The sequence below is a fragment of the Curtobacterium sp. MCPF17_046 genome, from assembly GCF_003224295.1.
Classification (GTDB): Bacteria; Actinomycetota; Actinomycetes; order Actinomycetales; family Microbacteriaceae; genus Curtobacterium.
The window spans coordinates 1-57,236 of the sequence record NZ_QKLB01000014.1 but is presented as its reverse complement, the minus strand read 5'-3'; the positions used below and the strand labels follow the sequence as shown (position 1 = coordinate 57,236).

General features: G+C 71.6%; 53 protein-coding genes and 1 other RNA gene (1 of these 54 running past the window's edge). 40 read left to right on the top strand and 14 right to left on the bottom strand.

Annotation, left to right across the window (positions count from 1 at the left end):
• Positions 1-156, top strand: partial view of a chromosome segregation SMC family protein gene (locus DEJ32_RS12455; RefSeq protein ID WP_110901497.1) — the end only. The gene continues 3,603 nt to the left of window position 1, outside the view; 156 of the gene's 3,759 nt are visible here — the last part of the coding sequence; its start codon lies off the left edge, out of view; the stop codon is at positions 154-156.
• A 115-nt stretch (positions 157-271) separates the two neighbouring features.
• On the opposite strand, the gene DEJ32_RS12450 is transcribed toward DEJ32_RS12455, so the two are convergent.
• Entirely contained in the window at positions 272-1,300 is a 1,029-nt protein-coding gene (locus DEJ32_RS12450; RefSeq protein WP_110826136.1) for a TerC family protein, read from the bottom strand.
• Between the two features lie 228 nt (positions 1,301-1,528).
• On the opposite strand from DEJ32_RS12450, the gene ftsY reads away from it, so the two are divergent.
• The 3 genes from ftsY to DEJ32_RS16300 are packed head-to-tail and all read left to right on the top strand — an operon-like array spanning position 1,529 to position 3,942.
• A complete protein-coding gene (ftsY, locus tag DEJ32_RS12445) occupies positions 1,529-2,398 on the top strand; it encodes a signal recognition particle-docking protein FtsY (RefSeq protein WP_110826137.1) in 870 nt (289 codons plus the stop codon).
• Entirely contained in the window at positions 2,395-3,753 is a 1,359-nt protein-coding gene (locus tag DEJ32_RS12440) for a hypothetical protein (RefSeq protein ID WP_110826138.1), read from the top strand. Before ftsY ends, DEJ32_RS12440 begins: the two co-directional genes overlap by 4 nt.
• A 21-nt stretch (positions 3,754-3,774) precedes the next feature.
• Entirely contained in the window at positions 3,775-3,942 is a 168-nt protein-coding gene (locus tag DEJ32_RS16300; RefSeq protein WP_181419521.1) for a hypothetical protein, read from the top strand.
• Between the two features lie 147 nt (positions 3,943-4,089).
• Here DEJ32_RS16300 and lipA read toward each other — a convergent pair whose 3' ends face one another.
• Together lipA and lipB are read right to left on the bottom strand one after the other, a co-directional pair.
• The gene (lipA, locus tag DEJ32_RS12435; RefSeq protein WP_110901496.1) at positions 4,090-5,073 is read right to left on the bottom strand and encodes a lipoyl synthase; all 984 of its coding nucleotides are present in this window, start codon (positions 5,071-5,073) and stop codon (positions 4,090-4,092) included.
• Complete coding sequence (gene lipB / locus DEJ32_RS12430; RefSeq protein WP_110901495.1) at positions 5,070-5,798, bottom strand: lipoyl(octanoyl) transferase LipB; 729 nt, start codon at positions 5,796-5,798, stop codon at positions 5,070-5,072. Before lipB ends, lipA begins: the two co-directional genes overlap by 4 nt.
• A 222-nt stretch (positions 5,799-6,020) precedes the next feature.
• Between lipB and DEJ32_RS12425 the strand changes: the two genes are divergently transcribed.
• From DEJ32_RS12425 to ffh, 3 genes are all read left to right on the top strand, one after another.
• The gene (locus DEJ32_RS12425) at positions 6,021-6,392 is read left to right on the top strand and encodes a PadR family transcriptional regulator (RefSeq protein WP_110901494.1); all 372 of its coding nucleotides are present in this window, start codon (positions 6,021-6,023) and stop codon (positions 6,390-6,392) included.
• Positions 6,389-7,369 carry a hypothetical protein gene (locus DEJ32_RS12420; protein ID WP_146234153.1) on the top strand — a complete coding sequence of 327 codons (981 nt, stop codon included), beginning with the start codon at positions 6,389-6,391 and terminating at the stop codon, positions 7,367-7,369. The genes DEJ32_RS12425 and DEJ32_RS12420 overlap by 4 nt, the downstream gene beginning before the upstream one ends.
• A 71-nt stretch (positions 7,370-7,440) precedes the next feature.
• Positions 7,441-8,988, top strand: a complete 1,548-nt coding sequence (ffh, locus tag DEJ32_RS12415; RefSeq protein WP_110901492.1) for a signal recognition particle protein — start codon at positions 7,441-7,443, stop codon at positions 8,986-8,988.
• A gap of 91 nt (positions 8,989-9,079) precedes the next feature.
• On the opposite strand, the gene DEJ32_RS12410 is transcribed toward ffh, so the two are convergent.
• The gene (locus DEJ32_RS12410; RefSeq protein ID WP_110901491.1) at positions 9,080-10,210 is read right to left on the bottom strand and encodes a glutamate--cysteine ligase; all 1,131 of its coding nucleotides are present in this window, start codon (positions 10,208-10,210) and stop codon (positions 9,080-9,082) included.
• Between the two features lie 93 nt (positions 10,211-10,303).
• Here DEJ32_RS12410 and DEJ32_RS12400 point away from each other — a divergent pair, with 93 nt between their 5' ends.
• The 5 genes from DEJ32_RS12400 to trmD all read left to right on the top strand — a co-directional run bounded on the left by DEJ32_RS12400 (position 10,304) and on the right by trmD (position 14,733).
• Positions 10,304-12,598, top strand: a complete 2,295-nt coding sequence (locus DEJ32_RS12400) for an FAD-dependent oxidoreductase (protein WP_258369048.1) — start codon at positions 10,304-10,306, stop codon at positions 12,596-12,598.
• Between the two features lie 197 nt (positions 12,599-12,795).
• Positions 12,796-13,206 (top strand): 30S ribosomal protein S16, encoded by a 411-nt coding sequence (gene rpsP / locus DEJ32_RS12395; RefSeq protein ID WP_110826142.1) that lies wholly within the window; start codon positions 12,796-12,798, stop codon positions 13,204-13,206.
• A 3-nt stretch (positions 13,207-13,209) separates the two neighbouring features.
• Positions 13,210-13,446: an RNA-binding protein gene (locus tag DEJ32_RS12390; RefSeq protein WP_110901490.1), complete on the top strand. Its 237-nt coding sequence runs from the start codon at positions 13,210-13,212 to the stop codon at positions 13,444-13,446.
• 19 nt (positions 13,447-13,465) lie between these two features.
• Complete coding sequence (rimM, locus tag DEJ32_RS12385; protein WP_181420434.1) at positions 13,466-14,044, top strand: ribosome maturation factor RimM; 579 nt, start codon at positions 13,466-13,468, stop codon at positions 14,042-14,044.
• Between the two features lie 2 nt (positions 14,045-14,046).
• Positions 14,047-14,733, top strand: coding sequence for a tRNA (guanosine(37)-N1)-methyltransferase TrmD (trmD, locus tag DEJ32_RS12380; RefSeq protein WP_110826145.1), 687 nt, complete (start codon positions 14,047-14,049; stop codon positions 14,731-14,733).
• A gap of 84 nt (positions 14,734-14,817) precedes the next feature.
• Here trmD and map read toward each other — a convergent pair whose 3' ends face one another.
• Entirely contained in the window at positions 14,818-15,600 is a 783-nt protein-coding gene (map, locus tag DEJ32_RS12375; protein WP_110826146.1) for a type I methionyl aminopeptidase, read from the bottom strand.
• 166 nt (positions 15,601-15,766) lie between these two features.
• Here map and rplS point away from each other — a divergent pair, with 166 nt between their 5' ends.
• From rplS to DEJ32_RS12330, 9 genes are all read left to right on the top strand, one after another.
• A complete protein-coding gene (gene rplS / locus DEJ32_RS12370; RefSeq protein WP_110826147.1) occupies positions 15,767-16,120 on the top strand; it encodes a 50S ribosomal protein L19 in 354 nt (117 codons plus the stop codon).
• Positions 16,121-16,276: 156 nt separating this feature from the next.
• Positions 16,277-17,026 (top strand): signal peptidase I, encoded by a 750-nt coding sequence (gene lepB, locus DEJ32_RS12365; RefSeq protein WP_110890930.1) that lies wholly within the window; start codon positions 16,277-16,279, stop codon positions 17,024-17,026.
• Positions 17,023-17,721, top strand: coding sequence for a ribonuclease HII (locus DEJ32_RS12360; RefSeq protein ID WP_110901489.1), 699 nt, complete (start codon positions 17,023-17,025; stop codon positions 17,719-17,721). Before lepB ends, DEJ32_RS12360 begins: the two co-directional genes overlap by 4 nt.
• Positions 17,722-17,728: 7 nt before the next feature.
• Positions 17,729-18,052 (top strand): DUF2469 family protein, encoded by a 324-nt coding sequence (locus DEJ32_RS12355; protein ID WP_110826150.1) that lies wholly within the window; start codon positions 17,729-17,731, stop codon positions 18,050-18,052.
• Between the two features lie 79 nt (positions 18,053-18,131).
• The gene (locus DEJ32_RS12350) at positions 18,132-18,482 is read left to right on the top strand and encodes an Lsr2 family protein (protein ID WP_110826151.1); all 351 of its coding nucleotides are present in this window, start codon (positions 18,132-18,134) and stop codon (positions 18,480-18,482) included.
• A 187-nt stretch (positions 18,483-18,669) separates the two neighbouring features.
• The gene (locus DEJ32_RS12345) at positions 18,670-19,056 is read left to right on the top strand and encodes a YraN family protein (RefSeq protein ID WP_110890928.1); all 387 of its coding nucleotides are present in this window, start codon (positions 18,670-18,672) and stop codon (positions 19,054-19,056) included.
• Positions 19,053-20,576 carry a YifB family Mg chelatase-like AAA ATPase gene (locus tag DEJ32_RS12340; RefSeq protein WP_110901488.1) on the top strand — a complete coding sequence of 508 codons (1,524 nt, stop codon included), beginning with the start codon at positions 19,053-19,055 and terminating at the stop codon, positions 20,574-20,576. Before DEJ32_RS12345 ends, DEJ32_RS12340 begins: the two co-directional genes overlap by 4 nt.
• On the top strand, positions 20,573-21,853 hold the full coding sequence (dprA, locus tag DEJ32_RS12335) for a DNA-processing protein DprA (RefSeq protein WP_110901487.1): 1,281 nt from the start codon (positions 20,573-20,575) through the stop codon (positions 21,851-21,853). The genes DEJ32_RS12340 and dprA overlap by 4 nt, the downstream gene beginning before the upstream one ends.
• A gap of 165 nt (positions 21,854-22,018) precedes the next feature.
• Positions 22,019-22,996 carry a tyrosine recombinase XerC gene (locus DEJ32_RS12330; RefSeq protein WP_110901486.1) on the top strand — a complete coding sequence of 326 codons (978 nt, stop codon included), beginning with the start codon at positions 22,019-22,021 and terminating at the stop codon, positions 22,994-22,996.
• Here the strand turns inward: DEJ32_RS12330 and DEJ32_RS12325 are convergent.
• Positions 22,933-23,784: a murein hydrolase activator EnvC gene (locus tag DEJ32_RS12325; RefSeq protein ID WP_258369047.1), complete on the bottom strand. Its 852-nt coding sequence runs from the start codon at positions 23,782-23,784 to the stop codon at positions 22,933-22,935. The two genes, DEJ32_RS12330 and DEJ32_RS12325, sit on opposite strands and share 64 nt — an antisense overlap.
• A 479-nt stretch (positions 23,785-24,263) precedes the next feature.
• On the opposite strand from DEJ32_RS12325, the gene DEJ32_RS12320 reads away from it, so the two are divergent.
• The 10 genes from DEJ32_RS12320 (at position 24,264) to DEJ32_RS12275 (ending at position 33,064) form a co-directional block, all read left to right on the top strand.
• Complete coding sequence (locus DEJ32_RS12320; protein WP_258368400.1) at positions 24,264-25,706, top strand: sugar porter family MFS transporter; 1,443 nt, start codon at positions 24,264-24,266, stop codon at positions 25,704-25,706.
• Between the two features lie 285 nt (positions 25,707-25,991).
• Positions 25,992-26,918: a 30S ribosomal protein S2 gene (rpsB, locus tag DEJ32_RS12315; RefSeq protein WP_110825190.1), complete on the top strand. Its 927-nt coding sequence runs from the start codon at positions 25,992-25,994 to the stop codon at positions 26,916-26,918.
• Positions 26,919-27,008: 90 nt separating this feature from the next.
• On the top strand, positions 27,009-27,836 hold the full coding sequence (gene tsf, locus DEJ32_RS12310) for a translation elongation factor Ts (protein ID WP_110825189.1): 828 nt from the start codon (positions 27,009-27,011) through the stop codon (positions 27,834-27,836).
• Between the two features lie 106 nt (positions 27,837-27,942).
• Entirely contained in the window at positions 27,943-28,662 is a 720-nt protein-coding gene (pyrH, locus tag DEJ32_RS12305) for a UMP kinase (protein WP_110825188.1), read from the top strand.
• A 54-nt stretch (positions 28,663-28,716) separates the two neighbouring features.
• Entirely contained in the window at positions 28,717-29,271 is a 555-nt protein-coding gene (gene frr, locus DEJ32_RS12300) for a ribosome recycling factor (RefSeq protein ID WP_110825187.1), read from the top strand.
• A gap of 50 nt (positions 29,272-29,321) precedes the next feature.
• Positions 29,322-30,263, top strand: a complete 942-nt coding sequence (locus DEJ32_RS12295; RefSeq protein WP_110825186.1) for a phosphatidate cytidylyltransferase — start codon at positions 29,322-29,324, stop codon at positions 30,261-30,263.
• A gap of 81 nt (positions 30,264-30,344) precedes the next feature.
• Positions 30,345-30,893, top strand: a complete 549-nt coding sequence (locus DEJ32_RS12290) for a DivIVA domain-containing protein (protein WP_110825185.1) — start codon at positions 30,345-30,347, stop codon at positions 30,891-30,893.
• Positions 30,894-30,986: 93 nt separating this feature from the next.
• A complete protein-coding gene (locus DEJ32_RS12285) occupies positions 30,987-31,970 on the top strand; it encodes a transglycosylase SLT domain-containing protein (protein WP_110901484.1) in 984 nt (327 codons plus the stop codon).
• 12 nt (positions 31,971-31,982) lie between these two features.
• On the top strand, positions 31,983-32,288 hold the full coding sequence (locus DEJ32_RS16535) for a hypothetical protein (protein WP_181419523.1): 306 nt from the start codon (positions 31,983-31,985) through the stop codon (positions 32,286-32,288).
• Entirely contained in the window at positions 32,285-33,064 is a 780-nt protein-coding gene (locus DEJ32_RS12275) for an alpha/beta hydrolase (protein WP_110901483.1), read from the top strand. The genes DEJ32_RS16535 and DEJ32_RS12275 overlap by 4 nt, the downstream gene beginning before the upstream one ends.
• A gap of 30 nt (positions 33,065-33,094) precedes the next feature.
• Here DEJ32_RS12275 and DEJ32_RS12270 read toward each other — a convergent pair whose 3' ends face one another.
• Entirely contained in the window at positions 33,095-34,960 is a 1,866-nt protein-coding gene (locus tag DEJ32_RS12270) for a hypothetical protein (protein WP_181420668.1), read from the bottom strand.
• A gap of 186 nt (positions 34,961-35,146) precedes the next feature.
• Here DEJ32_RS12270 and DEJ32_RS12265 point away from each other — a divergent pair, with 186 nt between their 5' ends.
• Both DEJ32_RS12265 and DEJ32_RS12260 read left to right on the top strand, forming a co-directional pair.
• Positions 35,147-36,889, top strand: a complete 1,743-nt coding sequence (locus DEJ32_RS12265; RefSeq protein ID WP_110825182.1) for a hypothetical protein — start codon at positions 35,147-35,149, stop codon at positions 36,887-36,889.
• Positions 36,886-37,881: a tetratricopeptide repeat protein gene (locus DEJ32_RS12260; RefSeq protein ID WP_110901482.1), complete on the top strand. Its 996-nt coding sequence runs from the start codon at positions 36,886-36,888 to the stop codon at positions 37,879-37,881. The genes DEJ32_RS12265 and DEJ32_RS12260 overlap by 4 nt, the downstream gene beginning before the upstream one ends.
• A gap of 86 nt (positions 37,882-37,967) precedes the next feature.
• Here DEJ32_RS12260 and glgB read toward each other — a convergent pair whose 3' ends face one another.
• The 3 genes from glgB to DEJ32_RS12245 all read right to left on the bottom strand — a co-directional run bounded on the left by glgB (position 37,968) and on the right by DEJ32_RS12245 (position 44,623).
• The gene (gene glgB, locus DEJ32_RS12255) at positions 37,968-40,469 is read right to left on the bottom strand and encodes a 1,4-alpha-glucan branching protein GlgB (RefSeq protein ID WP_258367550.1); all 2,502 of its coding nucleotides are present in this window, start codon (positions 40,467-40,469) and stop codon (positions 37,968-37,970) included.
• Positions 40,466-42,466 (bottom strand): alpha-1,4-glucan--maltose-1-phosphate maltosyltransferase, encoded by a 2,001-nt coding sequence (locus DEJ32_RS12250; RefSeq protein ID WP_110890922.1) that lies wholly within the window; start codon positions 42,464-42,466, stop codon positions 40,466-40,468. Before DEJ32_RS12250 ends, glgB begins: the two co-directional genes overlap by 4 nt.
• An 84-nt stretch (positions 42,467-42,550) precedes the next feature.
• The gene (locus DEJ32_RS12245; protein ID WP_258368401.1) at positions 42,551-44,623 is read right to left on the bottom strand and encodes a glycogen-debranching protein; all 2,073 of its coding nucleotides are present in this window, start codon (positions 44,621-44,623) and stop codon (positions 42,551-42,553) included.
• A 37-nt stretch (positions 44,624-44,660) separates the two neighbouring features.
• On the opposite strand from DEJ32_RS12245, the gene DEJ32_RS12240 reads away from it, so the two are divergent.
• From DEJ32_RS12240 to DEJ32_RS12210, 7 genes are all read left to right on the top strand, one after another.
• Positions 44,661-45,824 carry a cysteine desulfurase family protein gene (locus tag DEJ32_RS12240; RefSeq protein ID WP_110901481.1) on the top strand — a complete coding sequence of 388 codons (1,164 nt, stop codon included), beginning with the start codon at positions 44,661-44,663 and terminating at the stop codon, positions 45,822-45,824.
• An 80-nt stretch (positions 45,825-45,904) separates the two neighbouring features.
• Positions 45,905-47,014, top strand: coding sequence for a peptide chain release factor 2 (prfB, locus tag DEJ32_RS12235; RefSeq protein ID WP_110825178.1), 1,110 nt, complete (start codon positions 45,905-45,907; stop codon positions 47,012-47,014).
• A 76-nt stretch (positions 47,015-47,090) separates the two neighbouring features.
• Complete coding sequence (gene ftsE / locus DEJ32_RS12230) at positions 47,091-47,846, top strand: cell division ATP-binding protein FtsE (RefSeq protein WP_110825177.1); 756 nt, start codon at positions 47,091-47,093, stop codon at positions 47,844-47,846.
• Entirely contained in the window at positions 47,843-48,757 is a 915-nt protein-coding gene (ftsX, locus tag DEJ32_RS12225) for a permease-like cell division protein FtsX (RefSeq protein WP_110825176.1), read from the top strand. The genes ftsE and ftsX overlap by 4 nt, the downstream gene beginning before the upstream one ends.
• Positions 48,758-48,878: 121 nt before the next feature.
• On the top strand, positions 48,879-49,355 hold the full coding sequence (gene smpB / locus DEJ32_RS12220) for an SsrA-binding protein SmpB (RefSeq protein ID WP_110825237.1): 477 nt from the start codon (positions 48,879-48,881) through the stop codon (positions 49,353-49,355).
• 125 nt (positions 49,356-49,480) lie between these two features.
• Positions 49,481-49,856: a transfer-messenger RNA gene (ssrA, locus tag DEJ32_RS12215) on the top strand.
• 197 nt (positions 49,857-50,053) lie between these two features.
• Entirely contained in the window at positions 50,054-50,839 is a 786-nt protein-coding gene (locus DEJ32_RS12210; protein WP_146234152.1) for a hypothetical protein, read from the top strand.
• A 15-nt stretch (positions 50,840-50,854) separates the two neighbouring features.
• On the opposite strand, the gene DEJ32_RS12205 is transcribed toward DEJ32_RS12210, so the two are convergent.
• The 4 genes from DEJ32_RS12205 to DEJ32_RS12190 form a co-directional block, all read right to left on the bottom strand.
• Positions 50,855-52,159, bottom strand: coding sequence for an LLM class flavin-dependent oxidoreductase (locus tag DEJ32_RS12205; protein ID WP_110901479.1), 1,305 nt, complete (start codon positions 52,157-52,159; stop codon positions 50,855-50,857).
• Complete coding sequence (locus DEJ32_RS12200; RefSeq protein WP_110901478.1) at positions 52,159-53,538, bottom strand: O-acetylhomoserine aminocarboxypropyltransferase/cysteine synthase family protein; 1,380 nt, start codon at positions 53,536-53,538, stop codon at positions 52,159-52,161. The genes DEJ32_RS12205 and DEJ32_RS12200 overlap by 1 nt, the downstream gene beginning before the upstream one ends.
• Before the next feature lie 139 nt (positions 53,539-53,677).
• Entirely contained in the window at positions 53,678-54,397 is a 720-nt protein-coding gene (locus DEJ32_RS12195; RefSeq protein ID WP_110901477.1) for a M50 family metallopeptidase, read from the bottom strand.
• Positions 54,398-54,445: 48 nt separating this feature from the next.
• Positions 54,446-57,187: a LuxR family transcriptional regulator gene (locus tag DEJ32_RS12190; RefSeq protein ID WP_110901476.1), complete on the bottom strand. Its 2,742-nt coding sequence runs from the start codon at positions 57,185-57,187 to the stop codon at positions 54,446-54,448.
• Positions 57,188-57,236: the final 49 nt, after the last annotated feature.

The window sequence follows — 57,236 nt, the reverse complement described above, 5'->3', positions numbered from 1 at the left end:
CTGCAGGAGTCGTCGCAGCTCATCGTCATCACGCACCAGAAGCGGACCATGGAGATCGCCGACGCGCTGTACGGGGTCTCGATGCGGCAGGACGGCGTGTCCGCCGTCGTCGGACAGCGGGTGCAGAAGCCCGAGCCCGCCGCAGCGGTCGCGTAGCCGACGCGGTCGGAGACGGACGGGAGGCTCCCCACCGGCCCGTTCCGGACCGACGCGCCAGCGGCGGGTCGGCCGTGACCGGTGGGGAGCCTCCTGTCAGGCGTGCAGGTGGCGACTACTTCGCGTCGGCCTCGACGGCGTCCGCCGGCTCGCCGGTCGGGGTGAGGCCGCGCTGCTGGCGCTTCTTCGACACGACGAGGCTCGCGACCGTCGCGACGGTGATCGTCAGGAGGATGAAGCCCAGCGAGAACCAGATCGGGATCTCGGGCGCCCACTCGACGTGCTGACCGCCGTTGATGAACGGCACCTCGTTGACGTGCAGGGCGTGGAAGACGAGCTTCACGCCGATGAAGGCGAGGATGACGGCCAGGCCCTGACCGAGGTAGATGAGCCGCTCGAGCAGGCCGGCGATGAGGAAGTAGAGCTGGCGGAGACCGAGGAGCGAGAACGCGTTCGCGGTGAACACGATGAACGCGTCCTGCGTCAGCCCGAAGATCGCGGGGATCGAGTCGAGCGCGAAGAGCACGTCCGTCAGGCCGATCGAGACCATGACGAGCAGCATCGGGGTGAAGAGGCGCTTGCCGTCGACCTTGGTGGTGAGGCGGTCACCGTCGTAGTGCTCGGAGGTCGGGATCACGCGGCGGAGCAGACGGATGAGCTTCGAGTCGCCCTCCTCGGCACCGTGTTCGTCGCCGCCCTTGGCCTGCGACCACGCGAGCCAGAACAGGAGGAGACCGAACAGGTAGAAGACCCACGAGAAGTTCTCGATGATCGTGACGCCGAGGGCGATGAAGACACCGCGCGCCACGAGGGCGATCGCGACACCGACGAGCAGGACCTTCTGCTGGAACTCCTTCGGCACCGCGAAGGTCGTCATGATGATGAGGAAGACGAAGAGGTTGTCGACCGACAACGCCTTCTCGGTCAACCAGCCGGCGAAGTACTCACCGCCGGCCTGTCCGCCGCCGAACACCCACACGCCGACACCGAACAGGATCGCGAGCGCGATGTAGACGATGGACCAGAAGGCCGATTCGCGGATGTGCGGCACGTGCGGCGTGCGCACGTGCGAGAAGAAGTCGAACACGAGCAGGCCGAGGATGCCTGCGATCGTGAAGAGCCACACGTACAGGGGGACGTCCATGGAGAGCCTCCAGGTCAGGGGCGTGCCACACAGAGAAAGTGGGTACGCCGGAGCCTGAAGGTCTCTTCCGCCGCGGTCCCGTCCGGTGATCCGGTGGGGCCGCGACCGACGCCCCGGGTCCGGGTCGTTCCGGGCCGTACTGACGGGGTCGCCGAGAGGGAATACTCCCCTTCGCGACTCCGACCCTACCGAAGGCCGGCACCGAGTGGGCACCCGTAAGCTGGGAACATGGCGAGTAGTTGGTCCCTGTCCTCCCGGCTCCGTGGTCTGTTCCAGCGGAAGACCATCGACGAGACGACGTGGGAGGACCTGGAGACGGCGCTGATCGGCGCGGACTTCGGCCCCGACATCTCCGAGGAGATCATCGAGGACCTCCGTGCGCGCGTCGCCCGGTACGACACGACGGACCCCGCCGACCTCAACCGCATGCTGCGCGAGGTGCTCGAGGAGCGGCTGTCGAAGCTCGACACGACGCTCAAGCTGAGCAACCGTCCCGCCGTGGTCCTCGTCGTCGGCGTCAACGGCGTCGGCAAGACCACCACCATCGGGAAGTTCGCGAAGTTCCTCCGCACCTACGACCGCACGGTCCTGGTCGGCGCCGCCGACACGTTCCGCGCCGCGGCCGTCGAGCAGGTCGCGACGTGGGCGCAGCGTGCCGGCGTCGACGTCGTCCGCCCCGCACAGCCCGGGCAGGACCCGGCGTCGGTGGCGTACCAGACTGTCGAGCGTGCGATCCGCGAGGGCACGGAGATCGTCGTCATCGACACCGCCGGCCGGCTGCACACGAAGGCCGGGCTGATGGACGAGCTCGGCAAGATCAAGCGCGTCGTCGAGAAGCAGACCGAGATCGCCGAGGTCCTGCTCGTGCTCGACGCGACGACCGGGCAGAACGGGCTCGCGCAGGCGCAGGCCTTCATCGAGGGCGCCGGGGTCACGGGACTCGTCATCACGAAGCTCGACGGGTCGGCCAAGGCCGGGTTCGTGCTCAGCGTGCAGGAGAAGACGGGCATCCCGATCAAGCTCATCGGCCAGGGCGAGGGCATCAACGACCTGACCGGCTTCACGCCGCACGTCTTCGTGCAGAACCTGGTCGGGTGAGTCCCGTCCTCCGCCGGCTGACCGACCGCGCTCCCGGCGGCGTCTCCGTCCTCGAGCTCGTGGTGATGTGCTGCGTCGCCGTCGCGCTCACGTTCGGGAGCCTGTTCCACAAGCTGCAGTGCGCGGCGGACGGGTTGGACCTGGCGTACGTGACGGGGCACGCGTGCCTCGGCGACACCCTCAGCCTGTGGGGGATCCGCGACCTCGGGTCGCACGTGTTCCCCTACGTCGGGGAGCTCACCGACCGCGGTCTGCCGCCCGGCACCCTCGAGTACCCGACGCTGACCGGCCTCTGGGCCTGGCTGTCGGCACTGCCCGTCGACTCGCTGCGCGGGTTCCTCGTCGTCACGGCGATCACCTTCGTGCCCGTGGTGGTCCTGGTCACCGTGTTCCTGGCCCGCGTCGCCGGGCGCCGCGCCTGGGTCTTCGCCGCGACTCCGCCGCTGTTCCTCTACGCGCTCTACAACTGGGACCTGCTCACCGTGCTCTGCACCGCTGCCGGCCTGTTCGCCGCGGTGCGGTGGCCGGCCGGACGCGCACCCGTCTGGCGAGCGGTCGTCGTCGGGGCGCTGTTCGGCCTCGGCGGGGCCTTCAAGCTCTACCCGCTCGCGTTCGTCGCACCGTTCGTCCTCGCCTTCCTGGTCGACGCCGGTGTGGCGTGGCCTGACCGGTTCCGCCGCGCGGCCGCTGCCGTGGCGGGTGCCGTCGGCGTGGTGCTCGCGGCCAACCTGCCGTTCGTGGTCGTCAACGCCACGTCGTGGTTCTCCGTCATCCGGTTCCAGGGCACCCGGGCCATCGACCCGAGCACGATGTCGGTCTGGTACTGGGGCCTGCAGCCGTGGTCGGCGAACCCCGACCCGGGCGTGCAGCACAAGCTGAACCTGCTCTCCACCGGAGCGACCGCGGTCGCCGTGCTGGCCGTCCTGGTCGTCGGGCTCCTCATCGGGCTCCGCCGCGGTCGGATGCCGTGGATCGAGACGAGTGCGGCCCTGCTCTGCGCCTACCTGGTCGCGAACAAGGTCGATTCGCTGCAGTACGTCCTGTGGCTCACCCCGTTCTTCGCGGTCGTGCGCATCCGCCTGTGGTGGGTCGTCGCGTACATGACGGCGAACCTGCTGCTCTTCGTCGGCTGGTTCCACAGCTTCGCGCTGAAGGCGGTCGGCATGACGGCGCGGAGCTGGGCGGACGAGGCGCAGTCGATCGGCATCTGGGGACAGATCATCCTGCTGCCGATCCTGGCGGTCGTCTTCCTCCGCAGTCGTGCCGTGGACAGTGACGTCGCTCAGGGTGTGGACGTCGACGTCGACCGGCGCGCGCAGCAGCCTGCTGACGTGTACCGTCCGGCTGGTACCTGACCGACCGGAAGAGGACATCTCATGCCCGCACTGCTCATCATCGCGATCATCGTCGGCGTCGTCCTGCTGATCACCGGCATCGTCAGCGCCGCGCTCAAGGCCCTGCTCTTCATCGGGCTGGTGCTCATCGTGCTCGCCGTCGTGGGGTGGATCCTCCGGCGCGTGCGCGGAGGCGGCTCGCGCGTCTGACGTCGCGACACCACGGCCACTGGCGCGTCCCGTTCGGCGGGGACGCGCCAGTCGTCGTTCCGGTCGCGCTGTCGAGGTGACGAACGGCCCGGACCGGTGGGAGGCCTCCCGGCCGGCCGCTGCCGTTGGTGCCCGCCGGTCCGGGAGTCAGACCGACTGTCGACCTGCCGGCGCCTCGAGCAGGTGCGCCAGGTGCGCCGGCACCGTCCCACCGCGAGCGACCGTCGCCCGGGCCCAGAGGCGTCCGGCCCGGTAGGACGACCGCACGAGCGGTCCGGCGAGGACACCGGCGAACCCCATGCCCTCGGCCAGCTCGCGGAGCTCGACGAACTCCTCCGGTCGCACCCACCGAGCGACGGGCAGGTGCCGCGGCGAGGGGCGGAGGTACTGCGTCAGCGTGATGATGTCCGTCCCCGCGTCGCGGAGCTGCTGCAGGGCGTCCTCGACCTCGTGCCGTTCCTCGCCCATGCCGAGGATGAGGTTCGACTTCGTCACGAGACCGGCGTCCCGCCCCTGTGTGATGACGTCGAGGGAGCGGTCGTAGCGGAACGCCGGGCGGATGCGCTTGAAGATGCGCGGGACGGTCTCGACGTTGTGGGCGAAGACCTCGGGCCGGGCGTCGAACACCGCACCGAGCTGGTCCGGTCGGCCGGAGAAGTCCGGCACGAGGATCTCGACGCCGGTGCCGGGGGAGTGCTCGTGGACAGCGCGGATCGTCTCGGCGTAGAGCCATGAGCCGCCGTCGTCGAGGTCGTCCCGCGCGACGCCGGTGACCGTCGCGTACCGCAGCTGCATGGCAGCGACCGAGTCCGCGACGCGCCGCGGCTCGTCCCGGTCCAGGGGCTCCGGCCTGCCGGTGTCGATCTGGCAGAAGTCACAGCGGCGGGTGCACTGCGAGCCGCCGATGAGGAACGTGGCCTCGCGGTCCTCCCAGCACTCGAACACGTTCGGGCAGCCGGCCTCCTGGCAGACCGTGTGGAGGCGCTGGTCACGCACCAGGTCGGTGAGCTCCCGGTACGCCGGGCCCTGCGTGGCGCGGGTCTTGATCCATGCGGGCTTCGCCTCGATGGGGGTCTCGGCGTTGCGTGCCTCGACGCGGAGCATCCGCCGGCCTTCCGGGGCGAGGGTCATGCTGCGGTCTCCTGTCGATCGGCGGCGGCCGGGAGGCCCGACCCGCTTCCGGCGTGCACGGTCGTCTCGTCCCACGGCCGGCTCGGGGCGCCTCCGCGTACCGCGGCCACGGCATCGAGGACGCCGGCGGTCACCACCTCGACGACGTCGTCCACGGAGACCGGTCGTCCGGCGGCGAGGCTCAACGTCGTCACGCCGGCGTCGGCGATGCCGCACGGCACGATCGCCTCGAAGGCCGTCAACGGGTTCGAGCAGTTGAGCGCGATGCCGTGGCTCGAGACCCCCTGGGACACGTGCAGTCCGACCGCACCGACCTTCGCCGCCGTCGGCCCGGTCCCGACCCAGGCTCCGCTCCGCCCCGGCACCCGCTCGGCGGGAACGCCGACGGCCGCCGCCGCGTCGATGAGCACCTGCTCGAGCGACCGGACCCACGCGACGACGTCGAGCGGCTCGCCGAGCCGGACGATCGGGTACGCGACCAGCTGTCCCGGGCCGTGCCAGGTGATCCGGCCACCGCGGTCGACCTCGACGACCGGAGAGCCGTCCGTCGGCAGGTCAGCGGGCTGGGTCCGTCGCCCGGCGGTGTAGACGGACGGGTGCTCGCAGAGGACCAGGACCCCCGGGGAACGCCCGGCGACGACGTCGGTGTGCAGCGACCGCTGCAGCGCGAGCCCCTCGGTGTAGGGCAGGAGTCCCGGCCGACGGACCACCTCGAGGTCGGTCATGGGCCGAGGGTACCGAGTAGTTGGACTCCGTACAAGAACCCGGTTGCGGACGAAGCGGACCGGCACTGGCGCTCCGCTGCGGTCTCACGACCAGCGGCGCACCGCCGCTCAGGAGGAGTCCTCGGCGATCTGGCGAGCCTCCGTCGACCGCGCTTCGCTGCCTGAACAGGATCGCGGCTCCTGCGCCTTGTCATACTCTGATGAGAAGAGTATCCTTGCTACATGAGCACGCCGGAGATGCGCGAACCGACCCTGCTCGTGCTGACCTCCCTCGCCGGAGGGCGCAAGCACGGGTACGGGCTCATCGGCGACGCCGCCGAGTTGTCCGAGGGGCGGGTGCGACTCAAGGTCGGCACGCTCTACGCCGTGCTCGACCGGCTCCTCGACCAGGGCCTGGTCGCCGAGGCGGGCGAAGAGGTCGTCGACGGACGACTCCGTCGCTACTTCGAACTCACCGACACCGGCGCCGACGTACTCGACGCCGAGGTCCGCCGCATCGAGGCCAACGCCGCCGCTGCACGCGCGCGGCTCACCGCGTGGCGGCCGGCTCCGGCCACACGCAGCATCCACATCCGACTGGGGGGAGTGTCGTGACGAACACGAGGCTGGGACAGGGCGCGAGCCTGGAACGCGAATACGGACGGGTGCTCGGGTGGTACCCGTCCCGGTGGCGGCGGACGCACGGGTCGGCGATGCTCGGCACCCTGCTCGACGTCGCCGAGGGGGAGGGCCGCGACCGACCGGCGCACGGAGAACTCGCGGACCTGCGGTGGCAGGGCCTCCGCGAACGCGTCAACGCCGTCGTGCCGGCCGACGTCCGGGCGCTCGCCGCGTCGATCGGCACCGGCTCCGCGGCCGGCTTCGCCCTGGTCTACCTGCTCGCGGTGTCCTGGGTGCCGTGGGGGCCACCGGCGGGGACGGCCTGGCCTGAGCTGCCGTGGTTCGGCCCGTTCCGCAACCCCGGGGTGCTCTTCGCGGTCCCGGTGCTGATGGGAGCGCTCGCCGCCCTCGTCCGGCAGCGGATCCTCGCTCACGTGTCCGCGGTGATCGCCGTGCTCGGCGTCGTCGTCGCACGGATCACCGTGCAAGCGACCGAGAACTGGAACGGACCGGGGACGACCACGCTCGTGACGGTGGCGGCGCTCGTCGTGGTCGCGAACGTCGGCGATCCACGGGACCGTCGAGCGCTCGGCGTCGCGTTCGCGGTCGTCACCGTCGGGCTGGCGCTCTTCGCCGGCCTGCAGCTGCCGACCGGTCACCCGTTCGAGTCGACGCTCTTCACGGACGGCGCGTGGTGGGGCGCCGCGGTGACGCCGGCGCTCCTCGGCGGCACCGGGGTCCTGGTCCTCGTGACGGTGGTCGGACTGGTCCGTCGTCGCCGGACGGACATCGCGGCAGCGCTCGCCGTGGCCTGGATGCCGTGGGCGCTCGCAGGGACCATCACGCTCCGGTACTTCGCCTCCGAGGACGTCGCCTCGCTCCTCATGGCGGTCGGGTCGACCGCGATGGCGCTCGTCGCCCTGGTGGTCGCCCGCCGGGTCCCCGAGCGGTTCCGACGCGAGCGGGCGTGAACGGCGCCGGCGGTGCGGGCCCGCGCAGCGCCTCCCGGGCCGACGACCGCGGACGGTAGGATGGTCGGATCATGGCGCAATTCGGTTCACTCTCCGATCGGCTCACCGAGACCTTCCGCAACCTGCGGAGCAAGGGACGGCTGACCCCGTCCGACGTGGACGGCACCGTCCGCGAGATCCGGCGGGCCTTGCTCGACGCGGACGTCGCGCTCGAGGTGGTGAAGTCGTTCACCGCCGCCGTGCGTGAACGTGCGCTCTCGGACGAGGTCAACAAGGCCCTCAACCCGGCGCAGCAGGTCGTCCAGATCGTCAACGAAGAACTCGTGGGCATCCTCGGCGGGCAGCAGCGCCGCCTCGAGTTCGCCAAGCGACCCCCGACGGTCATCATGCTCGCGGGTCTGCAGGGCGCCGGCAAGACGACCCTCGCGGGCAAGCTCGGCAAGTGGCTCAAGAAGGACGGCCACACCCCGATGCTCGTCGCGGCGGACCTCCAGCGTCCGAACGCCGTGCAGCAGCTGCAGGTCGTCGGTGAGCAGGCCGGCGTGCACGTCTTCGCCCCGGAGCCCGGCAACGGCGTCGGCGACCCGGTCAAGGTCGCCAAGAACGCGATCAAGGCCGCCGTCGACCAGCAGTACGACACCGTCATCGTCGACACCGCCGGTCGACTCGGTGTCGACGCCGAGCTCATGAAGCAGGCGGCGAACATCCGCAAGGCGGTCGACCCGGACGAGGTCCTGTTCGTCATCGACGCGATGATCGGTCAGGACGCGGTGAACACCGCCCGTGCCTTCCAGGAGGGCGTCGACTTCACCGGCGTCGTGCTGTCGAAGCTCGACGGCGATGCCCGCGGTGGTGCGGCGCTGTCGGTCGCGTCGGTCACGGGCCGGCCGATCATGTTCGCCTCGACGGGTGAGGGGCTCGACGACTTCGAGCCGTTCCACCCGGACCGCATGGCGAGCCGCATCCTCGACCTCGGCGACATCCTGTCCCTCATCGAGCAGGCGCAGGGCGCGTTCGACGAGGAAGAGGCGCGCAAGGTCGCGGACAAGATCGCGTCCGACAACTTCACGCTGAACGACTTCCTGCAGCAGATGCAGCAGCTGCGCAAGGCCGGCTCGATCAAGGGCATGCTCGGCATGCTCCCGGGTGCGAAGGGCATGCGCGAGGCGCTCGACAACTTCGACGAGCGGGAGATCATCCGCACCGAGGCGATCATCCAGTCGATGACGCCGCAGGAACGCGAACTGCCGAAGCTCCTGAACGGTTCCCGTCGTCTCCGCATCGCGCGCGGTGCCGGCTCGACCGTGACCGAGGTGAACGCCCTCGTCAACCGGTTCGAGCAGGCCGCGAAGATGATGAAGACCGTGGCGCGCGGCGGTGTGCCGCAGATGCCGGGCATGGGACCGATCCCGGGCATGCACGGCGGCAAGAAGCAGCAGCCGCAGACCAAGAAGAAGAAGGTCGGCAACCCGGCCAAGCGCGCGGCGCTCGCCGCGGGCACCCCGGCCACCCCGCAGCAGGCACCGTCCGGCGCCGGGCTCGGGCTCGGCATGGGCAAGGGCGGCAAGACACCCAGCGAGGAGGAGCTCGCCTCGCTCCAGAAGTTCCTCGGTCGCTGACCACGACCAGGGGTCGCGCACGCGACCACCATCACGACGGGAGGCCCGTCACCGGCTGGTGACGGGCCTCCCGTCGTGCGTCCGGCGGGTGTCAGAGCGAGTCGCGCAGCTCCGCGACGAGGTGCCGGACCACGGCGCGCAGGTCCCCGCTGTTCTCCTGCGCCACCGCGAGTTGCCGCTGGTATGACGCGCCGCGCTCGATCATCGTGTCGAGGTGGTGCAGCTCCTGCTGGCAACCGAGCCGCTCGGCGACCGGGTCGAGCCGGGTGACGAGGTCGTGCACCTCGTCGGTCACGAGCCGTTCGTCGCCGGCGACGTTCGTGATGATCTCGGCATCCATGCCGTACCGGGCAGCGCGCCACTTGTTCTCGCGGACGAACCAGGGCTGCATCGCCTGGAGGGTCTCGCCGGCGTCGAGCCGGTCGGAGCTCTCGGTCACCAGGCACTGCACGAGGGCGGTGACGGCGCCGACCTCGTCGAGCGTGGAGATCCCGTCGGACACGCGGTTCTCCAGCGTGCCCCAGCCCGGCGACGGTCGGATGTCCCAGCGCAGGTCCTTCACGCCGTCGATCACGCCGGTGTGCACGAGGTCCCCGACGACCTCCTCGAAGTTCGCCCATGCCCCGAGCTGCGGCGGGAGTCCGCCGGTCGGGAGCTGCTGGAACATCAGGGCCCGGTTCGACGCGTAGCCGGTGTCGGTGCCACCCCAGAACGGACTCGACGCGGTGAACGCCTGCAGGTGCGGGACGAAGCCGAGCATCGCGTTCATGATCGGGACGGCCTTGTCCCGGTCGTCGATGCCGACGTGCACGTGGACGCCCCAGATGAGCATCTGCCGTCCCCACCAGCGGGTCCGGTCGATGAGTTCCGCGTAGTGCTCGCTGTCCGGGGTGATCTCCTGCTGGTCCCACTGGGCGAACGGGTGTGTGCCGGAACACATCACGTCGGCGTCGAGGGGAGTCGCGGCGTCGATGACCTCGCCGATGATGCCGGAGAGTTCCCGCGTCGCCCCGCCGACCGAACGGTGGACGCCGGTGACGACCTCGACCGTGTTCGTCAGGAGCTCCTCCGTCACCCGGTCCGCATCGCCCAGGCGCTCCCGCACGGCGGCGAGCACAGCCGGTGCCCGGGGAGCGAGGTCACCCGTCGCGCGGTCGACGAGGGGCAGCTCCCACTCGACGCCGATCGTCGACGGGGCTGATTCGGTGAACCGGATGTCCATGGGGCCATCCTGCCCGTCCACCTGACGGATCGGCGGGGAGCGCGGCGTGTCCGCCCTGACGAGCACCCGCACGGGTCGCCTAGTCTTCCTTGCGTGACCGCTGTCGTTCCGCCCGCCGCCACCGTGCCCGTCACCACCGTGCCCGCCGCCACCGTGCCCGTCACCACCGTGCCCGCCGCCACCGTGCCCGTCACCACCGTGCCCGCCGCCACCGTGCCCGTCACCACCGTGCCCGCCGCCACCGTGCCCGTCACCACCGTGCCCGCCGCCACCGTGCCCGTCACCACCGTGCCCGCCGCCACCGTGCCCGCCGACCTCCGCACGGTCGGCTCGCCCTGGACACTGGGCCCACTGCACCTGCCGAACCGGGTGGTGATGGGGTCGATGCACACCGGGCTCGAGGTGCTCGACGACGGTGGGGTCGCGATGGCGGCGTTCTACCGGGAACGAGCGGCCGGGGGAGCGGCCTGCATCATCACCGGCGGGATCGCCGTGAGCGACGAGGCTCGGGGCGGTCCGGACTTCGCGGTCTTCGGCGTCGGCGGGGCCGACGAGCGCTTCCGCACGGCGGTCGACGCGGTGCACGACGCGGGCGGGACGGTCCTCGCGCAGCTCTTCCACGCCGGTCGGTACGCCCTGGTCGGCGGGCTGCAGGACCGACACGGCCGACCCCAGCGCGCGGTCGCTCCGTCCGCACTGCCGTGGGCTGCCGCGCGCGGGGTGGTGCCTGAGGAACTGACCGCGGACGAGGTCCGGCGCACGGTCGAGGACTTCGCCGCCGCGGCGCGGACCGCCGCTGCGATCGGCTTCGACGGCGTCGAGATCATGGCGTCCGAGGGGTACCTGGTCAACCAGTTCCAGTCGCCGCTGACGAACCTGCGCGACGACGAGTGGGGTGGGACCCCCGAGAAGCGCCGTCGGTTCGCGGTGGAGGTCGTGCGTGCGGTCCGCACCGCGGTCCCGGACCTGGCCGTCACGATCCGCCTGTCCGGAGCAGACCTCATGCCCGGCTCGTCGTCCGATGCCGACGTCGACGCGCTCGTGCTCGAACTGCTGCCGCTCGGGCTCGACGCGATCTCGGTCGGCATCGGGTGGCACGAGTCCCGGACGCCGACGATCCAGGCCGCGGTGCCGCACGGCGCGTGGATCGAGCAGGCCGCCCGGATCGCCGACGTCGTCCGCGCCTCCGACCACCCGCACGTCCGGGTCATCGCCTCGAACCGGATGACGGACCTGCGTGACGCCGAGGCCGTGCTGGCCGACCGACGGATCGACGCAGTGGCGCTCGCCCGGCCGTTCCTGGCCGATGCGCAGCTCGTGGAACGGTCCCTGGCCGGCCGCCCCGACCTCGTGAACACCTGCATCGGCTGCAACCAGGCGTGCCTCGACCGGTCCGTGGTCGGCGCACCGGTGTCGTGCCTCGTCAACCCACGCGCAGCCCGGGAGCTGCAGTTCCCCCTCCGACCCAGCTCGGAGCCGAAGCGCGTGGACGTCGTGGGCGGGGGACCGGCGGGACTCGCCGCAGCGGTCGACGCCGCCCGCCGTGGTCACGACGTCCGGCTGTGGGAGGCGTCGGACGTCCTGGGCGGACAGTTCGGACTCGCCGCGGTGATCCCCGGCAAGGAGGACTACGCCGGGCCGGTGCAGGCCGCACGCGCGGAACTCGCGGAGCGCGGCGCCACCGTGCACCTCGGGCGGGCAGCGACCGTCGACGACCTGACGGGCAGCGACGCGGTGGTGCTCGCCTCCGGTGTCGTGCCCCGGGAGGTTGCCCTGCCCGGCGCCGACCTGCCGCACGTGCTCACCTACGAGCAGGCGCTCCGCGAGGGCGTGCCCGAGGGCAGCGTCGCGGTCATCGGCGGCGGCGGGATCGGCGTCGACACCGCCGCCTTCCTCACCGAGTCATCCGACGAGGCGGTCCGCGCCGTCGAGTTCGCCGCCCGCTGGGACGTCCCGGTCTCGACGGAACTGGTCGGTGACCTGCCACAGCGCCAGCCGACCGTGCACCGGACGGTCCGCCCGGGCCACATGGTCACGGTGCTCCGGCGGAACGGGAAGTTCGGCCAGGGCGTGGGGCTCACCTCGCGGTGGGTGGCGCTCGGTCGGCTCCGCGACGCCGGCGTCCGGATGGTCGGTGACGTGCAGGAGTACCTCCGCATCGAACCGGGCGCGCTCTGGATCCGCGACGGGTCCGGCACGGAGGTCGCCGTCCCGGCGGACGTCGTCGTGCTCTGTGCCGGCCAGGAGGCGCGGGACGACCTGGTCGCGGGCCTCCGGTCCGCCGACGTGCCGTTCGCGGTGGTGGGCGGCGCCCGGGACGCCCGCGCGGTCGACGCCGTGCGCGCCACGAGTGAGGCCCTGGAGGCGGTCCGCGCGTTGGCGCCGTGATCGCCCGGATCGGGTGCCCGGGGCGCGCCGCGCGTCGTGGCTCGCTTCCCGCTCGGGAATCTGTAAGAATGAACGGTCGAATCGTGTCCGCTCGACCCTCTATCCAGCGGATCGCGAGTCTCTCAGAGCTTCCACCGTGTGTGCCCCCACGCCCGCGGTTCCGGTTCAACCACAACACGTACGCAACAGGAGTCATTGTGGCTGTCAAGATCCGTCTCAAGCGCCTCGGCAAGATCCGAGCGCCGTACTACCGCATCGTCGTCGCCGACTCGCGCACCAAGCGCGACGGTCGTGTGATCGAGGAGATCGGCAAGTACCACCCCACCGAGGAGCCCTCGTTCATCGAGGTCCAGTCCGAGCGTGCGCAGTACTGGCTCGGCGTCGGCGCGCAGCCGACCGAGCAGGTCGCCGCGCTCCTCAAGCTGACCGGTGACTGGGCCAAGTTCAAGGGCGAGAAGGACACCGAGTCCAAGGTCAAGGTCCGCGAGCCGAAGCCGGCCTTCACGGTCGACAGCTCGAAGAAGGCCGTCCTCAAGCCCAAGTCGGAGAAGACGGCTCCGGCCGCTCCGGCAGCGGACGAGTCCTCCGACGAGACGACCGAGGCGTAGTCCTTGCTCGAATCCGCGCTGACGCACCTCATCAAGGGGATCGTCGATCACCCTGACGACGTGCGCGTCGCCAGCTCCACCTCCGCGCGGGGCGAGGTCCTCGAGGTGCGTGTGCACCCCGAGGACCTCGGCCGCGTGATCGGTCGCGCCGGACGCACCGCGAAGGCGCTCCGCACGCTCGTCACGGCCCTGGCCGACGGCAAGCGCGTGCGGGTCGACGTGGTGGACAGCGATTCCTAGGGAGACGACCCAGCTCCGGGTGGGTCGCATCACGAAGGCGCACGGGCTCAAGGGCGGCATCAAGCTCGAGCTCTACACCGACGACCCGGATCGTCGGTTCACGCCGGGAGCGGTCTTCACGCTCCAGGTCCCCGACGACTCCCCGTGGTCGGGCAAGACCATCGCGCTCGACGAACTCCGCTGGTACAACGGCCACCCCGTCGCGTTCTTCGCGGGCGTCGCCGACCGGAGCGCCGCCGAGACCCTCGCGCGGGCGATCCTCTGGGTCGAGCAGGACACCGACGAGGACACCGGTGAGGACGACGCCTGGTACGACCACCAGCTGGTCGGCCTGAAGGTCCTCCGCGACGGCGTCGAGGTCGGCACCGTCGCACGGGTCGACCACCTGCCGGCACAGGACCTGCTCGCGGTCGACACGCCCGATCGCGGCGAGGTCCTCGTGCCGTTCGTCGCCGCCATCGTGCCCGCGGTCGACCTCGACGCCGGCACCGTCACGGTCACCCCGCCGACCGGTCTGTTCGAGGACCCGGAGGACACCAGCCGTCCCGAGACGGTGACCCCACCGGCGACCTCCCGGGCCGCCGACACCGAGGACTGACCGTGCGGATCGACATCGTCACGATCTTCCCGGAGTTCTTCGGGGTGCTCGACGTCTCCCTGCTCGGCAAGGCCCGGCAGGGCGGCCTGCTCGACCTGCACGTGCACGACCTCCGCTCGTGGACGACCGACCGGCACCGCACGGTCGACGACACCCCGTACGGCGGCGGCGCCGGCATGGTGATGAAGCCGGAACCGTGGGCCCAGGCCCTCGACGCCCTGCTCCGCCCTGACGGCTCGTCGACGCTCGTCGTGCCGACGCCCGCGGGGACGCCCTTCCGGCAGACCATCGCCCGGTCCCTCGCCGAGCACGAGCACCTCGTGTTCGCCTGCGGTCGGTACGAGGGGATCGACGCCCGCGTGTTCGAGTGGGCCGCGGCGCGCAGCACGGTCGTCGAGCTCTCCCTCGGTGACTACGTGTTGAACGGCGGCGAGGTCGCGGCGATGGCCGTGATCGAGGCCGTCGGACGGCTGGTCCCGGGTGTCGTCGGCAACCCCGAGTCACTCGTCGAGGAGTCCCACGAGGACGGCCTGCTCGAGTACCCCTCCTACACGAAGCCGGCGTCGTGGCGCGGCCTCGACGTGCCGGACGTGCTGCTCAGCGGGCACCACGCGCGCGTCGCCTCCTGGCGCCACGAGCAGCAGGTGGAGCGGACGCGGCGCGTCCGTCCGGACCTGCTGCCGGACTGAGCGGGTCGACGCGACCCCTCGACGGACGGGAGGCCCGACACCAGCTGGTGTCGGGCCTCCCGTCCGCTCGTCTGTGCTGCCGCCTCAGGCGCCGCGCTGCGCGCGCCGGAGGGTGAGGACCTCCGGGCCCTGTTCCGTGACGGCGACCGTGTGCTCGACGTGCGCGGCCCGTGACCCGTCGACACTGCGGAGCGTCCAGCCGTCCTCGTCCTGGACGAGCTCGTCCGTGCCCTGCATGAGCCAGGGCTCGATCGCGACGACGAGGCCCGGTCGCAGCTTCAGTCCGCGTCCCGGGCGGCCGTCGTTCGGGACGTGCGGGTCGCCGTGCATGGTGCGGCCGACGCCGTGCCCGCCGAACTGCAGGTTCACGTCGTACCCGGCGCCCCTGGCGACCGAGCCGATCGCGGCGGAGACGTCGCCGAGCTTGTTGCCCGGGGTCGCCTGCGCGATGCCGGCGGCGAGGCACCGTTCGACCGTGGTGATGAGACGCTGGTCCTCGTCCCGGGGCGTGCCCACCTGCACGGTGACGGCGGAGTCCGCGACCCACCCGCCGACGCTCGCGGCGAAGTCGAGACTGACCAGGTCGCCGTCCTGCAGCACACGGTCGTACGGCAGCCCGTGCAGGGCCGCGTCGTTCACCGACGTGCAGAGGTTCTTGCCGAACGGCGACTTCCCGAAGGACGGGTGGTAGTCCACGTAGCAGCTCTCGGCGCCACGGTCCGCGATCATCCGCGCGGCCACGCGGTCGAGGTCGAGCAGGTTCACCCCGACGTCGACCGTCTCCAGCAGGGTGTCGAGGACGTCGGCGACGAAGCGGCCGGCGACACGCAGTCCGTCGAGTTCGGCGGGGGTGCGGAGTTCGATCATGGGACCATCCTGCCGGTTGGCTGCGGTGGGGTTGTTGTGGCATGATGATCGATCGTGCCCTGGCTGGACTCTGCCACGGGGGAGTCGCCGACACCGGGCACGCATCTCGTACTTTCCGAATTCGATCCGCGGCGACCCGTGTGCGTCCGCAGGAAGTGACACCATCATGCAGCTGCTCGACCACGTGACCGCCGGTGCCCTGCGCACCGACCACCCGGACTTCCGCCCCGGCGACACCGTCAAGGTCCACGTCAACATCGTCGAAGGCACGCGTTCGCGTATCCAGGTCTTCCAGGGCGTCGTCATCGGCCGCCAGGGCCACGGCATCGGCGAGACCTTCACGGTCCGCAAGGTGAGCTTCCAGGTCGGCGTCGAGCGCATGTTCCCGGTGCACTCCCCGATCATCGACCACGTCGAGATCGTCACCCGCGGTGACGTCCGTCGCGCGAAGCTCTACTACCTCCGCGAACTCCGCGGCAAGGCGGCCCGCCGCAAGATCAAGGAGAAGCGCGACAACTGATCGCCTTCACAGCGACGCCCGGAACGCCGGGCCCGCTGCGAGCCCCTCGTCCATGTACGGTTGTGCACCGGCGGGGGGCTCGCCCGTTCCCGGAGCCGCTCGCGCTCCGGGGGCATGCGTCCCGGGCCCCCGGGGAACAGGTCGACGAGAGTGGAAATGACGGACACGACTGAGGGCGAGGCCCGTCGGCCGCGGAACACGAAGAAGCCGCGGAACGGGGTGCTGACCTTCCTGCGGGACCTCGTCATCATCTTCATCGCGGCACTCCTGGTGTCCTTCCTGGTGAAGACCTTCCTGATCCGCTCCTTCTACATCCCCTCGGCCTCGATGCAGAACACCCTGCAGATCAACGACCGCGTGATCGTCAACGAACTCGTGCCGGACACCGTCGCCCTCAAGCGCGGGGACGTCGTCGTCTTCAAGGACCCGGGCGGGTGGCTCGACGGCGAGCAGCTGCCGAACGTGACCCCGACGTCGCCCGTCGGTCAGGCGGCCGACTGGCTGCTCACGCAGGTCGGGCTCGGGACCGGGGACAGCGACGACCACCTCATCAAGCGGGTCATCGGGCTGCCGGGCGACACCGTGGCGTGCTGCAACGACCTCGGTCAGATGACGGTCAACGGCGTCCCGATCACGGAGCCGTACCTCAAGCTCCCGGCCGGCGACACCCGTGCCTCGTCGACCGACTTCTCCGTCACCGTGCCGAAGGGCACCATCTGGGTGATGGGCGACAACCGGAACGACTCGAAGGACTCCCGGTACAACGGGGACACCCCGTCGAAGGGGTTCGTCCCCCTCTCCGACGTCACGGGCCGGGCGTTCGTCATCTCCTGGCCGATGAGCCGGTGGACCTGGCTCGACGACCACCCCGAGGTCTTCGCCGGCGTGGAGGAGCGGGACGAGTGACCCCGGTCCGTCCGTCCCTGCGGCTGGAGAAGTCGCTCTTCGCCGCCGGCCGGGTCACCGTGATCGGTGTCGACGAGGTCGGCCGTGGTGCCATCGCCGGGCCGGTCGGCGTCGGTGTCGCGGCGGTGACGGTCGACGTCCGTCGCGTGCCGCAGGGGCTGGCCGACTCGAAGCTCCTGTCCCAGGCGCGGCGGACCGAGCTCGTGCCGACGGTCACCCGGTGGGCGCGCACCGCCGTCGGGATGGCGTCCGCCGAGATCGTCGACGAGCAGGGCATCGTCGCCGCACTGGGGCTGGCCGGGGCGCGGGCGATCACGACCCTCGTCGACGACGGGGTCTCGCTCGAGGGTGCGGTGGTGGTGCTCGACGGGTCGTTCGACTGGCTCTCGCGGGCCCTGCCTTCCGAGCACCGGCCACTCGACGTCCAGGTGCGGGTGAAGGCGGACCGTGACTGCGCCTCCGTCGCCGCGGCGTCCGTCGTCGCCAAGGTCGCTCGTGACGAGCTGATGATCGCTGCGCACGACGATGCGCCGCACTACGCGTGGGCGTCCAACAAGGGGTACGGCTCGACCGCGCACTACGACGCCATCCGAGCGGTCGGGCCGCATGCGCTGCACCGGAAGACCTGGTTGCACGCCGCCTCCGCGGTCGCGCTCGACGGGTTCGAGGAACTCGACCGCGTCGCCGTAGACTGAGCGCGCGATGGATGACGAAGAATTCGACGACTACGACCGCGAGGTCGAACTTGCCCTGTACCGCGAGTACCGCGACGTCGTCGGGCAGTTCCGGTACGTGGTCGAGACCGAGCGCCGCTTCTACCTGGCGAACGAGGTCGAGCTGGTCCGTCGGGACACCGAGCACGACTTCTACTTCGAATTGACGATGAACGACGTGTGGGTCTGGGACGTCTACCGGTCCGACCGATTCGTGAAGTCCGTTCGTGTTCTCACGTTCAAGGACGTGAACGTCGAAGAACTCACCGCGCGGGAACTCGAACTCCCCAAGGAACTCGCTCTCGACGAGTAGGGGATCGCCGACGCATTCGGTCATTCCGGAAACTCCTGCGATACGCTGGGTCGTATTCACGATCCTGAAGGAGTGAGAAATGGCGCAGAAGGTCACTGTCCAGCTCGTCGACGATCTCGACGATTCGCCGATCGCCGCTGGCGATGGCCGCACGGTCGAGTTCGCGTTCGACGGTTCGTCCTACGAGATCGACCTGTCCAACGACAACGTCGACAAGTTCCGGGATGCGATCTCGGACTACATCGCAGCAGCGCGCAAGACCGCCGGTCGTCGCACCGGGTCGACGGGCAAGCCCTCGTCGGCGCCGAAGCGCGGCAACTCCGAGGAACTCGGCAAGATCCGCGAATGGGCGAAGGAGAACGGCTACGAGGTCTCTTCTCGTGGTCGTATCTCGACGCAGGTGCAGGAAGCGTACGCAGCCGCACACTGATCATCCCGATCGGCGTCCGTCGCCGATCACAGCAAGGGCCGGACATTCCGTGAGGAATAGTCCGGCCTTTGTCGTTGTGCGGGACATCGGGCCAACCGTTCCTTCACAGGACGGTCTTTCCGCGCGTCCATCCACAGGACACCACGAGCCTTCTCCATTCGGTCCCGGCGTTCATCATCCTGACTCCATGACGAATCGAGCAGCGCCACGAGTTCCGACCGACTCGCGGAGAGCAACGGGGATGACCGGAGAACGCCACGCCGTGGAATGGCTCGAGCGGCACGGGTTCCGGATCATCGACCGGAACTGGCGATGCGCACGCGGCGAGATCGACATCGTCGCGCGGACCGGCGAGACCATCGTCTTCGTCGAGGTGAAGACCCGGACCGGCCAGGCCGCCGGTCATCCGCTCGAAGCCGTGACGCCGCAGAAGCTCGCCCGCATGCGTCGACTCGTCCCGGCCTGGTTCCACGCGAACCGCGAGGAGACGGCGCGCGCGATCCGGCTCGACTGCATCGCCGTCACGATCGTGGCGGACCACGTGGCGATCGAGCACGTCGAGGCGATCGGATGAGTGACATCGGACGGACGTCGGCCGTGGCGCTAGTGGGGGTGCGGGGGACCCTCGTCGAGGTCGAAGCGCACCTCACCAGTCAGCTGCCGACCTTCAGCATCATCGGGTTGCCGGACACGTCGCTCGGGGAAGCCCGGGAACGCGTCCGCTCGGCAGCGACCGTCGCCGACTGCCCGCTGCCGTCACGTCGCATCACGGTCAACCTCACACCGGCCAGCGTCCCCAAGCGCGGCTCCGGGTTCGACCTGGCCATCGCGATGGCGGTCCTCGCCGCCGCGGGGACGGCTCCCGGAGCCGACCGACGGATCGTCTACGTCGGAGAGCTCGGTCTCGACGGACGCGTCCGCCCCGTGTTGGGCATCATCCCGGTCGTGCTGGCGGCCCGCGAGGCCGGGATGGACCGCGTCGTCCTGCCGATCGGCAACCTCGCAGAGGCGCAGGCCGTCCCCGGGGTGACGCTCACCGGGGTGGACTCGCTCCGGTCCGCCGCGATCGACGCCGGTGCCGATCTCCCGGCCGGGTTCGTCGACCCGGTGCTCCTCCCGGTGCCGGTCGACGACACACCACCGCCGCTCGAGCTCGCCGACGTGGTCGGCAACGCCATCGGTGTCCGCGCGGTCGTCACCGCCGCCGCGGGCGGCCACCACGTCCTCCTGCTCGGGCCGCCGGGTTCGGGCAAGACCATGCTCGCCGAACGCCTGCCCGCGCTGCTGCCGGACCTCGATGGCGACGCGGCACTCGAGGTCGCCGCGGTCCGGTCGGTCGCAGGGCACGGCGTGCGCTCCTGGACACGGCGACCGCCGTGGGAAGCGCCGCACCACTCGGCGTCGGCGGCCGCCCTGATCGGCGGCGGGACGGGGCAGCTCCGGCCGGGAGCGGTGTCACGGGCGACACGCGGTGTGCTGTTCCTCGACGAAGCCACCGAGTTCCCCCGAGCGGTCCTGGACGCGCTCCGGCAACCCCTCGAAGCAGGGCGCATCACGGTGCACCGCGCCGGGGGATCAGCCGAGTTCCCCGCCCGGTGTCAGCTCGTGCTCGCCGCCAACCCCTGTCCGTGCGGGAACGCCGGGGGTGTCGGTGGCCCGGCCTGCACGTGTCCGCCGAGCGCGGTCCGGCGGTACCTCGGTCGCCTGTCCGGGCCGCTGCTCGACCGCATCGACATCCGGGTCGCGGTCGCCCGGGTGACGACCGGGACGCTCCGCGCGAGTGACGGGACGGCCCCGACCACCGATGCGGCGAGGCGGATGATCGGCCAAGCCCGGGAGCGCATGCGGACTCGGCTCCGGGGGACCGGATGGACCACGAACGCCGACGTCACCGGGACGTGGCTGCGCGGTGACGGCCGCGCCGCACCGGGTGCCTCCGACGTCCTCGACCGAGCACTCGACCTCGGCACCCTGACGATGCGCGGCTGGGACCGGGTGATGCGACTGGCGTGGACGATCGCGGACCTCGACGGCGACGACCGACCCGACCGACGACACGTCGAGCGCGCGCTCGCGCTGCGGACGGCGCTGTGAGCACCGGGGGCAGGACTGCCCGGCGCAGGAGCGTCGACCGTGCCGCCGCGCTGTCACGACTCCGTGCCGCCGTCGTACGACCCGGCGAGCTGGGCACCGACGAACTCCTCGCCCGGGTCGCCTGGTCGACGGTCGTCGAGCCGGGGGACGGCACGGCCGGTGAGCTGGTGGGACGGCTGGGCGCGGGCCGCTCGATCCGTGCCGTCCTGCAGGCGCTCGACGACGGGCCGGTGGCACTCGGGGAGATGCTCGTCGAGGCCGGACGCGACTCGGCGGAGGACGACGTGCGCGACGAGCTCGCCCGGGCGGCCTCGGATGCGCTCGTGCCGGCACTCGAACGGTGGCGCCCACGGCTGCTCCGCCTCGACGTCGACGCCGTCCTGGGGGCAGCCTCCGCCGTGGGGTGCACGCTCCTCGTCCCGGGTGACGAGGACTGGCCGGCCGGGATCGACGACCTCGGTGTCCATGCTCCCCTCGTGCTGTGGCGTCGAGGAACGCGTCCGGTCGGTGGCCTCCCGGGCATCTCGGTCGTGGGGGCCCGGGCGAACACGGTCCTCGGAGCGGAGGCCGCGGCGGAGATCACCTCGGCCGCGGCGGACGCCGGATGCCTCGTCGTCTCCGGGGGCGCGTACGGCATCGACGCGGTCGCGCACCGGGTGGCCCTCGCAGCAGGTACACCCACGGTCGCGGTGCTCGCCGGCGGTGTCGACCAGCTCTACCCGGCGGGGAACAGCACCATGCTCCGGAGCGTCGCCGACCACGGAGCCCTGCTCGCGGAGTGCCCGCCCGGCACCAGACCGTCCCGGTGGCGGTTCCTCGCCCGCAACCGGCTCATCGCTGCCCTGGGGTCGGTGTCGGTCATCGTGGAGGCGGGTGCGCGGTCGGGCGCACTCAACACGGCCCACCATGCCGGGCAGCTCGGGCGACCGGTGTTCGCCGTGCCGGGGCCGTACTCGTCCTCGGCGTCGGCCGGCTGCCACCGGCTGATCGCCGATCGCCGTGCCGAGATCGTCGTGCACCCGGCGGAACCCGTCGACGCGGCCCTCCGCACCCGGTCCGGGGACCCGACGACGGACCCTGCGGTGCCGATCGCCGCCGCACGGGTCGACCCCGAGGTGCTCCGTGCCGTCGATGCCCTGAGCCGCCGGAGAGCGATCTCGCTCGACGAGGTCGCCGTCCGGTCCGGGCTGTCGCCAGCGGACGCGACGGACGCCCTCGCGCTCGCCGAGCTGCAAGGGCTGGTGACGCGGGGACCGGGCGGGTGGACGGCCGCATGACACCAGACGACGGGGGGAGCCGGCGGCGGAGCAGGAGGACGACCAGCGCGACGTCCGGAGCGGGACCGGGACCGCCGTCGTCCTGCGCAGGTCGCGGGTGGGGGACGGGCCGCGCACCCGGCGGGGTGACGGGAGCGTGCTCGATGCCGGCCGTACCCTGACGAGGTGCACGACGACGAGGGACACCACCGCGGGAGTGACCGGCTCGACCGGGCCGTGTCGGCGTTCCTCGAGCACGGCCGACACGGGCGCGGCCTCAGTGAGCAGACCGTGCGGGCGTACCGCGCGGACCTCGACGACCTCACGGCGTTCGCGTCCGGGCGGGGGATCGACCGGACCGACGGCATCACGCTCGAGCTCCTGCGCGACTGGTTGTGGACGGCGAACGAGCGCGGTCTCGCTCGCTCGACGATCGCCCGTCGGAGCGCGTCGGTGCGCGCCTTCACCCGGTGGGCGAGCGAGTCCGGCGTGCTGCCGGTCGACCCCGGCGTGCGGCTGCGCGCGCCGAAGGGTGCCGCGCACCTGCCGCGCGTGGTCGCACAGGACCAGGTGCGGGAGATGCTCGACGGATTGAGCGCCCGCGCGGTCGGTGACGACCCCGCCGCCCTGCGCGACCTCGCCGTGGTCGAGCTGCTCTACGCCGCCGGCATCCGGGTGAGCGAACTCGTCGGACTGGACCTGACGGACCTCGACCGGGAGCGCCTGACGGTCCGGGTGCTCGGCAAGGGCGGGAAGGAACGCGTCGTGCCGTTCGGGGTGCCGGCGCGGGACGCGCTCGAGGACTGGCTGGAGCGCGGCCGACCGGCGCTCGCCGCCGCCGGTGCTCCGTCGACCGGCGCACCGCCCGCTCGGACGTCCGCTGCGGACACCGCCCTGTTCCTCGGCGACCGCGGAGCGCGACTCGGCACCAGGAGCGCCTACCGGATCGTGGCGAGACTGCTCGAAGCGCTGCCGGGGGACGGGCCGAGCGGCCCGCACACCTTCCGGCACACGGCGGCGACGCACCTGTTGGACGGGGGAGCGGACCTCCGTGCCGTGCAGGAGATGCTCGGGCACGCCAGCCTCGGCACGACGCAGATCTACACGCACGTCTCGTCCGCTCGGTTGCGCGAGGTGTACCGGACGGCGCACCCCCGCGCCTGACCCGTGCCCGCTCCGACGCCGGCGGTCAGCGCGTCCTCCGGCAGCAGGACCGGCCAGGCCGGTGCCGGCAGCAACGGGAGCGGATCGACGTAGCTGCCGTCGACCCGAGCGCCGAGGTGCAGGCACGGCGTCACGGCAGGACAGTGCCCCGACGCGACGACCCCGACCGGCGCCCCACGGTCGACACGGTCGCCCGTCCGGACGACCGGTCGCACGGGGTCGAGGGTGCTCACGAGCCCGTCTCCGTGGTCGATGGTCACGACCGGTCGACCTCCGACCGGGCCGGCGAACGTGACGGTCCCCGCGTCGGGGGCCGACACGGTCGTGCCCGGGGCCGCGGCGACGTCCAGACCACGGTGCCCGGGCCCGTACTCGGTCGCCGGGGGTTTCCACGGCCGCTGGACGACGTGACGTGCCGTCGGCCAGGACCACCGGGCTCGTCCTACCGTGGGCCGGTGAGCGCCGGACGGGGCGGGCGCAGGTGCTCGCTCGACGAGACCGGTCTGGCCCATCTGGCCGACCGCGCCACCCGCGCCACCCGCGCCACCCGTGCCGACCGCGCCACCCGCGCCTCCCGCGTCGATCTGGCCGCCCGCGCCGACCGCGCCACCCGCGCCACCCGCGCCACCCGCGCCGATCTGGCCGCCCGCGCCGACGCCGTGGAATGCCGCCGCCCACCCCCGCTCCCCGGGCCCGTCGACCATCCCGGCGGCACGACCCGGGGCGGCGAGGTCGGCCACACCGACCCGACCCACCGGTCCGACCAGGCCGACCACGGCCACGGCCACGGATGCAGCCAGCCCCACCCGCAGGACGCCCGGCAGCGCCCTCCGAGTCCTCATCGCGGTCGCAGTCGCCGCGGACGCCGGGACCCGTGGCAACCCAGCCCGCCACTCAGCCCGCCACGGACACCGCGCACCCCGCCACGGACCCCGCCACCGACCCGGTGCCGGCCCCCGCTCGGCACGCCGCCCCGCCACGCCCGGCACCACGCTTCCCCGTCCGCTCCTCGTCGCGCTCGTCATGCCACCCAGGCTCGCCGTCCCGACCCGGCCCCGAGGCGGACCGGAGCCCTCCTGTGGACGGAGCCCCGGGCCTCCCGGCCGGTGGAGGAGCGGCCGCCGCACGGCGCCCGATGTGCTCAACAACCCGCGAAGGGGTACTGTCGGGGCCGCTCCGGACACCGCAACGCCGCTCGGACGGCGATCCAGCCGACCGCCGGGGCACCGTGCACCACCCGGCACGGCGGCGGGAACCCAGGAGCATCGTGTCGACCAGGACCACCGAGCACGGCGAGGACCGTGCGTTCAAGGGGAAGGTCACGCTGTTCGCCGTCGCGGCGGCGGTCGGTGGCTTCCTCTTCGGCTTCGACTCGTCCGTCATCAACGGGGCGGTCGACGCGATCAAGGGGGAGTTCGACCTCTCCGACGGCGCCAGCGGGTTCGCGGTCGCCTCCGCGCTCATCGGGTGTGCGTTCGGCGCGTACTTCGCGGGACGCCTCGCGGACCGGTTCGGTCGTACCCGGATCATGTTCTGGGCCGCGGTGCTGTTCTTCGTGTCCTCGATCGGGTCGGGGTTCGCCTTCGCCACGTGGGACTTCGTCATCTGGCGCCTCGTCGGCGGACTCGGCATCGGCACCGCATCGGTCATCGCACCTGCGTACATCTCCGAGGTCTCCCCGAAGGCGATCCGTGGGCGCCTCGCGTCCTTCCAGCAGCTCGCGATCACGCTCGGCATCTTCGCCGCCCTGCTCTCCGACCAGTTCTTCGCGGTCACGGCGGGCAGCGCGTCGGCGGACGTCTTCGGCCTGCCGGCTTGGCGCTGGATGTTCCTGGTCGGCGTCGTCCCGTCGATCGTCTACGGCATCCTCGCGATCACGCTGCCGGAGTCGCCCCGGTACCTGCTCACCAAGGGCCGCGAGGACGACGCGCGTGAGGTCATGGGCAAGATCGTGGCCCGTGACACCGTGAACACGAGCCTGGAGGAGATCCAGGACGGCATCCAGAAGGAAGCGAACGAGAAGAAGGGTTCCATCCGCGGCAACCGCTTCGGCCTGCAGCCCATCGTCTGGGTCGGCATCATCCTCGCCGTCCTGCAGCAGTTCGTCGGCATCAACGTGATCTTCTACTACTCGACAACGCTGTGGCAGGCCGTCGGCTTCAAGGAGAGCGACTCGTTCCTCATCTCGACCATCACTTCGGTCGTGAACGTCCTGGTCACGTTCATCGCGATCTTCCTCGTAGACAAGGTCGGCCGGAAGCCGCTGCTCGTCGCCGGTTCCGCGGGCATGTTCGTCTCGCTGACGATGGTCGCCATCGCGTTCTCGCAGGCCCGCATCGTCGACGGTGAGCCCTCGCTGCCCGGCGCCTGGGGCGTCATCGCCCTCGTCTTCGCCAACCTGTTCGTCGTCTCCTTCGGTGCGACCTGGGGCCCGCTCATGTGGGTGCTGCTCGGCGAGATGTTCCCGAACCGCATCCGCGCCACCGCGCTCGGCATCGGCTCGGCGGCGAACTGGATCGCGAACTTCATCGTCACGATCTCGTTCCCGGTGCTGTCCGGCTTCAACCTGACGGTCACCTACGGCATCTACGCGCTCTTCGCGCTGCTGTCGCTGTTCTTCGTCATCGCGAAGATCCCCGAGACCAAGGGCCGCTCCCTCGAGGAGATGGGCATCTCGGCCGAGGGCGACACGGTCAGCGCCAAGGCCTGACGCTGCCGCCCACCCAGCCGGGAGGCCCGGATCGCGTGACCCTGCCGGTCGCGTGATCCGGGCCTCCTTCCTCTGTTAGCATCTATCCAGCAGCGCGCTGGTCGCGCTGACTTCGCGTGTCCACCAGTGCCGGCCTCCGGCACGTCCCGCGGCCATCGGTCCTGCTCTCACGAGCGGGCGGTCACGGGGCTGGGCACCAGGGGCCACGACCACCGGTCGTGACCGACACAACCGCAACCGTGTGCACGGGCTCCGTCCCGTGCGCCGAGAACAAGGAGGGACGGCATGGCCGTCGTCACCATCCGCCAGCTGCTCGACAGCGGCGTCCACTTCGGACACCAGACCCGTCGGTGGAACCCGAAGGTGAAGCGCTTCATCCTCGCCGAGCGCTCGGGCATCCACATCATCGACCTGCAGCAGTCGCTGGCCTTCATCGACCGTGCGTACGACTTCGTCAAGGAGACGGTCGCGCACGGTGGCACGATCCTCTTCGTGGGCACCAAGAAGCAGGCGCAGGGCTCCATCGCCGAGCAGGCGACCCGCGTCGGCCAGCCGTACGTCAACCAGCGTTGGCTCGGCGGTCTGCTCACGAACTTCCAGACGGTCTCCAAGCGCCTCGCGCGCATGAAGGAGCTCGAGGAGATCGACTTCGACGACACGACGAAGGGCTTCACCAAGAAGGAGCTCCTCATCAAGAAGCGCGAGCTGGACAAGCTCCACAAGACCCTCGGTGGTATCCGCAACCTCACGCGGACCCCGAGCGCGCTCTGGATCGTCGACACCAAGAAGGAGCACCTCGCCGTCGACGAGGCGCAGAAGCTCGGGATCCCGATCATCGGCATCCTCGACACCAACTGCGACCCGGACGAGATCACCTACCCGATCCCGGGCAACGACGACGCGATCCGCTCCGTCGGCCTCCTCACCCGCATCGTCGCCGACGCCGCGGCCGAGGGTCTGAAGACCCGCCACAACGGTGGCGACGACGACGCGGCCGCCGAGCCGCTCGCCGAGTGGGAGCAGGAGCTCCTCGGTGGCGACAGCGCGACGCCGGCCGCCGACGCCGCCCCCGAGGGTGCGACCGTCGCCGAGAACGACGCTGACGCTCAGGTCGCCGCGAAGGAGATCGGCGAGCCGATCGCCGACGCCGACAAGAACGCCGAGCCGACGGCCGAGGCCGCCGCCGCTGCGGAGACCACCCCCGCCGAGTGAGCACCCGGGGCGCCGGACCGTCACCGGTCCGGCGCCCCTGCTCCGCTCCCCACTCTCCACACACGCACAGTCCAGAAAGGACTCCAGGCAATGGCAAACTTCACCGCTGCTGACGTGAAGAAGCTCCGCGAGGACCTCGGCGCCGGCATGATGGACGCCAAGAACGCCCTCGTCGAGGCTGACGGCGACTACGACAAGGCCGTCGAACTGCTCCGCATCAAGGGCGCGAAGGCCGTCGCCAAGCGCGACGACCGTGCGACCTCGGAAGGCGTCGTCGTCGCATCGGCCGACAACGGTGCCGCCACCGTCGTCGAGCTCGCCAGCGAGACCGACTTCGTCGCGAAGAACGAGAAGTTCACGACCCTCGCCGACAAGGTGCTCGGTGCGGTCGCCGCTGCCGGTGCCACCGACGTCGCCTCGGCGAACGCGGCCCCGCTCGACGGCAAGACCGTCCTCGAGGTCGTCAACGAGAGCGCAGCGGCGCTCGGCGAGAAGCTCGAGGTCCGCACGGTCCGCCGTGTCGAGGGCTCGGCCTTCGAGATCTACCTGCACAAGACGAGCCAGGACCTGCCGCCGCAGATCGCCGTCGTCGTCGCCTACGAGGGTGACAACGCCGCCGAGGCCCGTTCCATCGCGCAGCACGTCGCGTTCGCGAACCCGTCGTACCTCACGCGCGACGAGGTCCCGGCCGACGCGATCGAGAAGGAGCGCGCCACCGTCGAGGCGATCACGCGCGAGGAGGGCAAGCCCGAGGCCGCCCTCCCGAAGATCGTCGAGGGTCGCGTCAACGCCTTCATCAAGGGCATCTCGCTCCTCGACCAGGACTACGCGAAGGACAACAAGATCTCCGTCGCGAAGGCCGCCGAGAACGCCGGCATCACGATCCAGGGCTTCGCCCGCGTCAAGGTCGGCGCGTAACGAACCCATGACGGGGCCAGGAACCAACCGGTTCCTGGCCCCGTTGTCGTGCGCCCCGGCGCACCGAGTACATTTCCACGAGACCACGACGAAGGGTGCTTGACACATGACCGACGAGAAGACCGGACGCCGACGGGTCCTGCTGAAGCTCTCGGGAGAGGCGTTCGGCGCCGGTTCCCTGGGCGTGAACCCCGACGTCATCAGCTCCATCGCGAAGGAGATCGCGAACGCCGCTCGCGAGGTCGAGGTGGCCGTGGTCGTCGGTGGGGGGAACTTCTTCCGCGGTGCCGAGCTGTCGCAGCGCGGCATGGACCGGGGCCGCGCGGACTACATGGGCATGCTCGGTACCGTCATGAACGCCCTCGCCCTCCAGGACTTCCTCGAGCAGGCCGGCGCCGCCACCCGTGTGCAGTCGGCGATCAGCATGACCCAGGTCGCCGAGCAGTACATCCCGCGTCGCGCCGAGCGGCACCTCGAGAAGGGCCGCGTCGTCATCTTCGGTGCGGGCGCCGGCCTGCCCTACTTCTCGACCGACACCGTCGCCGCGCAGCGTGCGCTCGAGATCGGTGCGGACGAGGTGCTCGTCGCCAAGAACGGCGTCGACGGCGTGTACTCCGCCGACCCGAAGAAGGACCCGACCGCCGAGAAGCTGCACCACGTCACCTACCAGGACGCACTCCTCAAGGGGCTCAAGGTCGTCGACGCCACCGCGTTCTCGCTCTGCATGGACAACGGCATGCCGATGCACGTGTTCGGCATGGAGGGCGAGGGCAACGTCCGCGCCGCGATCCAGGGCGAGCGCATCGGGACCGTCGTCAGCAACTGACCGGGTCCCGACCGCCGACTGACTAGACTCGACCCGTACCGAAGGAGAACCACCGTGATCAGTGACGTCATGACCGAGGCGACCGAGAAGATGGCGAAGGCCGTCGACGTCGCGAGGGACGACTTCGCCACCGTCCGCACCGGCCGCATCAACGCCGCGCTCTTCCAGAAGATCCCGGTCGAGTACTACGGTTCGCCGACCCCGCTCGCGCAGCTCGCGTCCCTCCAGACGCCGGAGGCCCGCACCCTCATCGTGACGCCGTACGACAAGTCGGCGCTCAAGGAGATCGAGCGTGCGATCGCGACCTTCCCGAACCTCGGGGCCAGCCCGACGAACGACGGCGAGATCGTCCGCGTGACGATCCCCGAGCTCTCGGCCGAGCGCCGCAAGGAGTTCGTGAAGATCGTCAAGGGGAAGGGCGAGGACCACAAGGTCGTCCTCCGCAACATCCGCCGCAAGGCCAAGGACGACCTCGACGCGCTGAAGGGCGAGGTGTCCGACGACGACATCGCCCGCAGCGACAAGGAGCTCGACGCGCTGACGAAGAAGCACGTCGACCAGATCGACGAGGCGCTGAAGAAGAAGGAAGCCGAACTCCTCGAGGTCTGATGCGCCGTCCGGACCAGGGCGACGACCGCCCCACATCAGATGACCGCCGCATGACGGGGTTCCGACAGGACTTCGACGCGCGGGCGAGGGCGGCCCGGAGCGACTTCGAGGCGCAGATCCGGCAACGTCGTGCCGAATTCGGTGTGCGCAACGAAGCACTGACCGCCCGCACCGGGCGGAACCTGCCGGCGGCGATCGCGATCGCACTCGCGTTCGCGGTGGTCATGCTCGCGTCGCTCCTGGTCTTCAAACCGGTGTTCATGCTCGTCGCCGCGTTCCTGCTCGGCGTCGGCGTCTACGAGCTCGCGAGCGCGATGCGGTTCGCGGGTCGTGACGTCCCGAGGATCCCGAGCGTCGCGGTCGCGGTCGCGACCGTCCCGGCCGCCTTCCTCGGCGGGCAGGACTGGGCGCTGTCGACGCTGCTCGGCGGCGTCGTCGTCATCTCGGTGTGGCGCCTCGTGGAGGTCGCCTTCGCCCGCACGAAGCCGTCGGCGCAGAACGTCGTCCGCGACCTCACGAACGGGTTGTTCGTCCAGGCGTACGTGACGCTGCTCGGTGCCTGCGTGGTGCTCCTGTCCGCGCAGGACCACGGCGAACGCTGGGTGATCGCGTTCATCCTCGTGGTCGTCGCGGTGGACACCGGGGCGTACGCGACGGGCATCAACCTCGGCAAGCACCCGATGGCGCCGCGCATCAGCCCGAAGAAGACGTGGGAGGGCTTCGGGGGATCGGTCGCGGCGAGCATCCTCGTCGGCATCCTCGTCACGTGGCTGATGCTCGGACTGCCCTGGTGGACCGGGATCATCCTCGGGGTGCTCATCTCCGGATCGGCCACGCTCGGGGACCTCACCGAGTCGATGATCAAGCGCGACCTCGGGATCAAGGACATCTCTTCGTTCCTGCCGGGCCACGGCGGGCTGCTCGACCGGATCGACAGCATCCTGCCGTCGGCGGCCATCGCGTACCTGATGTACCTCGTCATCGTGCGCTGACCACACCCCGGACGGGGCTCCGCGCACGCTGTCCCCGCGCGTCCAGGAAGTGCTCCGACACAGGACTGGCACAATGGCGCCGTGCCTTCGACGTTCCCGACTGCCCCCCGCTCGGTCCTCGGCTACGACGCCGACGAGGTCGAGCGTTTCCTCGAGGACGCTCGGCGTGCCTACACCGCGAACGACAGCGCCCCCGGGATCGAGGCGGCGAAGATCCGCGCGACCGCCTTCTCGATGAAGAAGGGCGGCTACTCGACGCAACACGTCGACGCCGCGCTGGAACGTCTCGAGGACGCGTTCGCCGCACGTGAGCGTGAGCGGGAGATCGCCGACGTCGGCCAGAAGGCCTGGTACGCGGAGGCTCGGAGCAAGGCGTCCGACGTGGTCGCACGACTCGGCCGACCCGACGGGCAGCGGTTCCAGCGCGTGAGCGTCCTGACGACCGGCTACCACCCGAAGGACGTCGACGCGTTCTCGCGCCGGCTGCACGGCTACTTCAAGGACGGCAAGCCGCTGAGCCTGACCGAGGTCCGATCGATCGTGTTCCGTCCGAAGCACGGCGGGTACCGCGAAGCCCAGGTCGACGCCCTCCTCGACGCCGTCGTCGAGGTCATGCTCGCCGTGCGCTGACGGACCGGCGCAGCGGGCCGCATCGGCGCCTGCCGAATCGCCGTCCCCAGGTGCTTCGCTTTCCGTGATCGTTCCGTTATCCTGGTCGGACTCATGGGCAGGCACACGGCAGACACTCGATCCGACCGCGCGAACCGCGAACTGCACGATCACGCGATCGTCAGCGAGCGACGAGCGGCGAAGAACCGAACGCGCACGGCGGAGACCTCGGTCGTCCGTCCCACCCCGGCCCAGCAGGAGCAGCCCGTCGCTCCCGTCATCGCGCCGGTGTCCGTCGCAGCGAACCGCGTCTCCGACGCCGAGGCCACGCGGGCCGCAGCTGTCGTGACCGCTCCCGCCGCCCGGATCGTCCGCCGGTCCCGCGCGCGGTCCGTCGCTCCGTCGAAGCCGTCGACCCCGCGGTCCTTCAACGGGTTCGTGCGGCAGCGTTCGGCGATCCCGGCGATGTCGTTCCTCGCCGTGTCGGCCTTCGTCGGTGGATCGCTGTTCAACCCGATGCAGACCGACGCCGCCACGGCCGCGCCCGTGCTCGCCCCGGCTCCGATCTCGACGCCCCAGCAGTTCTCGGCGCACGGCACGTACGGGGACTTCGACGCGGCCCGCGACGGGTTCGACGTCGTCAAGCCCGCGCCCAAGCCGACTCCCACGCCGACTCCGACCGCCACGCCCGCGGGGACCGACAGTGCGTCGAGCGACACCGCGTCGACTGAGGACGACGCCACCGCAGCGCAGCCCGCCGCGAGCACGCCCCTGGCCGCCACCGCAGCGACGCCGGACCCTGGTAGCGCCCAGGCGATCGCGCAGCAGATGGTCGCCGCCCGCGGGTGGGGCAACGACCAGTACAGCTGCCTGGTCTCGCTCTGGAACAAGGAGTCCGGCTGGCGGGTGAACGCCTACAACCCGAGCGGTGCGTACGGCATCCCGCAGTCCCTCCCGGGCAGCAAGATGGCCTCCGCCGGTGCCGACTGGCAGACGAACCCCGCCACGCAGATCACCTGGGGACTCAACTACATCACCGGTGTCTACGGCACGCCCTGCGGCGCCTGGGCGCACAGCGTCTCGTACAACTGGTACTGATCGGCGATCGCGGTGCCGCGGAGCAACCGGCCGCGTCGCCCGCGTGGTCGTGGCCACGATGACGTCCCTGAGGGCGCCGGACTCGAGCGACTGACGGGCGGCTGGCGCCGGACCGAAGTCCGTCGTGGCCGCGAGTGGTCGGTACAACCGATCTCGGCAGCATCGGCGCAGAAGGAGTACCTCTGTCCGGGCTGCGGCCTGACGATCGAACCCGGGACCGCGCACGTCGTCGTGTGGCGTGCGGACGGGGTGCTCGGCGACGCCGCCGACCTCGCTGCGCGCCGTCATTGGCACCACCACTGCTGGAGCATCGCATGACGACCGGACACCCCGAGCGACACGCCCGCGAGCCGGTCGCGCCCGGCGAGGAGATCCGTTCCGGCACCGTGCTGCCTGCTCGGCGGACGGACGTGGAGCTCGTCACCGACGACCACCTGACGCTGGTGGGGGAGTTGGCCGAGCCGCTCGACCGACCGGCACGGGGAACACTCGTCACGTTGCACCCGCTGCCCACCGCGCAGGGCTTCATGGACTCGCACGTCCTGAAGAAGGCCGCGGCCCGGCTCCCCGCGCTGGCCGACCTGGCCGTCCTGCGGTTCAACTTCCGCTCCGTCACCTCACCGCGCGGGACGTCCGAGGGTGTCTTCGGCGACGGGGTGTCCGAGGGCTTCGACCTCCGGGCCGCCGTCGACGAGGTCGTCGCGCGGGGCCTGCCGACGCCGTGGCTCGTCGGGTGGTCCTTCGGGACGGAGGTCATCCTGAAGCACGCCCTCGAGCACGTCGAGGCCGGGAACGTCGCCGGGGTCGTCCTGCTGTCGCCACCGCTGCACCGGACCACGGACGAGGAGCTCGCCCGGTGGTCGGGCGTGGGCGTGCCGGTGGTCGCCCTCGTCCCCGAGCACGACGACTTCCTCGTGCCGGACGATGCGGTCCGCCGGTTCGCCGTCGCACCGGACGTCCGGGTCGTGCCCGTCGCCGGCGCGAAGCACCTGTGGGTGGGGGAGAAGTACGTGCGGGTCGTCCTCGACGCCGTCGCGGACCTCGTCGTGCCGGGCAGCGCTCCGCTGCCCACGCACTGGCCGACGCAGGCCTAGCCCGACCAGCGCCGGCCCCGAACGACCGGGTCAGTGCGCCGCGTTGCCGTCCGTCTCGAGCCGGGCCTGGTCCGCGTCGTCCGCGCCGACCGTGGCGGGACGAGCGGCGCCCTGCTCCTCGATGACGCCTGCCGCGTGCGTGAGCACGCCCCGCAGGTTCTCCAGGTAGCCGGCCACGGCCTCCCGCTCGGTGCGGATGGCGCCGAGACGGTCCTCGGCCTCGGCCAGCAGGAGCGCCGTCCGCTCCTCGGCGTCGGCCACGAGTCGGTGCGCACGTTCCTGAGCGTCGCGGACGAGGTCCGCGGCTCGTTCCCGGGCGTCGGACTCCTGCTGTCGTGCGACGTCGGCGGCCTCCCGCTCGAGGCGGTCGGCGATCTCCCGGGCGGCGGCGGCGCGACGCGTCGCCTCGGCGAGCTGCAGGTTCGCCTCATCGAGGTACTTCTGCGTCTCGGTCACGGTGGCGCGGTGGCGTTCCAGGTACTCCTGCTCGGCGTCGTCCCGTCGAGCGGCCAACTCCGTCTCGAGGGCGGCCCGAGCGTCCTCCCGTTCGCGTTCGACGGTCGCCCGGGCTTCGTCGCGCTCCTGCGCGAGGGCGGCGCGTGCCGTGTCGATCTCCTGTCGCAGGGCGGTCCGCTCGGCGAACAGGGCGTCGAGCTCGGCGCTCCGTCGATCGGCGATCTCGGTGTCGACCTCGGCGTGCTCGCGCTCCCGCCGTGCGGCGAGTTCGTTCTCGTGCTCCCGTGCAGCCCGCTTCGCTGCGGCTTCGGCGGCCTCGCGCTCCCGCTGGATGCGGTCGAGGTGGTCGGCCGTCTCGCGCTCGATTCGTTCCGTGGTCTCCTGGACGCGGCGGGCGTTCTCGGCGGCGGTCTGCTCGGTGTCGACACGGAGCTGCGCGTGCGCGGCCTCGATCTCCTGCTCGAGCGCGGTCCGCGCCCCGGCGAGTTCGCGTTCCCACGTGGCCCGGGCGGCGGCGAGGTCCTCGTCGAGCTGTCGGCGGCGGTCGTCGACCTCGGCTGCGAGTTCAGCGCGGCGGCGGTCGACCTCGGCGGCGAGCTCCGCGCGCGCGCTCTCGACCTCGAGGTCCAGGGCCTGTCGGGCTGCGCCGTGTTCGCGCTCCCAGGCCGTGCGCGCCTCGGTGAGGGTGCGGTCGAGGGCTTCGCGGCGGGTGCTCTCCTCGCGGTCGAGGTCCTCGAGTCGGCGGGTCTGGTCGGCTTCGAAGACGCTGCGACGGTGCTCCGTCTCGCGCTCGAGGTCGGCGGCGGCACGGCGGGCGGCTGCCGACTCCCGCTGCGCGACCTCACGGAGTTCGGCGACCTCGTGCTCGACCTGGGCGCGGAGCGCGTTCGTCTCGCGGATCGCGACCGACCGCACCTCGGCTGCTTCGGTCACGGCGGCCCCGCGGACGGCGGCGGCCTCGTTCCGGGCGTCCTGCACGAGGATCCCGGCTTCGGCACGCGCCCGCTCCACCGTGTCGGCCGATTCGGCCCGGGCGCGGGAGAGCTCGTTCGTCGCCCGGGTCCGCGCGTCCTCGAGCGTGTCGTGCGCCTCGTCGCGTGCTTCGCGCAGGACGCGCTCCGCTTCGGTCCGGCTGGTGGCACGGAGCCGCTGGGCGTCGATGTCGGCCTGGCTGATGAGCCGCGTCGACTGTTCCTCGGCCACGCGGAGCGTCGACTCCAGGCGGGTACCGAGGCCGCTGTACGTCGGCGTGCCGGCCTCGTCCAGTTCGCCCTGCAGGTCGGAGACGCGGGACTGCAGCAGGCGGATCTCCTTCGCCGCCTCGGCCCGGTCGGTGTTCGACTTGATGAGCTCGCGGCGGAGGTCGTTCAGAGCACGGTCGACCTCGTCCTTGCGGTACCCCCGCAGTTCGGTCCCGAACTCTGCCTCGTCGTTCGCCACGCGTCGCTCCCTGCGGTCGTCCCGGACCACCCCGTGCGGTCCGGACCCCGAGTGTAGTGGTGCGTCCAGGTCGGCCCCTGGAGGCGTGGACCAGGCCCGGGGGATGCGCCTCACAGCTGTCCTGGGTACCCTGGACCGTTGTTTCGCGCGCCGTCCACCCCACCCCGGCGCGGAGGGAGAGAGTCCGTGCGGTTCGTCCTGGCGATCGTCAGTTTCGTCATCGGGGTGCTCCTCGTCGGTCTCGGCGTCGGGCAGCGCACGGTGTTCGCGCCCCCGTCCTCGATCGTCGCCGCGACCAGCGGTACGACGTCCGCCCCGGTGACCGTGATCCCGGGGAGCGTGCTCAACGCCAACCCCGGCTACCAGCGCATCAGCGTCTCCGGCACGGGGAAGGTGTTCGCGGCCTACGGCAGGACGTCGGACGTCGACGCCTGGGTCGGCGACGCCGCACACACGACCCTGCGCTACGACGCCGCAGCGGGCAAGCTCACGGCGCGCACCACCGGGACCGCGACGGAGGTGCCGGACCCGCGGGGCAGCGACCTCTGGTACCAGGAGTACGACGACGCCCGGCAGTTCACCGTGCGGCTGCCCGCGGACGTGTCCCTCGTGGTCGCCTCCGACGGGTCGGCGCCGGCCCCGTCGGACGTCTCCGTCACGTGGCCCCGCGACACCGCGACACCGTCCGTCGGTCCGCTCCTGACCGTCGGCGGGTTGTTCGTCCTCGGTGGGGTCGTCCTGCTGGTCTGGGCGTTCCTGCACCAGCGTCGGTCCCGTGGTCCGCGTCGTCGGAGCGGGGGCGGACGACCGCCGCGTGTCCGTGCCTCCCGTCGTGCCGCCGCTGCCGGCGCACAGGTCCCGGCACGGAGCCGACGCGGTCGTCGGTCCTTCGTGGCCGTGCCGGTGCTCGTCGCCGGTGCGCTCGTGCTGAGCGGTTGTTCATCCGAGTACTGGCCCCAGGGCGGCGACGCGGGCGCGACGCCCACACCGACCGCCACGGCGACCGGCGGTGCCGCACCTGCCCCGGCCACGGCCGCCACGAAGCAGCAGATCTCGCGGATCGTCTCCCGCGTCGCCGACGTCGCCGAGCAGGCGGACGCGGACAAGGACGCCGACCTCGCCGGTACCCGGTTCGCCGGACCGGCCCTGGAGCTCCGGAAGGCCAACTACGCGATCCGGGACGCCGATGCAGAGGCGAAGCCGCTGCCGGCGATCGCGGCGGACGACGTCTGCGTGGCGCTCCCGCAGCAGACGGACTCCTGGCCGCGGACGGTCTTCGCAGTCGTCGCCGCGGACTGCTCCGACGAGCAGACCGCCCCGCAGGCGTTGACGCTCGTGCAGCAGGACGCCCGTTCCGACTACAAGGTGGAGTACGCCGTCTCGCTCGAGGCGGATGCGCAGCTGCCCTCGCTGGCCCCCACCGCGATCGGTGCCGCGCAGCTCGCCCCGGACTCGAAGCTCCTCGCGCTCGCTCCGGACGAGGTGGCGGCGGCCTACGCGGACATCCTGTCCAAGGACGCCGAGAGCCCCTCCGCGGACCTGTTCGCGGGTGACGGCGACGACCTCCGCACCCGGATCGGCAAGTCCTACAAGGACGAGAAGGCGAAGTCGCTGGACGACACGGCCGAGATCGCGTTCTCCTCGGAGATCCCGGACGACACCCCGCTGGCACTCGCCACGAACACCGCGGGTGCGCTCGTCTCCGTGGACCTCGACGAGGTCGAGGAGGTCACGCCGACGGCCACCGGGGCGAAGGTCAACACCGAGGGCGCCGTGAAGGCGCTGTCGGGCGTCGACTCGAGCACGAAGGGCGTGCGGGCGACGTACGGCGTCCAGCTGCTCTTCTCCGTGCCCCCGGTGGGCTCGGACGACAAGATAGAACTCCTCGGGTTCACCCAGGGCCTGATCGCAGCTAGTGAGGTGCAATGACCAACGTCCCCCCGACCCCGTCCAGCCTGCGCGGAGCGGTCGACCTCTCGTCCCTCGTCGACCGCGCACAGCGGCCGCAGACCGCCCCCGCGACCACCGGTGCCGGTACGCCCGCGCCGACCGGTGCGGGACAGCCCGACGGCGTCCTGAGCGTCCCGTCGCTGGTCATGGACGTCACGGACCAGAGCTTCCAGGACGTCGTGCAGCTGTCGACGGTCGTCCCGGTCATCGTGGACATCTGGGCCGAGTGGTGCGGGCCGTGCAAGCAGCTCTCCCCGGTGCTCGAACGTCTGACCGAGGAGTACGCCGGCCGTTTCGTGCTCGCCAAGGTCGATGCCGACACGAACCCGCAGCTCGTGCAGGCCTTCCAGGCGCAGTCGATCCCCACGGTGGCCGCGGTCATCGGTGGACGTCCGCTCGGACTGTTCGTCGGTGCACTGCCGGAGGCCGAGGTCCGCGACGTCTTCGAGCAGGTGCTCCAGGCCGCCGAGCAGAACGGCGTCGCGGGCCGCGTGCAGGTCGACGGCGCTGCGGACGTGCCCGAGGGCGCCGAGCAGGGTGAGCCGGAGCCCGAGCCGCTGCCCCCGCACCACCAGGCCGCGTACGACGCGATCGAGCGCTGGGACTACGCCGCCGCGATCGCGGAGTACCGGACCGCGATCCTGCAGGACCCGCACGACCAGATGGCCGTCGCCGGGCTGGCGCAGGTGTCGCTCCTCGACCGGCTGTCCGGACGGACCGCGGACGAGATCCGCGCCGCCGCGGGAGCCGACCAGCGCGACGTCGCCGCACAGCTCGCGGTCGCCGACCTCGACATCAGCGGCGGGCACGTCGAGGACGCCTTCGGACGCCTGCTCGACCTCGTGCCCACCGTTTTCGGCGAGGACCGCGAGGCACTCCGGGTCCGTCTGGTCGAGTACTTCGAGCTCATCGGCTCCGAGGACCCGCGCGTCGTCGCGGCGCGACGCCGGCTCGCCAACGCCCTCTACTGAGCAGCCGCCGCGGAGCGGCCCCACGACGGACGGGAGGCCCGGTACCAGCTGGTACCGGGGCTCCCGTCCGTCGTCGCGTCGGTGCGCTACTCCGCCAGGCGCAGCCAGACCGCGCCGAGCGGCGGCACCACGAGGTTCGCCGAGGCGGGCCGGCCGGCCCACGGGACGTCCTCGGCCTGCACGGCGCCGAGGTTGCCGACACCGGAGCCGCCGTAGGCCGACGCGTCGGTGTTCAGCACCTCGTTCCACGTCCCCGCGGTCGGCAGACCGAAGCGGTGCTCGACGGGGACGCCCGAGAAGTTGACGAACACGGCGATGCGCTCGTCACCGGCCTTGCGGAGGAAACCGAGCGTGGAGTGCGGTGCGTCGCCGCCCTCGAGCCACTCGAAGCCGTCCTGCGTGGCGTCGTGCGTCCAGAACGCCGGGTTCTCCTTGTAGACACGGTTCAGCTCGGCGACCAGGTCCTGGACACCGCGGTGTCCCGGGTCGTCGAGGAGCCACCAGTCGAGACCGTTCGCCTCGCTCCACTCGCTGGGCTGCGCGAACTCCTGTCCCATGAACAGCAGCTGCTTGCCCGGGTGCGCCCACATGAACGCCAGGTAGGCACGGACGTTCGCGAGCTTCTGCCACTCGTCTCCGGGCATCTTGCCGTAGAGCGAGCCCTTGCCGTGCACGACCTCGTCGTGGCTGATCGGCAGCGTGAACTGCTCGCTGAACGCGTAGACGAACGAGAACGTGATCTCGTCGTGGTGGTAGGAGCGGTACGCGGGGTCGCGCTCGACGTACTGGAGCGTGTCGTGCATCCAGCCCATGTTCCACTTCTGGCCGAACCCGAGCCCGCCTGCGCTCGTCGGCTGCGTGACGCCGGGCCACGAGGTCGACTCCTCGGCGATCATCACGATGCCGGGGTAGCGCTTGTACGCGGTGGCGTTCGTCTCCTGCAGGAGTGTGATCGCCTCGAGGTTCTCGCGGCCGCCGTGGATGTTCGGCAGCCACTCGGTGCGGGAGTAGTCGAGGTACAGCATCGAGGCCACGGCGTCGACGCGGAGGCCGTCGATGTGGAACTCCTCCAGCCAGTACAGCGCGTTCGCGACGAGGAAGTTCCGCACCTGCGGCTGCCCGAAGTCGAACACGTAGGTGCCCCAGTCGAGCTGCTCGCCGCGACGGGGGTCCGGGTGCTCGAACAGTGCGTAGCCGTCGAACTTCGCCAGCGCCCACTCGTCCTTCGGGAAGTGCCCGGGGACCCAGTCCATGATGACGCCGATGCCGGCCGAGTGCAGCCGGTCGATGAGGTAGCGGAGGTCGTCGGGGGAGCCGAAGCGCGCGGTCGGCGAGTAGTACCCGGTGACCTGGTAGCCCCACGAGCCGCCGAACGGATGCTCGGCGAGGGGCAGGAACTCCACGTGGGTGAAGCCGGTGTACTGGACGTGCCCGATGAGGTCGTCCGCGACCTCGCGGTAGCTCAGGCCGGGGCGCCACGAGCCGAGGTGCACCTCGTAGATGCTCATCGGCCGGTCGTGGGTCGTCGACGCGGCACGCTCGGCCATCCACCGGTCGTCGCCCTCGGACCAGGTGTGGTGGGCGCTCGTGATGACGGACGCGGTGAGCGGCGGGACCTCGGTGCGGCGGGCGAACGGGTCCGCCCGCTCCACCCAACCGCTGTCGGTGAGGATCTGGAACTTGTACCGCTGGCCCTCGAGGGCGCCGGGCCAGAACAGTTCCCAGACGCCGAGGTCGTTGAGACGGCGCATCGCGGTCGTGCGGCCCTCCCACCCCTCGAAGTCGCCGATCACACGGACGGCGGTGGCGCGGGGCGCCCAGACGGCGAAGGCGACGCCCTCGACGTCGTCGACGGTCTGCACGTGTGCGCCGAGGTGGTGCCAGAGCTGCTCGTCGCGGCCCTCGCCGAACAGGTGCAGGTCGAGCTCGCCGAGCGTCGGGGCGAACCGGTACGCGTCGTCGGTGGTCCAGGTGGCGTCGTCTTCGTAGTCCGCCTCGACGCGGTAGCGGCCGAGCTCGCCGGTGGTGGCACCGGCCCACACGCCCTCGCCCTCGTGTCGGAGCTCGACGTCGTCGCCGTCCGGACGGACGATCCGGACCGCCGTGGCCAGGTGGCGGACGACGCGGACGCTCGTCCCGCCCTCGACCGGGTGCGGGCCGAGGACGTCGTGCGGCTGCGACCAACGGCCTTCGGCGACCTGCTGGCGGATCCACTCGTCGACCGGTGCGGGGACCGGCTCGGTGGCCGTCGCGGACGCCGTCGTGGTCTGCGGCGGGACCTCCGTCCGGGAGGCGGGGGTCGCCTCCGGAGCGACAGGCGCGTCGCTGGTCAGCCCGCCGGCGAGCGTCGCCGACTCCGGGACGTCCCGGGAGGGCGACTCGGGCTGCGCGGCGGGCGCGCCGGGCAGGTCCTCGCCGGGTGCCGAGGTGTTCGGCTCGACGCGCTCGGTCCGGGGCTGCTCCGACCGGCGGGGGAGCGCGGGCGGCGGCGGCGGGACCGGGGGCAGGCCGGGGCCGGTGCCGGGCGTGCCCGCCGCGGGGGCCGACGTGGACGGCTTCTGCTCGGGTGTGGTGTTCGGGTCGGTCATCGGTGCGGTCCTTCCACGACGAGCAGGTGCACGGGCTCCTGGAAGGCATCCAGGCGCACGTAGTTGGCGGAGCCCCAGGTCCAGCGGGCACCGGTGACGACGTCGCGGACGTCGAACAGGGTGCCGGGCTCGAGCCCGAGGGCGGTGAGGTCGAGGTGCACGGTGGTCTCCCGCGAGGAGTGCGGGTCGACGTTCGCCACGACGATGACGGTGTCGTCACGGCCCGATCGGTTGTACTGCCCGGGCAGGTGCTTCGAGTACACGACGATCGCGTCGTCCTCGGCGGAGTGGATCGTGGTGTTCCGGAGCTGGCGGAGCGCGGGGTGCGCCGACCGGAGGCGGTTGAGCATCGTCACGTACGGGGCCAGGCTCGCGCCCTCGGCCTCGGCGAGCGCGAAGTCACGCGGCTTGTACTCGTACTTCTCGTTGTCGATGTTCTCCTCGGAACCCGGCCGGGCGACGTCCTCGAAGAGCTCGTACCCGGAGTACATGCCCCAGGTCGGGGCGCCGGTGGCGGCGAGGGCGGCACGCACCTTGTACCCGGCGCGACCGCCGTACTGCAGGAACTCGGTGAGGATGTCCGGCGTGTTCACGAAGAGGTTCGGGCGCAGGTAGGCGCTCGTCTCGTGGGACAGCTCGTCGAAGTAGGTCTCGATCTCCTCCTTCGTGTTCCGCCACGTGAAGTACGAGTACGACTGCTGGAACCCGGTCTCGGCGAGCGCCCGCATCATCGCCGGGCGGGTGAACGCCTCGGCGAGGAAGACGATGTCGGGGTGCTCGTCGCGGACCTCGCGGATGACCCGCTCCCAGAACCAGAGCGGCTTGGTGTGCGGGTTGTCGACGCGGAAGATCCGGACACCGAACGCGATCCAGTGCCGCAGGACCCGCAGGACCTCGGCGACCAGGCCCTCGGGGTCGGTGTCGAACTGGATGGGGTAGATGTCCTGGTAGCGCTTCGGCGGGTTCTCGGCCGTGGCGATCGACCCGTCGGCGCGGACCGTGAACCACTCCGGGTGCTCGGTGACCCAGGGGTGGTCGGGGGAGCACTGCAGGGCGAAGTCGAGCGCGACCTCCATCCCGGTGTTCTTCGCCGTCTCGACGAAGTCCCGGAAGTCGTCCTCGGTGCCGAGGTCGGGGTGGATGGCGTCGTGGCCGCCCTCGGGGCCACCGATGGCCCAGGGGCTGCCGGGGTCGTCGGGGCCGGCGGTCAGGGTGTTGTTCGGTCCCTTGCGGGCCGTCGTGCCGATCGGGTGGATCGGCGGCAGGTAGACGACGTCGAAGCCCATCCGGGCGACGGCGGGCAGGCGACGTGCCGCGGTGCGGAAGTCACCACTCTTCCACGAGCCGTCCGGGTTGCGCTTGGCGCCCTCGCTGCGGGGGAAGAACTCGTACCAGGCACCGACTCCGGCGCGGGTGCGCTCGACGTCGAGCAGCTGCGTCGCGGAGCGCGTCCGGAGCGAGGTGAGCGGCGACTCGGCGAGCTCGGCGACGACACGGGGGTCGTCCACGGCGGCGAGGCGCTCGGCCGGGTCGAGGTCCTCGTCCTGCAGGCGGGCCGCTGCGCGGGCGGCCGTGGTCGAGTCGGTCTCGGCGGCGAGTCGCTCGAGGAGCGCGGCGCCGTCGAGCAGGGTCGCGTCGGTGTCGACGCCGGCGGCGATCTTCAGCCGTGCGCCGTGCACCCAGCTCGCCCAGTCGTCGGCGTAGGACTCGATGTGCCACTCCCAGACGCCGACGCCCTCGACCTGCACGGTCGCTTCGTACCGGTCGGTCCCGGGTGCGACGAGGGTCAGCGGGACGGTGCGTGTCGCGCCGTCGGGCCGGACGAGGACGAGGTCGGCGCCGATGACACCGTGTCCCTCTCGGAAGACGGTCGCGCCGAACGTGATCACCTCCCCGTCGAAGCCCTTGCCCGGGAAGCCGTTCGGCGTCGTCGGGGCGAGTTCGGTGATCGGGATGCGCCCGATCTTCGGACGCCGGGGTCGGTCTACGGAGGCCACGGAGCAGACGCTACCCGGCCGGGCCGTCCGTGTTCCCCGTTTGGTGTGTCGGGCCCGGCGGACCGGCCGCGGCGCGACGGATCGTCAGACGACCTCGAAGACGTGGATGCCCGGACCGTAGGCCGTGAACACGGTGCCGGCGGGGCGGTGCCGCTCGTGGTCCCGGTGCTTCTCACTCGACCACGCCAGCCGGTACGCGAAGACGTCCTCGCGGGACGGCAGCGTGATGTCGCGGGTGCGGCCGCTGCCGTGCACGACGACGAGGACGCGGTCGTACGGCTCGTGCTCCGGGGTGGACTCGACGAAGTACTGCAGCGCGCGGTGGATCGGCTGGTCCCAGCCCTCGGCGGTCATCGGCAGCCCGTCCGGGCCGTACCAGGTCATCCGGGACGCCGACGGCGTGGTCTGCCCGGGGACGCCGAAGCGTGACGGACGGAGTGCCGGGTGTGCGGCGCGGAGGCGGGTGAGGGCCGCGACCGTCTCGGTCATCGACTCGGCGTCCTCGTCGTCGGACCAGTCCACCGGGGTCAGGTCCTCGGAGACGACGTACGCGTTGTTGTTGCCGTGCTGGGTGCGGCTGCGTTCGTCGCCCGCGGTGATCATCGGGACGCCCGCGGACAGCAGCACGGTCGCCATGAGGTTCCGCATCGACCGACCACGGGCAGCGCGGACGCCGCGGTCCGCCGTCGGGCCCTCGACTCCGTGGTTGAACGAGCGGTTGTCGTTCGAGCCGTCGCGGCCGTCCTCGCCGTTGGCAGCGTTGTGCTTGGCGTCGTACGACACCAGGTCGTGGAGGGTGAACCCGTCGTGGGCGGTGACGAAGTTGACGCCGGAGAGCGGCCCGCGGCTCCCGAACAGGTGCTGCGACCCGGTCAGTGCGCCGGCGAGGCCACCGATCCCGGTGTCGGGTGAGCCGTGCCGGCGTTCGTCGGCGACGTCCCCGAGCCAGAACTTCCGGACGGTGTCCCGGAAGCCGTCGTTCCACTCGAGGGTCCCGGCACCGAACGACCCGGTGCGCCAACCGTCCGGGCCGACGTCCCACGGCTCGGCGATGACGAGGGTGTCCTGCAGGTCCGGGTGGCTGCGGATGCGGTCGAGCAGCGGGTGCTCGGGGTCGAACCGGTGGTCGGCGTCCCGGGCGAGCGCGGCCATCAGGTCGAAGCGGAACCCGTCGACCTGCACCTCGCGCGCCCAGTAGCGCAGGCTGTCGAGGACCAGGTCGGCGGTCGCCTCCACCGAGGTGTCGAGCGTGTTGCCGCAGCCCGTCGTGTCGTAGTAGGTGTCCGTGTCGGACCACCGGTAGCGGTTCGCGCCGTCGATGCCGCGCAGCGACGTGGTCGGGCCGCCGAGGCCCTCCTCCGCCGTGTGGTTGTAGACGACGTCGAGCACGACCTGGATGCCGGCCTCGTGGAGCAGTCGCACCATGCCCTTGAACTCGCGGAGCACCGCGTCCGCACCCGCTGCCCGTGCTGCGGCCGAGGCGTGCCCGGCGTGCGGGGCGAAGAACCCGAGCGTGTTGTAGCCCCATGCGTTCTCGCGCCCGGCCTCGCGGAGCCAGCGTTCCGTGTCGAACGCCTGCACGGGGAGGAGTTCGAGCGTCGTCACGCCGATCCGCTGGAGGTGCGCGATGGTGCTCTCGTGCGCGACGCCCGCGTACGTGCCGCGGAGGTCCTCCGGCACGACGGGGTTCGCCGCGGTCAGGGTGCGGACGTTCGCCTCGTAGACGACCACGCGGTCGCGGGGCACCTCGGGCTTGCCGACACCGCCCCAGTCGAACGCACCGTCCACGACGACGCTCGTCCACCGGGGGCGGCCGTCCGTGTCGGCGCCGTCGACCGGGTCGTGCCCGGTGGGGACGATGCCCCGCGCGTACGGGTCGAGGAGCGGCAGCGCCGGGTCGAACCCGTGCCGCGGCCCCGTCGGCCCGTCGACGAGGAGGTGGTACGCGTCACCCGCTCGGACGCCGGGGGTGACCGCGGTCCACAGGTCGGAGTCGCCCTGCCGGGTGAGGTCGAAGCGTCCGCGGCCGTCGACGACCACCGCCGCGGCCGTCGCCGTCGCCGACCGGAGCGCGAAGCGCGGGTCGCCGTCGTCGAGCCGGAAGCCCGGGATGGTGTCGATCGCCGTCTGGTACACGACCCCAGGGTACGAGGACACCCGGGTATCCTGAAAACGCTCCAGAAAGGGGTACCCCGTGCCCGTCTACCTCGACCACGCCGCCACGACGCCGATCCTGCCCGAGGCGCTCGCCGCGTTCACCGATGCGTTGCGCACCGTGGGGAACCCGTCGTCCATCCACAGCGCCGGCCAGCACGCCCGCATGCTGCTCGAGGACGGACGAGCGCGGGTCGCCGCGTCGCTCGGCGCCGACCCGGTGGAGGTCGTCTTCACCTCCGGCGGCACCGAGAGCATCAACCTCGCCGTGAAGGGCCTGTTCTGGGCGCGCCAGCGGGACCGACGGCGACCCCGCATCGTGGTCCCGGCCGGCGAGCACCACGCCACGGTGGACACCGTCGACTGGCTGGAGCGCCACGAGGGCGCCGTCGTCGACGTCGTCCCGCTGGACGCGCAGGGTCGGGTCGACCTGGCCGCACTGGAGGCCCGACTCGCCGCCGCGGACGACGTCGCCCTGGTGACGTTCCTGTGGGCGAACAACGAGGTCGGCACCATCCAGCCGGTCGAGCGCATCGTCGCGCTCGCGCACGACGCCGGCGTGCCGGTGCACAGCGACGCGGTCGCCGCCTACGGCCAGGTCCCGGTGGACTTCGCCGCGTCCGGGCTCGACGCGCTGAGCGTGTCGGCCCACAAGATCGGCGGACCGGTCGGCGTCGGGGCCCTCGTGCTCGGGCGTCGCGCCGTCGTCGAGCCGCTCATCCACGGCGGGGGCCAGCAGCGGCAGGTGCGGAGCGGGACCCAGGACGCGCCGGCGGCCGCCGCCTTCGGGGTGGCCGCCGCCTCGCCGCACGCCGACGTCCGGCACCTCCGTGACCGGATCGTCGCCGGGGTCCGCCGCGCGGTCCCCACCGCGGTGCTCATGGGGGACCCGGACGACCGGCTCCCGGGCAACGCGCACTTCACCTTCCCCGGCTGCGAGGGGGACTCCCTGCTCTTCCTGCTCGACGCCGCCGGCGTGGCCGTCTCCACCGGGTCCGCGTGTCAGGCCGGGGTCCCGGAGGCCTCGCACGTGCTGCTCGCGATGGGGCTCAGCGAGGACGACGCGCGCGGTGCGCTCCGCATCACGCTCGGACACACCTCGACGGACGACGACGTCGACGCGTTCCTGGCGGCGCTGCCCGCAGCGGTGGCGCGCGCGGGTGCCGCCGGCATGGCGTCCCGGGAACCGTCGCTCGGACGCTGACCGGCCACCCGGTTCCGCGGGCGACGGGACGGGGCCGGCCCGGTCCTCCCGGCCGGGAAGCGCCGGTAGGATCGGGGACCATGGTCGAACTGGACATCGCCGAACAGGTCAACGCCCTCCGCGTGACCTTCGGGAACATCCGCTCGGTGGTCGATGTGGACCGCCTCGAGCGTGAGATCGCGGAGCTCAGCGAGCAGGCCGGCGCGCCCGACCTGTGGGAGGACACCGACCACGCGCAGCAGGTGACGAGCGCGCTCGCGCACCGGCAGGCCGAGCTGAAGAAGCTCACGGCCACCGAGCAGCGCCTCGACGACCTCGAGGTCCTGGTCGAGATGGCGAACGAGGCGGAGGACCAGGAGTCCGCCGACGAGGCGCTCGCCGAACTCGCCGCGATCACCAAGACCATGGGCGAGCTCGAGGTGCAGACCCTCCTGGACGGCGAGTACGACGACCGTCCCGCCGTCATCACGATCCGTGCCGGCGCCGGCGGTGTCGACGCCGCGGACTTCGCCGAGATGCTCATGCGCATGTACCTGCGGTACGCCGAGCAGCACGACCAGAAGGTCACCGTGATGGACACCTCCTACGCGGAGGAAGCGGGCATCAAGTCCGCCACGTTCGAGGTCGACGGTCCGCACGCGTTCGGCACGCTGTCGGTCGAGGCCGGCACGCACCGCCTCGTCCGGATGTCGCCGTTCGGTGCCGCCGGCAAGCGCCAGACGTCCTTCGCCGCGGTGGAGGTCATCCCGCTCATGCCGGAGACCGCGGTCATCGACATCCCGGAGAACGACATCCGCGTCGACGTGTTCCGGTCCTCCGGCCCCGGCGGGCAGTCCGTCAACACGACCGACTCGGCCGTGCGCCTGACCCACATCCCGACCGGCACCGTCGTCTCGATGCAGAACGAGAAGTCGCAGATCCAGAACCGTGCCGCCGCCATGCGCGTGCTGCAGTCGCGCCTCCTGCTCCTGAAGAAGGAAGAGGAGAACGCGAAGAAGAAGGAACTCGCGGGCACGATCACGGCCAGCTGGGGCGACCAGATCCGCAACTACGTGCTGGCCCCGTACCAGATGGTCAAGGACCTGCGCACCGACTACGAGGTCAACAACCCCTCGGCGGTGTTCGACGGCGACCTCGACGGCTTCATCAACGCCGGGATCCGCTGGCGCAAGCGCCCGGACGAGGACTGACCTGCACGAGTCCACGGGGTCGTGAGCCGCGCGCCTGGAGCAGGATCACCGGATCGCGACCTACCCTGATCCGGTCATGATCAAATTCGACCAGGTCACCAAGGTGTACTCGGGCAACCCGAGTCCCGCTCTCGACAACGTCACCCTCGAGATCCTCAAGGGTGAGTTCGTCTTCCTCGTCGGTGCGTCCGGCTCCGGGAAGTCGAGCTTCCTCCGGCTCGTCCTCAAGGAGGAGAAGCCCTCCCGCGGGCAGATCCACGTCCTCGGACAGCGTCTCGGCGCGCTCTCGTCCCGCAAGGTCCCGTACTTCCGCCGCAACCTCGGCGTGGTGTTCCAGGACTTCCGGCTGCTCCCGAACAAGAACGTGTTCGACAACGTCGCGTTCTCGCTGCAGGTGATCGGCAAGAGCAAGGGCTTCATCAGCGAGTCCGTCACGGACGTGCTCAAGCTCGTCGGGCTCTCCGGCAAGGCGACCCGGATGCCGCACGAGCTCTCCGGCGGTGAGCAGCAGCGCGTCGCGATCGCCCGTGCCGTCGTCAACAAGCCCGCGGTCCTGCTGGCCGACGAACCGACCGGCAACCTCGACCCGACGACCTCGGCGGGCATCATGGCGCTCCTCGAACGCATCAACCAGGGAGGCACGACGATCCTGATGGCGACGCACGACGCGAGCATCGTGAACCAGATGCAGCGGCGGGTCATCGAGCTCTCCGGCGGCACGGTCCTCCGTGACGAGCAGGCCGGCGGGTACCAGACCCAGGCCCTGCCGATCCAGCGCGGCGGCGTCTCGAACACGACCGGCATCCAGACGATCCCGGGGCTCATCCGATGAGGCTCGGACTCGTCATGGCCGAGGTCGGTTCCGGTCTCCGACGGAACGCCTCGATGGTGGTGTCGGTCGTCCTCGTGACCTTCATCTCGCTGACCTTCGTCGGCACCGCGATCCTGCTCCAGATGCAGATCAACCAGATGAAGGGCTACTGGTACGACCGGGCCCAGGTGGCGGTGTACCTGTGCACCGACACCGACACGACCGGCAATTGCACCGGCGCGAAGGCGACCGCCGACCAGCGGGACCAGATCAAGCAGCAGCTCGACTCGTCCACGCTCCAGCCGTACATCGAGAAGTCCTACTTCGAGGACCAGCAGGACGCGTACACGCGGTTCAAGCAGCAGTTCAAGGACTCCCCGGCCACGGAGTTCGTCAAGCCCGAGTACCTCAACGAGACCTTCTGGGTGAACCTGAAGAACCCGTCGCAGGCGGACGTGCTCGTGGAGAGCCTGTCGAAGGTCGCGGGCGTGCAGAGTGTCGTCGACCAACGCGGGTACCTGCAGCCGATCTTCAACCTGCTCAACGCCTCGTCCTACACGGCCATCGGCATCGCGTCCCTGATGCTCGTCGCCGCGGTGCTGCTCATCGCGACGACGATCCGCTTGTCCGCGTTCTCGAGACGCCGGGAGCTCGGGATCATGCGGTTGGTGGGGGCGTCGAACCGGTTCATCCAGACACCGTTCGTGCTCGAGGGCGTGATCGCCGCTGCGGTGGGAGCGGTCCTGGCCGGCGGCGCGATCCTGGCGGTGGTCTGGTTCTTCGTCCGGAACTACCTGACGAAACGCTTCTCGGGCACCGCGTTCATCGGCATGGACGACGCGGCGGTCGTGGTCCCGGCGGTGATCGTCATCGGGGTCGTCCTGGCGGCGCTGTCGGCGTCGATCGCGATCCGCCGCTACCTCAAGGTCTGACCGGGCGACGCCCGCGGACCCCGGACGGGCCCGCGCACCGGGAAGGTGCGCGGGCCCGTCCGTGTTCGATATGCTGGGCGGCTCGCACGGGCGAGTGCACACCATCGAGAAGGAGCCGGGCATGGCGAAGGAACGCGGGGAGAAGGTCGTCGCGACGAACCGTCGTGCGCGCCACGACTACCTCATCGAGGACACGTACGAGGCCGGCATGGTGCTCAGCGGGACCGAGGTGAAGTCGCTGCGGGAAGGCCGAGCGTCGCTCGTGGACGGGTACGCGTTCGTCGACGCGGGGGAGGCGTGGCTCGACGCCGTGCACATCCCCGAGTACACCGAGGGCACGTGGAACAACCACGCACCGCGGCGGAAGCGCAAGCTGCTCCTGCACAAGCAGGAGATCGTGAAGATCTCGCACAAGACCGCGCAGGGCGGGTACACACTCGTGCCGATGAAGATCTACTTCTCGGACGGCCGGGCCAAGGTCGAGATCGCGGTCGCGAAGGGCAAGCGCGAGTTCGACAAGCGCCAGGCGCTGCGCGAGAAGACCGACAAGCGCGAGGCCGAACGGGCCATGCGGTCGCGCAACCGACTCGGCGAGTGACCAGGCGGGCCGACTAGCGTTGATGCTGTCCGGTCGGTAGACTGAACAGCTGCCTGACCCGGAGGTCTCCGGGGACGGGCTTGGCAACTCAACAGCGTGACAGTGGTCCGCACGACGGCCTGCATGGGGATGATCGGTTTCGACATCGCCTGTGTGCCGACGGGAAGCGGGCCGAGGACCCACGGTCATCTCGTCAACGATCCGTGGAAAACAACAAGTGCCAATTCCAAGCGCACTGACTTCGCTCTCGCTGCGTAAGCAGCCCAGCACATGAAGTCCGTCGGCCAGGTGATCGTTCCCTAACCTGAGTCCGGCGTCATCAAGGGGACTTGCTGCGCGGTTGTGCCTCAGGGCCGTGCGGGACGTGCACTGAGACTGGGCCTGTCGTCCGAGAAGCCGGTAGCAACGGACGGGGCCGAGCAGAACGAACATCCGGATACGCCCGTAGAAGACGTCGAATTGCAGCGATGGACGGGGGTTCGATTCCCCCCATCTCCACCACCTGCCGATCGTCGGACCACTGTCACGTGAGTCGCCACAGAACGCCCCGCACCGTCCTCGGACGGTGCGGGGCGTTCTGCGTGTCCGGGCCCGTTGCGCAGGCGCGGGTGCGCGTCGCCGGAGCGGCCGGGTGTGAGGACTACGTTCGAGGGCACGGTTCCGCGTCCGCGGTGCCGTACCCGAGCGAGAGGTACCCCGTGCAGGAGATCGCGATCCGAGTCCGTCTGCGACAGCAGGACCGTCTGGGCCTGGCCGAGTACGAGCGCATCGTGGGGTCCGTCGCCTCGGTCGCGGCCGTGGTCGCGTGGCTGCCGACGCCGGAGGCCCGTCTGGTGTTACGCGGGCGCGGCGCGGAGCCGGTGCGGCTCGAGACGATGTCCTACGGCGCGGTCTTCGAGATGCTCGTCGTGATGGACCAGCGGAGCCCCGCGGTCGAGCAGGCGGCGGCAGCGGTCGCGGCGCTCGTCGAGACCGTGCGGCACGAGCACGTCGAGGACGACATGGCGGGGACGGCCGGCGCGCTCGACCGTCTCGACCGCGCGGCGCCGCGTGGCCGGAGCCAGCCGGAGCGTGCGCTGCGGACTTTCCTCGAAGGGGCACGTGCGGACGCCCTGGCCCGCCGGTCGACGACGCGGCTCCGTGCCGCCCAGGCCCTGGTGCGTCTCGCCGGGTCGGGCGCCGAGATCGTCGTCGAGCGGATCGAGGACGCGCTCGCGACCGAGGTCGAAGGGCAGGCCGTCGGGACCATCACGGACACCGGTGCCTCGGTCGTGGTCGAACCGGTCGACGGTGTCGACGGTCCCGGTGTCGACGGTTCCGGTGCCGACGCTCCCGATGCCGACGCGCAGAAGCCCGGTGGGAAGAAGAAGTCAGGCGGGAAGAAGTCGGACAAGAAGGTGAGCGGGAAGAAGAAGTCGGGCAAGAAGGACAGCGGGAAGAAGAAGTCGGACGGGAAGAAGAAGTCCGACAAGAAGGACAAGTAGCCCGTCCCCCGGGGGTCAGAAGTCGAACAGGTTCGACCGGAGCCCACCGTCGCCGTACTCCCGGCGTAGCAGCCCGCGCTGCCGGAGCACCGGCACCAGGTCCCCGAGCATGCGGTACACCTGCGCCGGGTGCAGGTCGCCCGACAGGATCACGCCGTCGTTGTCCGCGTCCGACCCGAGTTCCTCGATGAAGTCCGCGAACTCCTCCGCCGTCCCGACGAACCCGGACCGGTCGGCGACGCGGCCGAGCCGGGCCTTCCGGGTGAGCAGTTCCCGGAGCGGTGCGTCCGGGGTGTCCCCGACGAGTCCGCGGACCGTGCCGGCGGACACGTGGTCGGCGAACGTGCCCTCCGGGATCGGCGCGTCGAGGTCGAGCGCGAGCAGGTCGGTCTCCGCGTCGCTCGACCAGGCCAGGGCGGCGGCGCGGAGGTCGTCGTCCGAGGGGTGCCGCGAGGCCTCGACGACACGGTCGGCCTCGGCCGCCGAGGACACCACGACGGGCTTCAGGACGAAGAGGACCCGCACGTCGTCCGGGCCGCGACCGGCGCGGACGGCCGCGTCGTGCACCGTCCGCCGGTACGCCGACACCGCCGCCGCGGAGAGCGGGGCGAGGGCGAGCTGCACGTCGGAGTGCGTCCCCGCGAAGCCGAGCCCGCGTCCGGACCCGCCGGGGGAGACCACGACGGGGTCCGTGGCGAGCGGGAGGGCGTTCAACGGCCCGGCGGTGCGGAAGTGCTCGCCCGCGTGGCTGAACGCGTCGAGGCGGTCGCCGTCCGCGAAGTGCCAGTCGGCCTCGGACCCGACGTACCCGTCGCCCCACGAGTGCCAGAGGCGGCGGAGCAGACCGGTCCACTCCTCGGCGCGGTCGTAGGCGACGTCGTGCGGCACCGGGTCGAGGCCGGCGTGCCGGGCGCTGCCGACGTCGGTGACCACGTTGACCCCGAGCCGGTCGGAGGACAGGTGCGCGAGGGTCGCGAGCTGCCGGGCGGCCAGGTACGGCGGCGTCACCCCGGCGTTCACGGTCGGGGCCATGCCGATGTGCCGGGTCGCCGCGAACAGCCACGGCGCGAGGAGGAGCGGGTCGTGCTTTGGGCCGCCGTACGCCTGGCGGATCCGGAGGTCGAGCGTCGCGGGGTTCCCGAGCGAGATCGCGTCCTCCGCGATGACGAGGTCGAACCCGGCGTCCTCGAGCGCCCGGACGGACTGCTGGTACAGGTCCGGCTTCGTCCAGTCGTGCCCCCAGTGCCAGTCCGGCCGACCCCACGCCTGCGGACCGAAGCCGCGCGAGAAGAAGTAGCCGATGTGCTGCATCCGGGCCATCAGCGCACGCCTGCCGGGGCCGGGACGCCGACCGTCGCGCCGTCCGTCGCGGGGTCGGGGCGAGCCTCCCGGCCGGGTTCGGCGAGCGCACGGACGGCCGCGAACCCGCGCTCCAGGTCGCGGATGAGGTCCGCGACGTCCTCGATCCCCACCGACAGGCGGACGAGCCCGTCGTGGATGCCCTGCGCCGCGCGCTCCTCCGGGGTCCGTCCGGCGTGCGTCGTCGACGCGGGGTGCAGCACGAGCGACCGGACGTCGCCGAGGTGGGTCATCCGGCTGAAGAGCCGGACCGCGTCGATGAGGGCGTGCGCGGCGACCTCGCCGCCGGCGAGCGTGAAGGCGAACACCGACCCGGCACCGCGCGGCAGGTAGCGACGGGCGAGGTCGTGGTACGGACTGGAGGCGAGCCCCGCGTGGTCCACGCTCGTCACCTCCGGCTGCGCCTCGAGCCAGGTCGCCACGGCGAGCGCGTTCGCGACGTGGCGTTCGACGCGCAGCGACAGGGTCTCGATGCCCTGGCGGAGGAGGAACGCGTTGAACGGCGACGGTGTGGGGCCGATGCGGGCGGCGACGACGTGCCGGGCGTAGGCGATGAACGCGCCGCGTCCGTACCGGTCGGTGTGGCTCGCACCGCCGAGGGCACGGTCCGACCGGGTCAGGTGCGGCCAGCGCTCGGGGGTCACCGTCCAGTCGAAACGGCCGCCGTCCACGACGACACCGCCGAGCCCGGCGCCGTGGCCGGAGAGGAACTTCGACGCGGAGTGGATCACGACGTCGGCGCCGTGGTCGACCGGCTGCACGAGGTACGGGGTCGCGAGGGTGTTGTCGACGACGAGCGGGACGCCGGCTCGGTGCGCGACCTCCGCGACGCCGGCGATGTCGAGGACGTCGTTCTTCGGGTTCGGGATGGTCTCCGCGAAGAAGAGCTTCGTCTCCGGGCGGACCGCGGCGGCCCACGCGTCGAGGTCACGCGCGTCGGTGACGAAGTCGACCTCGATCCCGAGTCGTCCGAGGTTCTGCAGCAGCAGTCCGCGGGTGCCCTCGTAGATGCTCGACGCGCTGACCACGTGGTCCCCGGCGGCGAGCAGCCCGAGGAACGCGACCGTCGCCGCCGCCTGTCCGCTGCCGACGAGGACGGCCTCGGTGCCGTGTTCGAGGAGGGCGATGCGCCGCTCGACGTCCCCGTTCGTCGGGTTGCCGAGCCGCGTGTACGCGTAGCCGTCGTCGGTGCCGGCGAAGCGGTCGCGAGCCTGCGCGGCGTCGTCGAACAGGAAGCCCGAGGACATGTGGATCGCGGGGACGCGCGCGCCGTGTCCGGTGTCCGGGAGGAACCCGCCGTGCACCTGCTCCGTCGCGAACCCGGGTCGCTCGTCCGTCATCCGTCCACCTCCGTGCTGCCGCCCCGCGCTCTCGGGTCTGCTGTGGGCGGTACTCTCGCAGGCCCCGGCGCCGGGGGGAGCGAACACGACGTCGCGTTACGGCATCCCGGGTGCGGCGTCCGTCGGTCCGGGTGTCCGGCTACGCCCCGACGACCGCCCGGACGCCCACCACGACGGTGTCCCACACGGCGAGCAGCGGTCCGCGGGCGGCCCACACCGCGACGCCGTTGACGCCGAGGAACAGCACGAACCAGACGACGGCGGGCAGGCGCATCTCGGCGGCGGCGATGTGGAAGTCGGTCTGGACGCGGGCCCCGGTCAGCAGCCAGCGGAGCACCTGGAGCAGCGAGCGGAGTCCGTCGACGAGGAACGCGGCGCCGAGGGCCGCGACGACGAGCAGGGTGAGGTCGGAGGGGCGGAGCGCCACCCAGAGGGCGAGGGCGTCGAACCCGACGACGACGAGCAGGCCGAACCAGTTCCGGACGAACGCCAGGGCGACGAGACCGACGACGCCGAGCACGACGACCGGGAGCCAGGGCGTGCCCACCACCGCGCCGGTGACGAGCAGTGCCCCCGCCCAGAGCGGTGCGCTGTACCCGGCGAAGAGGTTGAGCACCCGGACGAGCCACCGCACGGCCCCCGGGACCCGGCCCAGCGACACCCACGCCTCACCCGAGCCGTCCGCGTGCAGGTCGATGCGCCGGATGCGACCGCCGAACGGCACGACGACGACGCAGTGGCCCACCTCGTGGGCGATCGTCGCGGCGAGGCGCGCGATCCGGCCGAGGAACGGCAGGAGGGGGAGCACGGCGCCGATGAGCAGGGCGCCGGACACGGCGGAGGCGGGCAGGGCGGTCAAGGCGCCATCGTCCCAGACCGCCCGCTGGTGTTCACTGGGAGTCCGGCGTCACCCCAGCAGTGCCACCAGGTGCGAGCGTGACCGGGCGCCCACCTTCCGGTAGATCTGCGTGAGGCGCAGTTCGACCGTTCGCTGCGACATGTACAGCGACGAGGCGATCTCGCGGTTGCGGTACCCCTCGGTCACCTTCTGCACGACGGCACGCTCCTCCGCGGTGAGCAGGGGGAGGACCGGGACGGCGTCCGGGGCGCTCCGGGGCGTGGTCGGCGACGGAGCGGTGCGGAACCGGGTCGCACTCACCGGCGCCGTACCGCTCGCCTCCGCGTGCACCCCGACGCCGTCCACGACGACGGCGTGGACCGGGGGCATCGCGACGTCGCCCTGCGGTGCGACGAGCGGACGCCGCAGCCCCGCGGCCTCGAAGGCAGCCGCAGCGGTCGTACCGAGTCGGGCGCGGTCCGGGCCGGTGCTCGTCGCAGCGAGCGCGGCCAGCGTGCGGCCACGCTCGTACTGCGGGTCCGTCGGCTCGAACAGCTCGAGCGCCCGGTACCGTGCGGCGTCACGCGTGTCCTCGTCGGCGACGAGCGCGAGGCTCCTCGCCAGCACGAGCGCGCCCCAGCGCGACGGGTGCGCACGGTGATCGGCCGCGAGCCGAGCGGTCGTCGACCGCGCGTCCTCGGTCCGGCCGAGCCGGACGTACGTCTCGACGAGGTCGCCGAGGTGACGGAGGACCGTCGGGTTCCGCAGCGTCCGACCGATCGCGTCCGCGGTCTCGAGCGCGGTGACCGCCTCGTCCAACCGGTCCTCGGACAGCAGGACCCGCCCGCGGAACGCGTGCAGCTTCGCCGTCGCACCCCAGAGCCCGCTCGTGGACCGGTCCGCGAGGCACCGGTCGAGGACGTCGAGGGCCGCGAAGGGATGTCCTTCGAGGAAGTGCCGCCACGCGATCGCGATCGCCCGCGACGGCTCCCGGAGGCGCTCGACCACGCTCGACCCGGACTCCCAGGCGTCGATGGCCCGGTGCGCGAGGCGGAAGTCGCCGGACCGCACCTCGTTCTCCGCGGAGAGGTACCGCGCGGCCTCGAGCCACACCGGCGCGGTGTGCGTGGACCGGGTGAGGACCAGGGCGAACACACGGCGGGCGCTCCGGTGCCGATCGGACAGGCTCAGCGCGTGCGCGAGCATGAGCAGCGCCGGGTCGGACAGCGCGAGCAGGCTCGGCGTCGCGAGTCCGTCGTGCAGGTCCCGGTCGGCCGGCAGGTGACCGGCGATCGCGGCCACCATGGTGCGGGCGGCCTGGAGGACCTGTGCGGTCGGTGTGGGGAGGTCGTGCTCGTACGGTTCGGCGCGCTCCAGGAGTTCACGGGCCTGGTCGAGCTCCCACGCCTCGGCCCGGAAGCTCGCGACCATGGCCACGAGGCCCGTCACGGCCAGGGCCTCGTCGTGGTCGCCGGCGTCGGCCGGGACGATGAGCTCGTCGGCCACCACCGCTTCGCCGCTGAGGTACTGCACCGAGTAGTGCAGGCGGAGGCGGCGGACGTCGTCGAGGCGGGAGGCGAACGGCTCGATCGCCGCGAGGTACCGCGCCGCGTAGCCGAGGAGACGGCGCGTGAGCAGCACCTCCGCGACGGCCAGGAGCGCCAGGTGTTCCGGCTCCGAGCGCGTCCCGACGTGCAGGGCCCGTTCGGTGAGCGTGACCGCGGCGCCGGGTTCACCGTCGGCCGCGTACTCGCGCGCCGCGTGCAGGAGCGCCACGGCGTCGGGCTCGTCCGCGGTGAAGCTCCGGTGCCAGGCAGCGGCACGCGGGTCCGAGGTGTCGGCGGACGCGGCCAGCCCGGCGTGGGCAGCACGACGGTCACGGGCGGGCATCTGCCAGTGCAGCCAGGACCGCACGAGCGGCGAACGGACGGCGATCGACTGCCCGCGGACCGTGACGAGACCGAGTGCGGCGAGGTCCTCCACGACGTCCCGGTCCCACTCCGGCCCGACCGCGCGGGTGACGGGCACCAGGGCCAGGCGGGCCAGGACCTCGAGGTCGCGGGTGCCGGTCCCGGCGACGGCCGCGGCGGCGATCCGGCCGGTGGTCTCGGTGGGTCGCAACGGCAGCACGAGCGGCTCGGAGCCGAGCAGCTGGTCCCGACTGAGCACGTCGAGCTGTTCGCGGAGCACGCCGGGGTTGCCGGCGGTCTGCTCGGCGACGACCGCCAGCACACCGTCGTTCGCGTCCTCGGCGACCATGCTGCGGGCGAGCAGCAGCGTCTCGTCCGCGGGCAGGGCCTCCAGGCGCATCGACGGCAGTGCCGTCAGCGGCCCGTCGGACGGGAGGCTCGCCACCGTCGCCACGATCCGCAGCGACGTGCCGACCAGCCGACCGGCGAGGAACGCGATGAGCGTCTGGCTCGCCGCGTCCATCCGGTCGAGGTCGTCGATGAGGACGAGCGTCGGCGGGAGCTGCAGCACACGCAGCGTCGCGAGGAGCTCGTGCGCCACGACGATCGCCCGGGACGGGTCCGCGTCGCGGACCGACGCGAGGATCCGTGTCACGTGCGCGGCGGCCCGGGGGTCGTCGAGTGCGCCGAAGAGGGTCGTCACGCCGCTGAGCGGCCAACGGGACTCGGTCCCGTTGACGCCGATGCGGACGACGGGGACGGGGACGCGGCCACTGGCCGCGTCGAGGACGCTCGTGCGTCCGGAGCCGGGGTCGCCGACGACGACCAGCGCGGACTCCCGGGGGAGTACGGCGAGGGTCGTGATCCGGTCGACCTCAGTGCGTCGGCCGGTGAGTTCCATGCGGACTCACCTGTCTCTTATACACATCTCCGAGCCCACGAGACATCTC

What these genes read in the sequence shown, in the direction of transcription:
- DEJ32_RS12350 (WP_110826151.1), top strand. Translation starts at nt 18,132, where the DNA reads ATGGCGCAGAAGGTCACTGTCCAGCTCGTCGACGATCTCGACGATTCG.
- prfB (WP_110825178.1), top strand. Translation starts at nt 45,905, where the DNA reads ATGGTCGAACTGGACATCGCCGAACAGGTCAACGCCCTCCGCGTGACC.
- DEJ32_RS12275 (WP_110901483.1), top strand. Translation starts at nt 32,285, where the DNA reads ATGACGACCGGACACCCCGAGCGACACGCCCGCGAGCCGGTCGCGCCC.
- ffh (WP_110901492.1), top strand. Translation starts at nt 7,441, where the DNA reads ATGGCGCAATTCGGTTCACTCTCCGATCGGCTCACCGAGACCTTCCGC.
- DEJ32_RS12450 (WP_110826136.1), bottom strand. Translation starts at nt 1,300, where the DNA reads ATGGACGTCCCCCTGTACGTGTGGCTCTTCACGATCGCAGGCATCCTC.
- rplS (WP_110826147.1), top strand. Translation starts at nt 15,767, where the DNA reads ATGCAGCTGCTCGACCACGTGACCGCCGGTGCCCTGCGCACCGACCAC.
- DEJ32_RS12285 (WP_110901484.1), top strand. Translation starts at nt 30,987, where the DNA reads ATGGGCAGGCACACGGCAGACACTCGATCCGACCGCGCGAACCGCGAA.
- pyrH (WP_110825188.1), top strand. Translation starts at nt 27,943, where the DNA reads ATGACCGACGAGAAGACCGGACGCCGACGGGTCCTGCTGAAGCTCTCG.
- ftsX (WP_110825176.1), top strand. Translation starts at nt 47,843, where the DNA reads ATGAGGCTCGGACTCGTCATGGCCGAGGTCGGTTCCGGTCTCCGACGG.
- DEJ32_RS12200 (WP_110901478.1), bottom strand. Translation starts at nt 53,538, where the DNA reads ATGACGGACGAGCGACCCGGGTTCGCGACGGAGCAGGTGCACGGCGGG.
- DEJ32_RS12190 (WP_110901476.1), bottom strand. Translation starts at nt 57,187, where the DNA reads ATGGAACTCACCGGCCGACGCACTGAGGTCGACCGGATCACGACCCTC.
- lipB (WP_110901495.1), bottom strand. Translation starts at nt 5,798, where the DNA reads ATGACCGACCTCGAGGTGGTCCGTCGGCCGGGACTCCTGCCCTACACC.
- DEJ32_RS12295 (WP_110825186.1), top strand. Translation starts at nt 29,322, where the DNA reads ATGACGGGGTTCCGACAGGACTTCGACGCGCGGGCGAGGGCGGCCCGG.
- DEJ32_RS12260 (WP_110901482.1), top strand. Translation starts at nt 36,886, where the DNA reads ATGACCAACGTCCCCCCGACCCCGTCCAGCCTGCGCGGAGCGGTCGAC.
- lipA (WP_110901496.1), bottom strand. Translation starts at nt 5,073, where the DNA reads ATGACCCTCGCCCCGGAAGGCCGGCGGATGCTCCGCGTCGAGGCACGC.
- DEJ32_RS12205 (WP_110901479.1), bottom strand. Translation starts at nt 52,159, where the DNA reads ATGGCCCGGATGCAGCACATCGGCTACTTCTTCTCGCGCGGCTTCGGT.
- lepB (WP_110890930.1), top strand. Translation starts at nt 16,277, where the DNA reads ATGACGGACACGACTGAGGGCGAGGCCCGTCGGCCGCGGAACACGAAG.
- glgB (WP_258367550.1), bottom strand. Translation starts at nt 40,469, where the DNA reads ATGACCGACCCGAACACCACACCCGAGCAGAAGCCGTCCACGTCGGCC.
- map (WP_110826146.1), bottom strand. Translation starts at nt 15,600, where the DNA reads ATGATCGAACTCCGCACCCCCGCCGAACTCGACGGACTGCGTGTCGCC.
- DEJ32_RS12410 (WP_110901491.1), bottom strand. Translation starts at nt 10,210, where the DNA reads ATGGACATCCGGTTCACCGAATCAGCCCCGTCGACGATCGGCGTCGAG.
- tsf (WP_110825189.1), top strand. Translation starts at nt 27,009, where the DNA reads ATGGCAAACTTCACCGCTGCTGACGTGAAGAAGCTCCGCGAGGACCTC.
- smpB (WP_110825237.1), top strand. Translation starts at nt 48,879, where the DNA reads ATGGCGAAGGAACGCGGGGAGAAGGTCGTCGCGACGAACCGTCGTGCG.
- rpsB (WP_110825190.1), top strand. Translation starts at nt 25,992, where the DNA reads ATGGCCGTCGTCACCATCCGCCAGCTGCTCGACAGCGGCGTCCACTTC.
- DEJ32_RS12355 (WP_110826150.1), top strand. Translation starts at nt 17,729, where the DNA reads ATGGATGACGAAGAATTCGACGACTACGACCGCGAGGTCGAACTTGCC.
- DEJ32_RS12345 (WP_110890928.1), top strand. Translation starts at nt 18,670, where the DNA reads ATGACGAATCGAGCAGCGCCACGAGTTCCGACCGACTCGCGGAGAGCA.
- ftsE (WP_110825177.1), top strand. Translation starts at nt 47,091, where the DNA reads ATGATCAAATTCGACCAGGTCACCAAGGTGTACTCGGGCAACCCGAGT.
- DEJ32_RS12425 (WP_110901494.1), top strand. Translation starts at nt 6,021, where the DNA reads ATGAGCACGCCGGAGATGCGCGAACCGACCCTGCTCGTGCTGACCTCC.
- DEJ32_RS16300 (WP_181419521.1), top strand. Translation starts at nt 3,775, where the DNA reads ATGCCCGCACTGCTCATCATCGCGATCATCGTCGGCGTCGTCCTGCTG.
- ftsY (WP_110826137.1), top strand. Translation starts at nt 1,529, where the DNA reads ATGGCGAGTAGTTGGTCCCTGTCCTCCCGGCTCCGTGGTCTGTTCCAG.
- DEJ32_RS12340 (WP_110901488.1), top strand. Translation starts at nt 19,053, where the DNA reads ATGAGTGACATCGGACGGACGTCGGCCGTGGCGCTAGTGGGGGTGCGG.